Here is a 57,671-nt window from a genome sequence, read left to right as displayed (position 1 = left end):
GCAAGATCATCGACATCAACCTGGTCGGCACCTTCAACGTCATGCGACTGGCCGCCAACCGCATGTCGGAGGAGTCGACCATCGACGGTGACGGCCAGCGCGGCGTCATCATCAACACCGCCTCGGTGGCGGCCTTCGAGGGCCAGATCGGTCAGATCGCCTACGCCGCGTCGAAGGGCGGCGTCCACGCGATGACGATCTCGGCTGCTCGCGACCTCGCCCGGATCGGCGTGCGCGTCTGCACCATCGCCCCGGGCACCATCAGCACCCCGATGCTCGCGGGCGTCACCCCCGAGTTCCAGAAGACCCTCGCCGAGGCGATCCCGTTCCCGCAGCGTCTCGGCGAGCCCGACGAATACGCACAGCTCGCGGAGTTCATCGTCGAGCACAACTACCTCAACGGCGAGACCATCCGCATGGACGGCGCGATCCGGATGGCTCCGCGCTAGAGCCCCGAATCCCGGCCCTCGGCTGAGCGACCGACGTGCGACACCTCGGCGCCGTCGGTCCGCAGCAGCTCCGCGGACAACCTGATCAGCGGTGCGGCATCCGCTTCCAGACCCTCGCCGTCGGCGGGGGCGAGGTCGCGGACCGCGCCGCTGATCGCGTTTCCGGACCCGTTCGCCGCCGCGTCCATCTCCGAGACCGCGGTGCGCAACAACCGGGCCTGCACGTCCACCTGGGCATACTCGAAGACCGGCGGCAGATGGGGACTGATCTGGGTCAGCGCGTCACGTGTCTCCACCACGCGCCGATGGAGCCGTGGCGTCGGGGACAGCTGCCCCGTGCGGGGCAGCACCACCTCCGGTACCGCGCCGGTCACCAGACGCCACAACGGCAGGAGTTCGGTGTCGAGTCGACGACGACGCCGGTTCGCCACGAGGGTCTGGACCTTGGAGTAGACCATCGGATAGCTGATGCCCAGCAGGAACGACACGACACCGATGATCGCCAGGACCCGGTTGGTGGTCACGAGCCACGGGGACCTCGCGACATTCGTCGCACTGACCGCCACGAACACGATCTGCGCGATCGCCCCGAGCGCCAGGAATCCGAGCCCGGCCATGAGCAGCCCCAACGACACGCGCAGGTACCCGTCCGCCGTCGAGTAGAACTTCCGGACACTGTTGACGCAAGCCAGGAAGCCGTAGGCGAGGTAACCGCTCGCGATCAGCATGAACAGTGCGAAGCCCCAGTTCTGGACCGTCCATTCGCTGATCGTCGCGGTGCGGATCTCGGCCGGGATCACCAGCATGGTGATCTGGAGACCGATGAGCGACGCGACGAGCGGCAGCGCCTCCCATCCGGCGCGTCGTTCGCGGGACACCCGGTCGGGGAAGAAGAACACCACGACCAGCGCGGCCACCCCGATCGCGAGGAGTGCGTAGAACGCCACCCTCGACAGTCCTTCGAATCCCCTGGTGTCGAGCTCGGACGCCACTGCCTCGTTGACCACGACGAAGGCGACGGTCAGCGACGCGACCGCGACCATCATCGCCAGTGGCTGGAGTCCCCAGCCGGCCCGGCGGATCTGGTCCAGTCGCCAGCAGAACGCGATCGCGAAGATCACGCCCGCCAGCGCGTTGACGATGCCGATCCCCGCCTCGACACCCTGAGCGAGGACGAGGACCGTGGCGGCGTCGCCGGCCGGCCCGGTCACAGCCATCCGCGGTGCCCACCCAGCAGACGCTGGAGGCCCCGGAGCTCGTCGTGCGCGGCAGTACTTCCGACGCCGGTACTGGCATCCTCGGCCCAGGTGAGGATCATCGACGCCAGCATCTCGGCCTCCCACTCACGGTCGTCGGAGTAGCAGGTCCGACGCAGCGCCGCGTCGGACGAGTCCTGTGTGAGTGCGGCCAGCCCTTCGACGGACACCTCGGCCAGCATCTGGTGTCCGGCGATGAGATGCCCGAACTCGTGGATGACGATCTGGTCGCGATGCAACGGCGAGGTGTTCGCCTGATAGAAGAAGTAGTCCGCGTCGGCGGCCGCCAACCAAATCCCATTGGGCACACCACTGGGCAACGGATGGGCGAGCAACCGGATCGGACGACCCCGTCGCTCGCCGTACCGGTCACACAGCTGAGTGACGTCCAGCGGGAGATCGAGATCGAGTCCACGCAACGCGGTGCGGCACAGCACACGCAGAGCACGCTCGGATCGACGCATGCGCACAATCGAACCATGACCCCGCAAGGGCAGGCGATCGGTATCCACCGACCCGAGGAACGGAAGGCCACGAGGCGGTCACCGGTTCGGACTTGTCTGGGCCGACACCCCACGGCCCATTCTGTGTGTCCGACGCCCGGCGACCCGTGCGACGCGGTTGTCGACCGTCAGGCCGAGAACCAGGTCATTCCTCGTTCGGCTCCCCGACCACACGCAGACGCGAATCAGCCGACGGCTTCTTCTCGTCGCTGAGCCCCGCTGCGATGACGTCCGGTGGATCCTTCGGCAGCCCCTGCTGCTCTCGCAGCACCTTGATCAGTTCGTTCACCACGGTGACCGAATCGCTCGAGAGTCCCGCAAGGCGGAATGCGGCCAGCTGCACGTTGGTGTCCGCCTGCAACCGCATCAGATCGATCTCGTCGCGGGTGCGCTGCGCAGCCCGATCCTCGAGGAAGTAGTGCACGTCGACCCCGAATGCGGCCGCGATTCCCTCGACGGTGCGGAACGACGGGGACTTCGCCTTCCCCGATCGCAATTGGCTCAGATACGACTCACCCAGACGGAACCCCCGCTCCGTCGACCGCGCCGCAATCGCCTTGGCACTGTATGCCCTCCCGTTCGGACCGGGTACGGTCCGAAAAAGCTCCTCGAGTCGCCGGGCGAACAGCCCCGGATCGAGTGCATCCGATTCCTTCGTTCTCGAACGATCGGAGTCGGTGCGTCCGGTGTCGCCCATAGGCTTCTCCGCCCCTCCTGAAGTCATGACCATCTTCTCCGAAATGCGAAACTTGAATTTGCAAACATTAAAGCCCGCTGTACTCGGCCGTTGCAATGACCGGTACGGTCAGAACGTACCGGACCGTCGCACGCCATGCGTATCACCTGTGGTGATGATGTAACGAACGTTAGTGTGGCGTTCTTCACATTTCGGGGGGTAACGCGTTGTCGAACTGCTTACGACACATGACCTGGGAGCCTCACTGCAACGCCCGCAGGGCCGTGAGGTCACGTCCCGACCCCTTGGATCTCACCGACAACTGTACGCCCGGAGCCGATCGATGACCCATCGCATTCCGGCGCCGCGGGGCGACCGGCGGCGTCGATCCGTGGCAGCTTTCTGTGCCGTCCTGGCGATGATCGCGTTCCTCGCTCTCGCTCCCGGAATCGCCTCGACGGCCCCGATCGGTTCCGGCGACTCCGGACCGGGTCACATCGGATCGGGCGATCCCGGATCGGGCGGATCAGGCGCATACAGCGCCGACGGCTCCGACGGTGACTCCAGCGACGGCGATGGCGACGACAGCGACACCGGGGCCCCGCCACCGACCGGGACCGGCAACCCGGGGAGCTCCTGGCACCACGGGCACGGAAACGGGCACGAGCACGGACACGGACACCACGGTCACGGCACCCCGTCGGGCACCGGCACCGGAACGCCGTCCGGGAGCTCGACGCCGGAATCCTCCCCGTCGGAGAGCTCGGAGAGCTCGGAGACTCCGGCGACGTCGGAGACGTCGGAGACGTCGGAGACCTCGGCAACAGGGTCGTCGACGACCGGGGTCGTGATCCCACTCCCGCCGGTGAACGTAGGGCCGAACGTGCCGTCGGCTCCGCTGCCCCCGACCGTCGCCACCCCACCTGGCGACGGAGAGGGAACCCCTCCCGCACCTGCCGCGGTCCCCACTGTTGCCGCCCCCAGCGGTCCCCCCGCCGCAGCGGCACCGCCCGGAGCACCCGCAGCCGGGACGCCGGCAGGCGCGGAAGCCGACGCTCCCCGAGCCGGCGAGACCTCGAACACCGAGACACAGGAACCCGATTCGCCCGACTCGGACGAGTCGGCAGCCCTGGTGTCGAGCCCGCAGGGACCGTCGGATGGCCCGGCGCAGGCTCTGCCCGGTTCGTCCCCCGATACGATCCTGACCGGGGTCAAGAAGTTCCTGATCGGTGTGGCCCCCGGTGGCCTGATGCTGCTGGGCGCGGTCGCCCTGTTCGGCAGCGGATCCTTCCTGGAGTCGCTGCGCACCCTGCGTTCCTGACGGTTCCCGTGAGCCGCCCCCACCGACTCGGCAGGTCAGTAGTCGGTCCGGGCCAGCAGATCGCGTTCGTGGGGGATGTCCTCGACGGCACTCCCGGAGATCCACTCCCGCAACACCTTTGTCGCCCGCACGTCGTCCTCGTTGTACTCCAGCAACCGCTCGCGCTGACCGAGATCGGGGCGTCCACCGCCCAGCGCGACCGCGGCGCTGTACCACTCCATCGACGCCTCGCCGCTCGCGTCGTCGTCGCGCCACGCGAACCCGGCGACGGGCGCGACCCGTTTCAGTCCCTTGCCGCGGGGGCAGATGAAGTTCTCGCCGACGGCCTCGTAGATGTCGACCCACTCGTCGGAGGCGATGAACGCCTCCACCTCGCGGCGCGTCGGGATACCGGGTTCGCCGGCGAACCGGTCGGCCGAGCCCAGCAGCCACCGGTTCTCGGCCTGCTGTGAGTAGCAGTACGCCGCGAAGGTCTTCCCGTTCTGCCGGGCGGCGAGCCGTTCGGCGGTCAGCCAGGCCCAGAACTCGGCGAACGACCTCGCCTCGTCGCGCGTGGGCAGCGGGTCCCAGGTGACGAACGGCCGGTACACCACGGGCTCGTCGGGTGCGGTGGTATCGGTGCGCAGTGTGCCCCACAGGTAGGCACCGTGTTCGCCGAAGCTCTCCATGTCGACGTCGACCTCGACGTCGGCGCGGTACACCCGCGGGGTGTCGAGGCGCCGGACGAGTTCGGTTCCGGTGAGCCAGGCGATCGCGCCGATCACCGCATCGTCGAATCGTGCACTGCCCGGCCAGTTCTCGGGCGGATCCCCGCGGTGTGCGGCGAGCTGGTCGATCGTGGTGATGCCCGCCTCGATGAGTGCCGTGCCCTGGTTTCCGGTGGCGACGAGCGACACGTCGCGGACGGCCTCCAGTTCCGGACCGCACTTGACCCACCACGGACACGACCGGCATTCGGCGACGCGTCGTGGTTCGGTCGGCACCTGCTGCGCCGCGATCGCCCGACGGCGGTCCAGGACCTCGTTGTAGTCGTCGAGCATCGCACCGGTGTCGTGCACGACGATGCAGTCGGCGTCGACTCCGATCACGCCGCCGCGCAGACCCCCGCTCTCCGATGACGGAGTGCGACCGATCTCGACCAGCATCGCGGTGAGCTGGGCGAGGCGTAGTGCGTCGCGCCGGTTGGGCCGGGCGGTGCGATACGGATCGGGGCTGGGCGCCCAGCCCCAGAGCGGGCTGGTGACCAGGGTCGGCGGGCGGCTCGGATCCGGGGCGGTCTTCGCGGGCTGGGTGACCCGGTGGTTGACGACGATGACCGGGACGTATCCGTCCCCCACCCTCACCAGGAGTTCAGCGTGGCCCCGCCGCCCGTGCTCGACGTCGGTGGGCAGCGCAGCATTCCAGATCCACGCGGCACCCGCGTCGCAGGCCTTCATGGTGGCGGCAACCCGGTCCACGGCCCGGGACTGCGGGTCGACGGCGACGAACGCGCCCGGCTGATCGCTGTGGATGCCGCGGAGCAGATCACGGACCGCGGCCCGATGGTCGGCCGCGGCCTCCTTGCGTCGCTGGACGCCGGGCGGGTCCGGTTCGGTACCGGGACGCCCCTCGTGACCGAAGTCGAGGGCGACCCGGTGCTCGCAACCCGCCAGATCGCGCGGCGACAACACCACAGAGGCCACGCCATCCCTTTCTCGGCTCGAGCAGTCGGACGCGTGGCCCCGGCGGGCCACGTGTCATGCTTGTACTTGTTACCACGCCCGCAGCGGTCCACTCGGCAGCAGCGAAAGGTCATTCGATGGGTTTGTTGTCCTCCGACGGTAGGTCTCGCGCTCAGCGCCGCGCAGAGGCCAAGGCTCTCAAGACGAAAGCCAAGCTCGAGGCGAAGTTCGACGCCAAGCACCGGCGGAAGGAACAGAAGGCTCGTCGCAAGACCGAGCACAAGTACCTCGAGAAGGATCTGAAGGCCGAGCGCAAGACCGCCAAGCAGTTGGCCAAGGCCCAGGAGAAGGTCGTCAAGGCCGAGACCAAGAGGGCCAGTGCCGAGGCGAAGGCAGCCGCCGACGCCAAGGTGTTCAGCCCGGCCAGCGTCAAGCGCTACCTCACGGTCGCTCGCCTCGTGGCGCCCATCGCCGTCCCGATCGCCTACCGCGCGGCGGTCGCGGGTCGCGCACAGCTCTCGGCGCTGCAGGCCAGTCGTGCGGGTGTGTCGCCAGAAGTGTTGCGCCAGTTCAGCGGCCACGGTGCCGCCCTGTCCGCCCGGATCGCGACCACGCGCACCACCCTGGACAAGGTCGTCGCGCAGGACACCAGCGCCGACGCCAAGGACTTCGTCACGGCGATGACCCAGCGTCTGGACAACCTGGACATCGCGGTCGGCGCGGCCGAGACCATGTCGGCCGGGCAGCGCCGGACGGCCCACCAGGCGATCGACGACGAGCTCGTCGCCATCGACGCCGACATCCTCGCGCGCCTCGGCGTTCGCTCCTGAACCTCTAAGATGGGTTCCACGCGTCGCGTCGGGGATCTCCCCTGCGCGCACACCCCGGAGACACACGCAAGGCCGGGACACACGCAAGGGAGCGCCGTATGACCGAGCAGGAGCCGAACGTCACGCCGTCCGACGACGGTGCGAACAACGACGAACCGACCCTGTTCCCCATCACTCCCCAGGAGTCGGCGGCGGCCGATCCCGGACCGGCTCAACCGGATGCGACGCCGGCCCCCGAGCAGGCGACCCCGCCGAAACCTGCGCCGAAGAAGGCCCCGGCCAAGAAAGCACGCACCAAGAAGGCCGCGGCGGCATCCGATGGCGACAGGCTGCCGGCCAAGAAGGTCGCGAAGAAGGCGCCGGCGAAGAAGGCCCCCGCGAAGAGGGCACCGGAGAAGAAGGCGCCCCCGAAGTCGGTACCTCCCGTCACCGAGGTGCCCGCCCCCGAGACCCCGGCCGCCCCGGAGACCCCGACGCCGGCGGCTCCCGCCCCCGCGCCGACACCGACGCATCCGCCGGTTGACGTCGTCGCCGAATCCGATGCTGCGCGAGCCACTTTCGCCCAGCTGCGATCAGGTGCACCCACCGAACCGCCGACGACCAACCTCACCCCCGCTTACGCGGGGCTGGCGGCAGTCGTGGCGATGCTGGTGTTCGTGGTGCTGCGGCGCGTCCTGCGCTGAGGGGCTACCGCGGCGGCGGTGAGACCTCGACGCCGCCCGACTCGTGCTCGGGTCCGGCGTTCGGGTGTTCGGCGGGGAGCCGTCCGCGGAAGCGTGCGGCCTCGCTCGGACCCGATTCTTCGCCCCGCGAGTGCGGTGGCCGGTGGTATGGTCCCGGCTTCGGGCGCGCCTTGCCGCCGGGGAACGCCAGGCGCGCGATGGTGCGGTGGACCTGGCCCCACTGTTGCCCGAAAGGCCCTGTGTTGTAAGGCAATCCGTAGCGTGCGCAGATGTCCTTCACCTTGGGTGCGACCTCTGCGTACCGGGTGCTCGGCATGTCGGGGTACAGGTGGTGCTCCACCTGGTAGCCGAGGTTGCCGCTGATGATGTGGAACAGCGGGCTGCCCTCGATGTTCGCCGCACCGACGAGCTGGCGGACATACCAGCCGCCGCGGGTCTCGTTCTCGGTTTCTTCCTTGCTGAATGTGTATGTCTGGTCCGGGAAATGGCCGCAGAAGATGATGGCGTGCGCCCAGACGTTCCGGATGATGTTGGCGGTGAAGTTCGCGGTCAGTGTTCGCAGGAAAGTGCTCTCCGCACCGGGCAGGACCTGATCGGCGAACTTCGCCGCGGCCTTCCCGCGCCGGCCGCCGCGGCGTCGGATCACGTTGCCGATCCGTGAGGTCGACGGCTGACGGATCGCTCCGCCGGTCGCGGCCTGGCTCAACAGGAATGCGCCCGCGCTGATCGCCGGCCAGCCGACGTAGTCCTTCACGACCTGGCGACGCATCTTGCCCGCGATGCCCTTGAGGTCCTTGGCCAGCTCCGACATCGGCTTCTCACCGCGCCGGATCGCCTCGAGGTCGAGATCGTGCAGCGCGACACCCCACTCGAAGAAGGCGGTGAGCAGGACGTTGTAGAACGGCTGGAGCAGATAGACCGGATGCCACTTCTGGTTCGGGTCGATCCGCATGATCTCGTAGCCGAGATCCTTGTCCTTTCCGCGGATGTTGGTGAACGTGTGGTGGATGTAGTTGTGGGAGTGCTTCCACGCCTCGGCCGTGGAGGCGGTGTCCCAGTCCCACACCGACGAATGGATGTAGGGATCGTTCATCCAGTCCCACTGGCCGTGCATCACATTGTGGCCGATCTCCATGTTCTCCAGGATCTTGGCCATACCGAGGCACGCCGTCCCGGCGACCCATGCGCCCCGCGAACGCGAGTTGAGCAACACGATGCGTCCCAGCGCAGCGAGCTGGCGCTGGGTGGCGATGACGGTCTTGATGTACCGCCGGTCGCGGTCGCCGAGGTCGCTGTAGACCTCGTCGTGGATGGCGTCGAACTCCTCGGCGAGCTTGTCGATCGTCTCCTGATCGAGGTGCGCCAACGGGTTGGTCACGCGCTGTCCGGAATCGGTGGTTGTCATAATTGTTCCTCCCGGTCAATCCTGACCTTCGGTCGACGGTGTAGATCCTGACCTTCGGTCTGTGGAGTAGGTCTGACGCCCGATCAGAGCTCGACGTCGACGTCTCCCTCAGCGGTGTTCACGCAGATGCGGATGCTCGATCCCTCCGGCGAACTGACCTCGCCGGTCCGCAGGTCCCGGATGCTCCCCTGCTTGAGAACCCCGGTGCAGGTGTGGCAGATACCGATCCGGCAGCCGAATTTCAGCTGCATACCGTTCTCCTCGCCGGCGACGAGGATCGGTTGGCCCGGCTCGCAGGTCACCTCGGTGTCACTGCGCGTGAACCGGACGGTGCCTCCCTCACCCTCACCGGCATTCCCGCCGATGATCGGCTGGAAACGTTCGAGATGGATCCGGTCGCCGACACCCTCGGACTCGAAATGCTCGACGAGGCTGTCGAGGAGTTCACGCGGTCCGGAACACATGGCCTGCCGTTCACGCCAGTCCGGACAGAGTTCGTCGAGGTCGGCCGCCTTGATCCGGCCGTCCCGGCTCGTGATGCGCAGCGTCAGGTCGAATCCGTCGTGCCGCTCGTCCATCGACTCGAGATCGGATCTGAACATCACCTGTTCGTCGCTGTGCGCCGAGTGGATGGCGACCACGTCGTCGACCCGATCGCGGTGGTCGAGGTCGCGGAGCATGCTCATGATCGGGGTGATCCCGCTGCCCGCACTGATGAACAGCATCTTCTCCGGCAACGGATCGGGGAGCGTGAAGACGCCCTCGATCTCACCGAGCCGCACGATCTCCCCCGGGCGCACGCGGTGGACGAGATAGGGCGAGACCGTCCCCTCCTCCACCAGCTTCGGCGTCACGCTGATCAGACCGTCACGCGGATGCGGATCGGAGGTCAGCGAGTAAGCGCGCCAATGGAACACGCCGTCGATGACCACGCCGAGACGGACATATTGCCCCGGCTGGTGACCAGGCCACTCGTAGCCCGGTTTGATCCACACCGTGGCCGCATCCGCACCCTCGGGACGTACCTCGACGACCCGTCCGCGCAGCTCCTGCGTGGTCCAGAGCGGATTGATCAGCTCCAGGTAGTCGTCGGGGTGCAGAGGATTGAACAAGTGTCGGATCGCGCCGAGAAAGCCTCGACGCAGCGGGGAGACCTTGGGTGTTGCGCCGCGCTCAGCCACGGAACAGCCTTTGTCGCAATTCGATTCGTGTCACGAGACCTCGCAATGGGTCGTCGGTTGCCTCTTGGTGCCCACGAGCTGCTTCATGGGTGCCCTCCGAGCGATCTGAGTCTGACCCTACGACCTCTGGCGCCGCAGGGTGGGTCACTCGATCAGATCGGTTCACAACGGCCGTATTACCACCGGAAAGCCGCTCCAAACCCAGGTCGGGGCATCAATCCGGCCACGTTCTCCAGCAAGTGGGATCTATCGGGCAACGGACGAGTGGATGCGCCTGCAGATCGCGGCCGCCACGTCGTCGGGCCGGGATTCCGGGAGCCAATGGTCGGCACCGGGCAGGACGACGAAGTCGTAGGGAGCGTCGACCCACCCCGAGGTCAGTTGCGCACCGACCCTGCCGAGGGCGATGTCGCGGTCTCCCCAGAGATATGACGTGGGCACCTTCACCTGGGCCGGCACCGACCGCTTGTCGGGGACGGGCATCGCGCGGTACCAGCCGAGCGCTCCGGGCAACGCACCGTACTCGGCGATGTCGGGAACCACGCGGGAGGCGAACGGCTCCGGGAGCCCCATCCGCACACCGAAATCCGGTCGCGTCGTCATCAACCGCCCGAGTAGCTTCTCGGGCAGCACCGGGATCTGGAACGCCAGCATGTACCAGGACCGAAGGAACTGTCCGCGGGGCATCGCCTGCAGGAACGCACCCGGATGTGGAACCGACAGTGCGGTCAGCGTCCGCACCCCATCAGGGTGATGGGCCGCGAGCGTCCACGCCACCGCCGCACCCCAGTCGTGCCCGACGACGTGCGCATCGTCGAGGCCCGCGGCGTCGAGCAGCGCGAGCACGTCCGCCACCAGCTCGCCCTGGACGTAGTCCCGGCGCCGGGTGGGTCGCGCCCCGGGCGAGTAACCGCGCTGATCCGGGGCGATCGTACGGAAACCCTTGTCGTGCAACAGCGGAGCGACGAGATCCCATGAGCTCGCCCGCTGCGGGAAACCGTGCAGCAACACGATCGGTTCCCCGTCGGGCGGGCCGGCGTCGACGACGTCGAAGGTGTGCCGACCGCGCCGGAACGTCGTCAGCCTGTCGGTGGTCCGACCGCTCATTCCGTGACCTCGTGCCACTCTCAGTCCTCCCAGCGCACCCGCAGGATGCGGTCGGAACCGTCGCCGTCGCTCGTGGTCAGCACCAGTGACCCGTCGGGTGCCACGGCAGCACCACGCAGACGGCCGTGCTTCTGCGCGAGGGCCTCGGTCTTCGACACCACGCGGCGTCCGTCGTCGGAGAGCTTCAGGAAGACCAGCCGCTTCCCCTTCAACGCGGTGAGCACGAGTCCTCCGCTGTACGGTCCCCAGCCGGTGTCGGGCAGGAAGGCGATGCCCGGCGTCGCGATCGTCGAGTTCCCCGACGACCACACCGGCCCGATAGCGCCGGGGACCCGGCCGGTGTCGGTCATCGGCACGGACTCGTCGTAGATCAATGGGGTGCGGTCGGGTTTGTAGCCGTAGTTGCCGCCGGCGACGATCAGGTTCAGCTCGTCGTCGCGACTCGTCCCCTGCTCGGCCGCGTAGACGCGGCCGCTGCCGGGGGCCACTGCGACGCCCTGGACGTTCCGGTGGCCGAGGCTGTACACCGGGCTGCGCGGGTCCGGATTGCCCGGTGCCGGTGTGCCATCGCGGTTGATGTGCAAGACCTTGCCGCCCAGCGACTTCCGGTCCTGGGCGAACGAGGGGGTGCCGGTGTCGCCGGTGCCGACCCAGATGCTGTCGGCGGTGGCGGCGAGTCCGCAGCCGGCGCGACTGCCGGAGGAGTTCACCGGGATGTTGCCGAGAAGCGTCCGTTCCCGAGTCATCCGCGTCCAGTCCGCGCTGACCCGCCACGACACCACTTTGGTGGTCTGGCCGGTCTGCGGCGCCGGAATGGGTGCGCCGGCCAGCGGTTCGGGCACGGTGAATGCGCCGGGCACGGTGTACTCCGCCTGACATGAGTACACCCGCCGGTTCTCGGAGAAGCGCGGATCGATGGCGAGTCCCATCAGCCCTGCCTCGTGGACCGCGAAGATCTTCGACAGGTCGGCCCGGACGTCGACGCGCTTCCCGCCTGGGCGCACGGCGACGAATCTCCCCGCACGCTCCCCGGTCAGAATCGTCCCGTCGGGCGCCACGACGACGCCCCAGGGAATCGTCAGCCCGGCGGTGACCGTCGAGACCTGCAGCGGCGCCTGGGCGTGCGCCGCCGGGGCCGCGACGAGCATCCCGGCGATCGCGGCCGCCGACGCGGTAATCGTCGTGAGCCCGCGGGCCGCCGAGCGGATGAGTGTCCTGCGTTCACGACGTGTCGGGGTCACAGGGCTCACCGTAACCACGACCCGGCGTCGGGCCGTGGCGAAACGGCGAGATCGAGACCTAGCGGCCGGGTAGGTACTTCAGGGCGCGGACCGCGGTCGGTGTGATCGCCCGGTAGATGTTCTTGGGGACGAACGGGGCGCGGTCGATCCCGATGAAGCGCTGCTCGGCGATCGTCTGTGCCTCGGTGTACTTGAGCAGACCCTCTTCGCCGTGGCGTCGGCCCACACCGGAGATGCCCATGCCGCCCATCGGCGCGGCGGTCGACGCCCACGCAGCGGCGTACCCCTCGTTGATGTTCACGGTGCCGGCCCGCAGGCGTTCGGCGACGGCCTGCGCCTCGGCGCTGCTGCCCGCGAAAACGCTTGCGTTGAGCCCGTATTCGGTGTCGTTGGCGAGCTTGATGGCCTCGTCCGTCGAGTCGACCGGGTAGATCGAGACGACCGGCCCGAAGGTCTCGTTGCCGTAGCAGACCATGTCGTCGGTGACGTCCGTCAGCACTGTCGGCTCGAAGAAGAACGGGCCGAGGTCGGGACGGCGCTTGCCGCCGGCGAGGACCTTGGCGCCCTTGGCGACCGCGTCCTGGACATGCGCCTCCGCGGTGTCGATCTGTGCGGCCGAGGCCAGCGAACCCATGTCAGCGGTGAAATCGTAAGCGCCCGAGAGCGTCATCATCGAGACAAATGCCGCGAACCGCTCGGCGAACTCGTCGGCGATCCGCTTGTCGACGTAGATCCGCTCGATCGAGATGCAGAGCTGACCCGAGTTCGAGAACGAGGCGCGGGCGGCGCCCTGCACGGCGTTGGCGATGTCGGCGTTCGCGGTGATGACCAGGGGGTTCTTGCCGCCCAGCTCGGCCGAGAAACCGATGAGACGGCGCCCCGCCTGCTCGGCGAGGGTGGCACCGGTGGCCGACGACCCAGTGAACATCACGTAGTCGGTCGAGGCCATGATCGCCTGCCCCACGACGCCTCCCGGTCCCGGGACCACTGCGTACAGCTCACGCGGGAGACCTGCCTCGTACAGCAGTTCCGCCAGCGCCAGAGCGCAGTACGGGGTCTGACTGTCGGGCTTGACGACCACGCCGTTGCCGGCGACGAGTGCCGCGACGGCGTCCGAGACGGCGAGCGTCAGCGGGTAGTTCCACGGGCTGATCACGCCGATGACGCCCTTGGGCAGGTGACGCACCCGGACGCTGGTCGCGCCGGGCAGCATGCCCTTGACCTTTCGGTCGGCGAGCAGCTTGGGTCCGGCGGTCGCATAGTGACGCGCGGTGATCGCGACGTCGATCACTTCCTCCTGCGCGTAGATCCGGGCCTTGCCGGTCTCGGCCTGCGCGATGTCCATCAGCGACTCGGCGTTGCGGAAGACGAGGTCGGAGAACTTGTCGATGATCTGGGCGCGTTCGGCCGGGGTCCGGGCCGCCCACCCCTGCTGCGCCTGCCGCGCACGGGCGACCGCGGTCTCCAGGTCTTCGGCCGTCGCGACCGGGATGGTGGCCATCTCGGTGCCGCTGAAGGCCTCGAGCACCGACCGGGTGGGACGGCTCGCGGCGTCGTCGATCGCGACGAGGGCCCCGAGACGGGCGAAATATTCGGCGGTGGGCTTCGGCATTTCGGGTCTCCTCAGTGCAGGCTCGGGTCGTTGCGATGGACGGTCGAGGACCGGCGCGATCAGCTCTCGGGACCGACGAGCACGATGCCGTCGTCGTCGGAGTAGACGATGTCGCCCGGGTTGAAGGTCTCGCCACCGATCGACAGCGGCACATCACGGTCGCCGGCGCCGGTCTTGGTGGACTTGCGGGGGTTGGTGCCCAGCGCCTTGACGCCGATCGCCATCCCGCCGATGGTCTTGGCGTCGCGGATGGCGCCGTTCACGATGATCCCCACCCAGCCGTTGGATCGGCCGAGTTCGGCGATGATGTCGCCGACCAGCGCGGTGTGCACCGACGCGTCGCCGTCGATGACCAGCACGCCGCCCGGGTTGGACTCGCTCAGGATGGACTTGAGCAGGGCATTGTCCTGGAAGCACTTGACGGTGGTGACGCGTCCGACGAACTCGCGGTTCCCGCCGTACTGCGTGAACTGGGTGTCGCAACTACGGACGTCGGCCCCGATCTCGTCGACGAGATCAGCCGTCGGGGTGAAGGTCAGCTCGCTCATGCCGACCAGTTTAGGTGTTACCGCAAGTTCCGGGTTACTCCCGGGTAGGTTCGGGTAGCCGTTCTCCCCCGAGACCGTCGATGATCTCCGCGACCTCGTCCGGGCGCTCCGAGACCAGGAAGTGCTTGGCCCGCGGCAGGACGACGACCTCATCGGCGCCGAGGATGTCCGAATAGCGCCGCTGCTTCCACTCCCAGAACACCCGCCAGCCGCGCAGCGTCGACGAGGCGACCACGACGACGACGGGCACGCGGGGCATCGGGGCGGTTCGACGCAGGCCGCGCAGAGTCTTGTTCATCGAACCGAAGGCGGCGTTCTCGACGAGCATGGCCAGCAGGAACGGCGGCTGCCCGAAGATCCGGGCTCCCCAACGTCGTTGTTGTTCACCGCGACCCTCGGGAGGCGCCGGCACGACCCGCTTCCACACCTGCAGGCTCGGCCAGCGCTGGATACCGACGCGACTCGTCACCGCACGCGCCGCCCCCATCAGCCGGTGTGCGTTCCCGACCCGGAACGACAACGGCACCAGGCGCCACGGCACGAGCACATAGGAGCCGTCGAGCACGACCACGCCCGCAGTCCGGCCGGGATTCTGCCGGGCGAAGGCCTCCACATACAGCGATGCCAGCGAATGACCCACCACGACAACGGGTTCGGTCACACCGCGGGCATCGAGTACCGCGACCATCCGGTCGACCTCGCCGAGGAGGGTCGGAAGATGTTGCCGCCCGACCGGGCTCGACAACCCGTAACCCGGGCGGTCGTAGCGGATCACCCGCCACGACGCCGAGAGCCGGGCCACCAGCGGGTCGAGGTCGAACCAGTTGCTGCCCAGCGCCGCCATCAGAAGCAGCGGCGGCCCCGACCCCTCGTCGAGCACGTGCAGCCGATGATCCCCGACAGTGACGAACGTGCCCGGCGCTGCGGGTTCGTCACCGTCGGTGGGAGCCATGCGTCAGGCGTCCTGCGGTTTGGCCAGCGGGAAGGCCAGCGATTCGCGGATCGACTGACCGGTGATCAGCATGACCACGCGGTCGACGCCCACGCCCAGACCACCCGTGGGTGGCATCGCGTACTCGAGTGCCTGCAAGAAGTCCTCGTCGAGCTCCATCGCCTCCGGGTCGCCGCCGGCGGCCAGGATCGACTGCTCGGTGAGACGCTTGCGCTGCTCGACCGGATCGGTCAGCTCGGTGTAGGCGGTGCCGAGCTCCACACCCCACGCCACCAGGTCCCAGCGCTCGGCGACGCCGGGCTTGCTGCGGTGCGCGCGCGTCAGCGGCGACGTCGACGTCGGGAAGTCGGTGTAGAAGGTCGGGAACGTCGTGCGGTCCTCGCCGAGGTGTTCGTAGAGTTCCAGCACGATCCGTCCGGCATCCCAGTCCGGGCGGTAGTTGATCTCGAGACGGTCGCACACTGCGCGGAGTTGTTCGACCGAGGTCTCCGCGGTGATCTCTTCTCCCGAACCTTCGGACACCACCTCGTGGACGGTCTTCACCGGCCACTCCCCCGAGATGTCCACGCGCTCTTCGTTTCCGTCGGCGTCGGTACGGATGATGACCGGCTCACCGTAGGCCGCCGTCGCCGCGTGCTGGATCATCTCGCGGGTGAGGTCCAGCATCTTCAGGTAATCGCTGTGCGCCTCATAGGCTTCCAGGCTCGTGAACTCCGGGTTGTGACTGAAGTCGACGCCCTCGTTGCGGAAGTTGCGTCCGATCTCGAACACCTTCTCCACGCCGCCGACGCAGAGGCGCTTCAGGTAGAGCTCCGGTGCGATCCGTAGGTAGAGGTCGAGGTTGTAGGCGTTGATGTGCGTCTGGAACGGTGTCGCGTTGGCTCCGCCGTGAATCTGCTGCAGGATCGGCGTCTCGACCTCGAGGAAGCCGCGCGCGGCGAGGAAGTCGCGCAACGACTTCACCACCAGGCTGCGGATCGCGAGGTTCTTCCGGCTCTCCTCGTTGATCGCGAGGTCTACGTAGCGCTGGCGCACGCGGGCCTCGGGATCGGTGAGGCCCGCCCACTTGTCCGGAAGGGGGCGCAGGCACTTGCCGTTGATCCGCCAGGCGTCGATCAGGATCGACAGTTCACCCTTGCGGCTGGTGCCGACGACACCACGCGCCTGGATGAGGTCGCCGAGATCGACGTCGGTGCCGAAGTCGGGAGTGCCCGGGATGACCCGCGACTCCTCGACGAGGATCTGCACCTCACCGGACCAGTCGTGCATGTCGGCGAACACCACCTTGCCGAAGTCGCGCAGACGCGTGACGCGGCCGGCGATGGTGACGACGGTGCCCTCGGGTTCCGTCCGCGCCTGCGCGATGGTGTGGGTGGGCTGGTCGGCGGGCGGATACGGATCGAAACCACGCTCGACGAGCCGGTCCATCTTGTCGAGGCGGACCCTCACCTGCTCGGGCCGGTGCACGATCGAGCCCTCGGGAGTTGCTGCCTCGGCTTCCAGTTCGGCGATCAGCGCAGGCGCGTCGACGCCGGCCGGGATCGACGGCCGGCCCTCGGAGAAGTGCTTGTCCCGACCGAACTTGGGCAGGGTGATGAAACCCTCGGTGACGATCGCGGCCATCCCCACGCGGGGCAGGATTCGGCTGTCCTCGAAGCACAGGTAACGCGACTGCCAGTCCGGCAGGTACTTGGCGTTGGACTTGTACAGCGACTCCATCTGGAAGAACCGGGAGCCGAACATCAAGACGGAGTAGCCGGCACGCATGACCGGGCCGGCACCGATCTGCGGGCCCTGCTCGAAGAACGCGCGGAAAGCCGCGAAGTTGAGCGAGACCTCGGTGATGCCGAACTGCTCGGAGTTGCGGCACAGTTCGGCGACCATCGTCTCGACCACACCATTCGGTCCGCTGCGGTCACGACGCATGAGGTCCAGTGAGACAGCGCGTTTGCCCCACGGCACGAACGAGAGCATGCCGACGACCTTCTCGTCGGGAGCGCCCTCGTCGATGACCGCCTCGACCAGCAGGCAGTCGTTGTCGGACCGATCGCCGACGCGCGACAGGGCCATCGCAAAGCCGCGTTCCTCGTCGGTGTCCCGCCACTCGTCGGCGCGGGCGACGACCTTGGCCATCTCGGCGTCGTCGATGTCGAACCACCGGCGGATGCGCACCGTGACACCCGCGCGCCGGGTGCGGGTGACGGCCTGGCGGACGGCCTTCATCGCCGGCCCGCTCAGGCTGAACTCACGCGTGTGGAGGATGGCCTCGTCGCCGATGTTCAAGGACACGAACCCGGCCGCGTCGTAGGCCGCGGCGCCGCGCGCGCTCGACCCGATCGACGCCGGGTGCCAGCCGTACTTCTCACAGAGGGTGAGGAATTCGGCGATGGCGTCGGGCCACGACTCCGGATCGCCGATCGGGTCGCCGCCGGCCATGCCGACGCCGACTTCCACCCGGTAGGTGATGGCGGCGCGGCCGTCGGGCGAGAACACGACCGCCTTGTCGCGGCGCGTGGAGAAGTAGGCCAACGAATCGTCGTCGTTGAATCGGGTGATGAGTGCGCGGATCAGCGACTCGTCCTCCGCGGTGATCAGCCAGCGCAGTCGCTGCGACCGGAACAGCACAACGGCCGCCGCGATCAGCGCCAACGCACCGAACAGACCGAGCAGACCGTTGACGAAGACATGCGCGTGGCGCCCGTCGAAGGAGGCGTCCTGATCGATCGCGCCGAAGGCGACCACCCGGTTGAACGCGTACGGCAACCGATCTGCCCGGGTCAGCGTGTGTGGGAAGGCCCAGACCAGTGCCCAGCCGAGCAGCGTCGCGATACCGAGACCGACGACGAGGGTGGCGATCGACGCCGGGATCGCACCGCGTCGGACCCGGGTGTGGAACTGCCGGTAGGTGGCCAGCAGGAAGATCAGCGCGGCGAGGTCGATGACCAGGCCGATGTAGATGTTGGTGCGGTCCCAGGCCGTGACGTCGAGATCGTCCTCGAGCGACGGGATCAGGTACAGCACATTGCCGACCATGAACAGCACGAGGTAGATCACGCCGATCCACCAGGCGATCCGCTTGCGCGCCGACAGCGCGACGGCGATCAGCGCCAGGACGAACGCCCACGCGAAGCTCGTGTCGGGCAGGGTGATGATGTAGTCGTCGACGTAGCGTCTCGGGTCGTGGATCAGCCGCCGGAATGCCGGGATGAGGCTGGACAGCAACGCGATCGTCGCCAGGACGCCGACGACCGTTCCCGCGATGTGCGGCGCGTTACGGCCGAATCCGGTAGGGCGCCTGATCTTGTCGAGAAGAACGAGGGAGCGTCGGTCAGCCGCGGTGGGGGTCCGCCGGGGCGCCTCGGGATGTTCGTCGGGGCTGGACGGGTCGACCGGCGCAAGCGGGGTGTCGGTGGCCATGCGTCGACGGTAGTCGTCCGCGGTGGCGCGCTCGGACACTCCACGCTGATTCGATCATTCGGCGGCACATATCTGCAGCGGGACGACGGTGCGGTCGTGCCGGTGTGGCCGGCTCCGCGGACACGGGGCATGATCTCAGACTGTGTACGACGTGACGATCCGCGACGACTCCATCCGGCTGGGCCAGTTCTTGAAACTGGCCAACCTCATCGAATCCGGCGCCGAGGCCAAAGAGGTCATCGCCGACGGTCTGGTGACCGTCAACGGTGAGGTCGAGACCAGGCGCGGTCGTCAGCTCATCCTCGGCGACGTGGTCGAGGTGGGCGGGATGAGTGTGCGGGTCGCCCGCGACGAGGTGTGAGAACCCCCCCCGATTCCGACCCCCCGGTGTTGATCCTCCCGGTGTTGATCCTCCCGGATCAGGAACTCACGCCGAAACGCCTGAGCTCGGCCGGCGTGATGAGGCGTTCCGCTTCGGCGGGAAAGTTCGACGTATGGACTCGGCGGCCGCCGAGTCGCCCCCCGGTGAGCGAATTGAGCAATGAGCCCCGGCGGGGCGATTGAAAGGTGTCAGCCAACTTCATGACCAATCACTTCCTGGTGCATTCACTTCGTTACAACGGACTCTGACTTTGATCTACTGTAGCGACAGTACCCATCTCTGTCTCCCGGGTTTTCCGTGGTTTGCACCACTCACCCCGAGCCCCGTCGACATGTGAGATCGCACGTCCCCGGTGTCCCGGAACCGTGACCGTCGTACCTGTCGACTAGATCGATCATGACACGGCGAGCGTTACGTCCCGGGTAGCGACGCGGCATCTACCAGCACCAATGCTACTCAGCGTGCGGTGCGCCGTATGCCCTCCGGTCGGACCACACCGGTCGGCAGACCATTCGCGACGCCGGTCTCTCGTCAGCCTTGGGGAACGCTCGCGTGATGGCTCAGGCCAGGCCGGCGAGGTATCGGTTGGCCCAGGTGACCGCGCTGACGCCGGGCTTGACCTGGAAGTCGCCGTAGGTGCCGTGGGAGCCCGACTGCAGGAATTTGTTGAACGAGATGATCTGCTCGCGGGCCCGCTTGTTGCCGAGTTCCTGGACGATCGCGCCGGGACCGCCGAGCGTCAGCAATTCACGCACGATCACGGCCGCCTCCGCTTGGTACTGGAGGATCTGGCTCGGAGTCGGGTCGCTGGTCTCGGCCAGGTAGCCGGCGATGCGGGTGATGTAGAAGTCCCGCGGTGTGTTGCAGTACATGTCCGACGGCTCGCAGAGGGTGAACGCCCGCGGCAGGAGCCAGCCCATGCCGTCGAGGCGAGGTCCGCCGCTGCCCTCACCGCGCAGGGCCGGGCCGACGACGTTGTCCTTGCGGGAGCGTCGGGGATCGGAGATCAGGACGACGCCGGCAACCTGACCCGGGCGGATCAAGGCGCGCCCGGTGCCGATCTCCGACGCGAGGTCACCCGCGGCGTCGGCGCCCTGGCTGTACCCGACGAGAGCGATCCGGGTGCCCGGGCACCGCGCCAGCATCTGCAGGGCGAGGCCGCGGGTGTTGGCGACGGCCTGGGCCTTCGACTTCCCGTAGATCGCTTTCTCCCACGGGAACGCGGTCGCGTCGTAACCGACGTACTGGACCTTGGTCTCCGGCCCCAGCCCGGAGGTGACCGCACCCAGGACACCCGGGCTCACGCCGTTGGACCAGGTTCCCGGAACGGCGAGGACGTAGATCTTCGGGCAACCGGCCGGTGCCGCGTCCGCACGCGGCGTGCTCAACCCGAACCCTCCCAATACGGCACACAGCAGAGTGCACATGATGGCGAGGATTCGACGCATGGGCTGCCCCTTCGACGGATGGATCGCGATAGGCCGAGTGTATGGCCACACCCCCCGGGTGTGTAGCCGAGAAAACGAAACTCCCGCCCACCTTCTCGGTGGGCGGGAGTTCTCGTTCGTGGTGGCCGGCAGGTCAGCGCTGCGCGACCTGGGTCGGCACGATCGGGGCCGGCAGATCCGACGCACCGGTGAGGTACTCGTCGGCGGCCGCGGCAGCCGAACGACCCTCGGCGATCGCCCAGACGATCAGCGACTGGCCACGGCCGGCGTCACCGGCGACGAACACGCCCGGCTGGCCGACAGCAGCGAAGCTGTTGTCGCGCTTGACGTTGCCGCGGGCGTCGTACTCGACACCCATCTTGTCGAGGAGATCCTCGCGCTCCGGGCCGACGAAGCCCATCGCCAGCAGGACCAGATCGGCCTCGAGCTCGAAGTCCGAGCCCTCGACCTTCTCGAAGCGTCCGTCACGCATGACCACCTCGTGGGCGCGGAGCCCGGTGACCTTGCCGTTCTCGCCGATGAACTCCTCGGTGTTGACCGAGAAGACGCGCTCGCCGCCCTCTTCGTGGGCCGACGACACGCGGTACATCAGCGGGTAGGTCGGCCACGGGGTCGACTCGGCACGCTCGATCGGCGGCTTCGGCATGATCTCGAACTGGTGGACGATCTCGGCACCCTGGCGCAGCGAGGTACCCAGGCAGTCGGCGCCGGTGTCGCCACCGCCGATGATGATGACCTTCTTGCCCTTGGCCGTGATCTGACCCTCGACCGTGTCGCCGAGCTGAACCCGGTTGGCCTGCGGCAGGAACTCCATCGCCTGGTGGATGCCGTCGAGCTCGCGGCCCGGGATCGGCAGGTCGCGACCGATGGTCGAACCGTTGGCGAGGATGACCGCGTCGAAGTCGGCCCGCAGCTGCTCGACGGTGACGTCGACACCCACGTTGACGCCGGTGCGGAAGACGGTGCCCTCGGCCTCCATCTGCGCCAGTCGGCGGTCGATGTGGCGCTTCTCCATCTTGAACTCGGGGATGCCGTAGCGCAGCAGGCCGCCGATGCGGTCGGCCCGCTCGAACAGCGTCACGTCGTGTCCGGCGCGCGTGAGCTGCTGTGCGGCAGCGAGTCCGGCGGGACCCGAACCGACGACGGCCACCGACTTGCCGGTCTTCTTCGACGGCAGGACCGGGGTGACCCAGCCGTTGTCGAAGGCGTTGTCGATGATCTCGACCTCGACCTGCTTGATGGTCACCGGCGGCTGGTTGATGCCGAGCACGCACGACGCCTCACAGGGTGCCGGGCACAGGCGACCGGTGAACTCCGGGAAGTTGTTGGTCGCGTGCAGACGCTCGATACCGTCGCGCCACTGGTCCTTGTAGACCAGGTCGTTCCATTCGGGGATCAGGTTGCCGAGCGGGCAGCCGTTGTGGCAGAACGGGATACCGCAGTCCATGCAACGGCTCGCCTGCGTCTTCAGGTGATCCTTGTCGAAGTCGGTGTAGACCTCATTCCAGTCGAGCAGTCGCAGCTCGACCGGACGACGGTCGGGCAGTTCCCGCTCGGGGTGCTTGAGGAATCCTCTGGGGTCAGCCACGTGCGGCCTCCATGATCGCTTCGTTCACGTCTCGCCCGGTCTTCTCCGCTTCGGAGATGGCCAACAGCACGCGCTTGTAGTCCCGCGGCATGACCTTGGCGAACTTGGTCTGGGCAGTGTCCCAATCGGCGAGCAGCGCTGCGGCGACCGGGGATTCGGTCTCGGCACGGTGTTCGTCGATGATGGCGGCGAGGAACTCGATGTCCTCGTCCTCGAGGGGCTCGAGGTCGACGAGCTCGGTGTTGAGGTTGTCGGCCAGCTTGGCGTCCGGGTCGTAGACGAACGCCATACCGCCCGACATGCCCGCCGCGAAGTTGCGCCCGGTCTCGCCGAGCACCACGACGCGTCCACCGGTCATGTACTCACAACCGTGGTCGCCCACACCCTCGACGACCGCCGTCGCACCCGAGTTACGGACGCAGAAGCGTTCGCCGACGATGCCGCGCAGGAAGATCTTGCCCGCGGTGGCACCGAAGCCGATCACGTTGCCGGCGATGATGTTGTCCTCGGCGACGAAGTCGGCCGGCGCGTTGCGCGCCGGACGGACCACCAGGCGACCGCCCGAGAGGCCCTTGCCGACGAAGTCGTTGGCGTCGCCCTCGAGGCGCAGGGTGATGCCCTTGGGGACGAAAGCACCGAAGCTGTTGCCCGCCGATCCGGTGAAGTCGACGATGATCGTGCCGTCCGGCAGACCTTGTGCGCCATAGGTCTTGGTGACCTCGTGACCCAGCATGGTGCCGACGGTGCGGTTCACGTTGGTGATCTTCGACGTGAACGACACCCGGGTGCCGTGGTCGATCGCGTCGCGGCTCTGCGCGATGAGCTGCTGGTCGAGCGCCTTCTCGAGCGCATGGTCCTGCACGCCCGAGCAGTACAGGTCCTGGTTCATGAACGGCGATTCCGGCATGGTCAGGATCGACGTCAGGTCGAGCTTGCCTGCCTTCTCCGACTTCCAGTGCGCCAGCGCCTTGGTGGTGTCGAGAGCCTCGACGTGACCCACGGCCTCCTGGAGCGTACGGAAACCGAGGCGTGCCAGCAGTTCCCGGACCTCTTCGGCGATGAACAGGAAGAAGTTCTCGACGAACTCCGGCTTGCCGGCGAAACGCTCACGCAGAAGCGGGTTCTGGGTGGCGATGCCCACCGGACAGGTGTCGAGGTGGCAGACGCGCATCATGACGCAGCCCGAGACGACGAGCGGCGCGGTCGCGAAACCGAACTCCTCACCACCGAGCAGGGCGGCGATCACGACGTCGCGGCCGGTCTTCATCTGACCGTCGACCTGGACCACGATGCGATCGCGAAGACCGTTGAGCAGCAGCGTCTGCTGGGTCTCGGCCAGACCGATCTCCCACGGCGCGCCGGCGTGCTTGAGCGACGTCAGCGGCGACGCACCGGTACCACCGTCGTGACCCGAGATGAGCACGACGTCCGCGTGTGCCTTCGACACACCGGCGGCGACGGTGCCCACGCCGACCTCGCTGACGAGCTTCACGTGGATGCGCGCCTTGGGGTTCGCGTTCTTCAGGTCGTGGATCAGCTGGGCGAGATCCTCGATCGAGTAGATGTCGTGGTGCGGCGGCGGCGAGATGAGGCCGACGCCCGGCGTCGAACCGCGGACCTCGGCGACCCACGGGTACACCTTGTGCGGCGGGAGCTGGCCGCCCTCACCGGGCTTGGCGCCCTGCGCCATCTTGATCTGGATGTCGGTGCAGTTCGACAGGTAGTGCGAGGTGACACCGAAACGTCCCGACGCGACTTGCTTGATCGCGCTGCGCCGCCAGTCGCCGTTCTCGTCGTGGTGGAAACGACGCGGATCCTCGCCGCCCTCACCGGAGTTCGAGCGACCACCGAGACGGTTCATGGCGATGGCCAGCGTCTCGTGGGCCTCGGCGGAGATCGAGCCGAAGCTCATCGCGCCGGTGGAGAACCGCTTGACGATCTCGCTGGCCGGCTCGACCTTCTCGATCGGGATCGGGTCGCGGTCACCGAAGTTGAAGTCGAAGAGGCCGCGCAGCGTACCGAGACGGGTCGACTGGTCGTCGACCAACTTCGTGTACTCCTTGAACACCCCGTACTGACCGGTGCGCGTGGAGTGCTGCAGTTTGAACACCGTGTCCGGGTTGAACAGGTGGTACTCACCCTCACGGCGCCACTGGTATTCACCGCCGACCTCGAGCTCGCGGTGTGCGCGCTCCGAGGGCCGGTCGCTGAAGGCCAGTGCATGCCGGGTGGCGACGTCGGCGGCGATCTCGTCGAGACCGATGCCGCCGAGCTGGCTGATCAGGCCGGTGAAGAACTCGTCGACGGTCGCCTGGGAGAGGCCGATGACCTGGAAGAGCTGCGCACCGGTGTACGAGGCGATGGTCGAGATGCCCATCTTGCTCATCACCTTGAGCACACCCTTGCTGGCGGCCTTGATGTAGTTCTTGCGTGCGGTGGCGAAGTCGATGTCGCCGAGCACGCCGCGCTCTACCATGTCCTCGATCGACTCGAAGGCCATGTACGGATTGACCGCTGCCGCACCGAAACCGACGAGCGTCGCCACGTGGTGGACCTCGCGGCAATCACCGGACTCGACGATGAGGCCGGCGCGGGTGCGCTTGCGCTCGCGCACCAGGTGGTGGTGCACCGCGGCGGTCAGCAGCAGCGACGGGATCGGCGCGAGGTTCTCGTCGGACTCGCGGTCGGACAGCACGATCAGGTTGGCGCCGTCCTCGATGGCGGCGCTGGCCTTCGCACGGATCTCGTCGAGTGCCTTGCGGAGTCCGGCACCGCCCTCGGCCACCGGGTAGAGGCCGTGGATGTGGACGCTGCGGAAGTCCGGCAGCGACTCGTTGTCGTTGATCTGGACCAGCTTCGCCAGCGTGTCGTTGTCGATGACCGGCTGCGGCAGCTCGATCTGGCGGCACGACACCGGGCTCGGGTTGAGCAGGTCGGCCTCGGAGCCGATGGTCGAACCGACGCTGGTGACGACCTCCTCGCGGATGGCGTCGAGCGGCGGGTTGGTGACCTGCGCGAACATCTGCTGGAAGTAGTCGAACAGCATGCGCGGACGCTTGGACAGCACGGCGATGGGCGTGTCGGTGCCCATCGAACCGAGTGCCTCGGCGCCGGTCCTGGCCATCGGCGCGACGAGGAGGTTCAGCTCTTCGCTGGTGTAACCGAAGACCTGCTGGCGCAGGGCGACCCGGTCGTGCGGCATGTGCACATGGGGCTGCGCCTCGATGTCGTCGACGGCGACCATGCCCTTCTCGAGCCACTCCGCGTAGGGGTGCTCGGCGGCCAGCTCGTCCTTGATCTCCTCGTCGTCGACGATGCGGCCGGCGGCGGTGTCCACGAGGAACATGCGGCCGGGCTGCAGACGCATCTTCTGCACGACGTCGGCGTGGTCGATGTCGAGGACGCCGACCTCGGAGGCCATCACGACGAGGCCGTCCTTGGTGACCCAGATGCGGCTGGGGCGCAGACCGTTTCGGTCGAGCACGGCGCCGACGACGGTGCCGTCGGTGAAGCACACCGACGCCGGACCGTCCCACGGCTCCATGAGCGCCGAGTGGTAGCGGTAGAACGCGCGGTGCTCGGGCTTCATCGACTCGTGACGCTCCCAGGCCTCCGGGATCATCATCAGGACCGCGTGCGGCAGGCTGCGGCCGCCGAGGTGAAGCAGTTCGAGCACCTCGTCGAAGCGAGCGGTGTCGGAAGCACCGGGGGTGCAGATCGGGAAGATCTTCGACGCGGCGTCGGCACCGAAGGCCTCGGTGTCGATGAGCGCCTCGCGGGCACGCATCCAGTTCTCGTTGCCCGTGACGGTGTTGATCTCACCGTTGTGGGCGACGCGGCGGAACGGATGCGCGAGCGGCCACGACGGGAAGGTGTTGGTGGAGAAGCGCGAGTGGACGAGGCCCAGCGAGCTCTCGACGCGCGAGTCCTGCAGGTCGACGTAGAACTCCCGCAGCTGCGGGGTCGTCAGCATGCCCTTGTAGACGAAGGTGCGGCCCGACAGGGACGGGAAGTAGACGGTCTCGCGGCCGGGGCCGTCGGCGCCGGCGCCCTTGTTGCCGAGCTCGTACTGGACGCGCTTGCGCACGACGTAGGCGCGGCGCTCGAGCTCCATGCCTTCGGCGCCGCCGATGAAGACCTGCCGGAACGTGGGCATCGCGTCCCGGGCGAGCGCACCGAGCGAATTCTCGTTGGTGGGCACCTCGCGCCAGCCGAGCAGGGTCAGACCCTCGGACTCGATGACCTTCTCGACGCCCTCACAGGCGAGTCGCGCGTCCTCGGAGCCCTGCGGGAGGAAGGCGATACCGGTCGCGTAGCTGCCCTCGGCGGGAAGCTCGAAGTCGACCGTCTCCCGCAGGAAGCGGTCGGGAACCTGGATCATGATCCCGGCACCGTCACCGGTGTTCGGTTCGGCACCCGCGGCACCGCGGTGCTCGAGGTTGACCAGGGCCATGATCGCCTTGTCGACGATGTCGCGACTGCGTCGTCCGTGCATGTCCACGACGAACGCCACGCCACACGAATCGTGCTCGTTGCGTGGGTCGTAGAGACCGACCGGTCCCGGAGCCTGCTTCATATTCGCCTCACTTTGCGTGCGAAGGGTGCACGCACTAACCGTCGTCAATGATTGGGGGCCTACCCCGCCTGTGTCACCGGCTCCGTTGCCGGCCTGATCGCCTGGTGGACCTCGCTGTCCCCAACAGCTTCGTCGTCTGCCACCCCCAAGGGGCTGACCTGGGGCAGAGCCGACACTCACATGGCGGTGGCCCGTCAGCGCCGTTGCTGACGGAATCCTCCGGGCCGCATCGTCGGGGCCCGAACACCCTGCTCATCTCGGCTTCGCGCAGCACTACAGAGGGCGCCCGCGGGCTGCCGTATGAGCATTGTGGGTCATTTTTCCACGTGGGGTGCCCACAATCGAAATCCGGCTACCACAATGGCCGCGACACTGCACGTCAGAGAGAAATCGGGCGTTTACGGACATCACCGATCGGACCGCTTGCGTAACGACACGGGTCCATCACGGCGGCCGGTCGATCGCGACCGGATCGCGGCCAGGTGTCGGGCGGACCATTGCCACGCACCGGACATCGAAGGCCGCTACCGTCAGGTGATGAGCGTCACCTCACCCACGGGCGGCGGCCCCTCCCTCCCCGCGGACGACGAGAACCCCTTCGGGCGGCTCGGTGAGGATCCCCACGGCTCCCTCCGGTCTCGTGCCGTGAACGCCTACCTCGCCCGCGTGACCTGGCCGATGATGCTCGCCGCGCGCCGTAGCCATCCCAGGGTCACCGCACAGATGATCCAGCGCTCCCGCCCCGGCCTCAACCGCACCATCGAACGGCTCAACCCGCCGCCGTCGGGCACGCGGGTCGGGCCGGTCCGGGAGACGTTTCGCGGAGGCCAGATCCGTGGTGAATGGGTCACGGGCCGGCGCGCCGCGGATCCGCAACCGGGCACCCGGGTCATCTACTACCTCCACGGCAGCGGATACGTCGTGTGCTCGCCGCGCACGCACCGCGGGCTCGTCGCGCGCCTGGGAAATCTGACCGAACTGTCGGCGTTCAGTCTCGACTACCGGCTCGGCCCCGAACATCCGTGGCCCTGTGCGGGAAACGATGCGATCCGGGGATACCGCTGGCTTCTCGCACAGGGCTATCGGGCCGAGGACATCGTGATCGCCGGCGACTCGGCCGGCGGACACCTCGCGCTCGACATCCTGGCCGTCAACCACGCGACACGCACCCCGCAGCCCGGTTCGATGGTGCTCTTCTCCCCGCTCTACGACCCGACTTTCGATCTGGCGGTCGACAATCAGCGCAGCGGCGTCCACGATCCGATCATCAACGCGATCACCGCGCGCAAGATCCTCCGTCTCTACACGCGGACCGCCGACCCCGACCATCCGCGCATGCGGATCCGCCTGACCCCGGAGATGACACTCCCCAAGACCCTCATCCAGTACGGGGCCCTCGAGGTGATGGGCGCCGACGCGCGGGCCACCCACGCCGACATCGTCGGCGCCGGTGGCGTTTCGGTGATCCAGGCATGGCCGGACCAGGGGCACGTCTTCCAGCTGATGCCGAGGTTGTCCTCCGAGGCCCGCCAGGCCGTGGAGACCGCGGCCCGGTTCATCACCGTCACGGCACCCACCCGCACCGACACCGCGAGCTGAGCCGCCGCGCCCCGGCAAAGACACAACGGCCGGTGACGACATTGGGAGATCGTCACCGGCCGTTGCCGTGTCCATCCGAACGAGGACCCATGAGGATCGCCTCCACCACCTGGGATGGCGGGCACGGTATGGAGGAATCCTCAACCCGTCGGCGTGATGGACACGCCCGGTGACGCCGGCGCGCTACGTGGGGGGCATCGAGCGCGACGGCGCCGTCCGGGGCGCCTGGATGGTCAGTCCGCGAACGCCATTCGTGCGCACGCCGTGTCGAGGTCGATCACGTCGGCGTACTTGGCGTCGAGGTCGAACAGATTCGCGTCGTGCACCGCGGGGTTGCGGTCCCCGCAGGCGTCGGCGACGACCTTCGGGATGAATCCGTGCTGCATGGCATCGGTGGCACTCGCACGCACACATCCCGAGGTCGAGACGCCGGCGACGAACACCGAGTCGACTCCGTTGGCGACCAGTGTTGCCGCGACCGACGTGCCGAAGAACGCCGATGCGTACTGCTTGACCACGACGACCTCGCCCGCTTGCGGACGCAGCGGTGCGACGAACTCACCCAGGCCGTCCGGGTGCCCGGCCTCGAGGACACCCAGCGCGGGCACCTTCCGGACGAAGACACCGCCGTCGGCGAGACCGGGCGTGTACTCCACCCGGGTGTGGACGACCAGGATGCCGGCGCGGCGAGCCGCCTCGAGGAGCATGGCGCATCGGTCGACGACTTCCGGATCGGGAAGGCAGAACGGCGATCCCGGCCGGAAGTACGCCTCGATCATGTCGATCATCAGCAACGCGGGCCGGGAACCCCAGCCCAGCGCGCCACCGAATCCCGCCTTCGCGTAGTCGGCGGCGATGCCGTCCGCATCTGTGACCGTGTTCCCGGGATCGTTCACGCGACGACCTCCACATTCTGTTCGCACGCCTCCAGCAAGGCCTGCTCGCTGAGCTCGGACCGCGGCAGTTCCGCCACGACCTCTCCATGATGCAGGACGAGAACACGGTGGCAGATCGCCGCGAGTTGCTCGTGATCACCGGAGAACACCAGGACCGACGCACCGTCGGCGGCAAGGTCGGCGACCCGGTCCAGCAGCTGACGTGACGCGCCGGCGTCGACGCCCTGGGTGGGTTCGTCGAGCAGGAGCACGGTCGGGTCGAGATGCAACCACTTGGACAGCACGATCTTCTGCTGGTTGCCGCCGCTGAACTGACGGATCGGCCAATGCGGTTGCGCCGGAACCGCACCGGACTCTTCGACGAGGCCGACCGCCGTCGACCGCTCCTTGCGCCAGTTGGTCGCGACGCCGAACCTGGTGAACGAGCCCAGGCTCGGCAGCGTGACGTTCTCGGCGGCGGATGCGTCGAGCCAGACACCGTCGCGATGACGGTTGCCCGGCACCAACGCCAGACCGGCGGCGATGGCGGCCCGGGGTCGGTCCGGTTCGACGGCGGTGCCGTCGACGATGACCGTGCCACCGGTACGCGGCAGCTTGCCGGCCAGGACCAGCGGCAGTTCTTCGTGACCCATGCCGGCCAGGCCGGTGAAACCGACGATCTCGCCCTTCTCGACGGTGACCGAGAGATCCTTCACCACACCGCCACTCACGTTCTCCAGCACGAGCTGTGCGGGCGTGGTGCCGGAGCGCTCCGGCGGATCCGGGTAGTAGTCGGTCAGTCGCCGGCCGAGGATGTCGGCGACCAGGTCCGAGCGGGTCAGTCCCGCGGTGGAGCGGGTGAGAACCCGCTTGCCATCACGCAACACGGTGACTGAGTCGCAGTCGTCGAGCACCTCGCTGAGCCGGTGGCTGACGAAGATGACGCTCGAGCCCAGATCGGCGACACTGCGCATCATGGAGGTGACCTGTGCGGCCTCGCTGTGCGACAGCGACGCCGTCGGCTCGTCGAGGATGAACAGGTGACCTTCGTGACCGTCACCGAGTGCACGGACCGCCCGGACCAGACCGACGAGCGCACGCTGCGCCGGGCTGAGGTCGGCGACCAACGTGTTCAGCGGCAGGTCGATGCCGAGACGTTCGGCGATCTCGCGGCAGGCCTTGGCCTCCTGCCGATCACGCACCCAGCCGAAGCCGCGGGTGCCGTAACCGGTTGCGACGCCGATGTTCTCGAGAACCGTCATCTCCGGGGCGAGACCCAGGTCCTGATGGATGACGGCGATGCCGTGCTCGGCCGGGTTGCGCACCGGCAGGTCGAGCTCCCGGCCGAACAGACTCACCCGACCGCTGTCCGGCCGGTAGTAACCGGCCAGGCACTTGATCATCGTCGACTTGCCGCTGCCGTTCTGCCCGCACAGCGCGTGGACCTCGCCGCGCTTGACCTCCCAGTCGAGCGGGTGCAGTGCGTAGTTGCCGTCGAACTGCTTCGAGAGACCCTCGATCTGCAGGGCGGGACCCGCGGTACCGCCCCCTCCCCGACCCGGGAGGGTGGCGGCCGCCGACTCGGGCGTCATCACGCGGCTCCGCGACGCTTGCCGACGAGCTTGGCGAGGGCGACGGCGATCATCAGTGCCAGACCGTTGAACAGCGGGCTGACCCACGATGCCGCACCGGCCAACTGGAGACCGGTGATGCCGACGACCAGGAGGTAGACCGCGACCAGGGTGCCGATCGCGTTGAAGCGGCCGACGGTGATCGCGGTGGCACCGAGGAACGTCGCGGCGAACGGGGCCAGGAGGTACTGGCTGCCGATGCCGGGATCGATCGCGCCGAGGTTGCCGACCAGGATGATGCCGATCAGCGCGCCGGCCACACCCGAGACCACGTAGGTGATGGTGCGGATGCGTGCCACCGAGATACCCGCCAGCAGGGCGGCATCGCGATTGCCGCCGATGAACAGCATGTAGCGGCCCATCGGGGTGCGCTGGTACACGAACCACAGCACCGCCACGAGCAGCCAGCCGTACCAGGTGGTCATCGGCAGGCCCAGCAGCTTGGCCCGCGACAGCTCGACGTAGAAGTCCGGGACACCGGTGACGATCTTGGAACCCGTGATGGCGTACCCGATGCCCGAAAGGGCCGTGAACATGCCGAGTGTCGTGATGAACGAGTCCACCCCGACCTTGACCACCAGGAGGGCGTTGATCAGGCCGACGATGAGCCCGACCGCCAGCGCAGCCGGGATCACCGCGGCCGGCGAGTACCCGTTGGTCGACATGACCGCGACCACACACGCGCTGGTGACCATGACGCCGGGAATCGCGAGGTCGAAGTCACCGGTCCGCAGCGCCAGGGTCGCGGCCAATGCGAGGAGCAGGATGATCGCCTGCGAGTTGACCATCGCCGAGACGATGCCCGTCGACCGGAACTCGGGCAGGAAGACGGCGCACAGCGCGAACGCCAGCACGAGAAGGCCGACCAGCGCATAACGTTCCACGAACGACGTGGCCGGGCGGGCTTTCGTGGAGCTGGCCACCGACTCGGTCGGTGACTTCTGGATCGCCGGTGGGCGAGAGGTGGGCGCCGCGACGGTGCCGAGGTCATTGCTCATGATGTCTCCGTGGGTGAGCCGCGGGCATGGTCAGCCCGCGTGCCGATCAGTTCTTGGACCAGGCCTCTTTGAAGGCGTTCTGGAAATCCTTGTAGTTAGGGTTCACGTCCGCGTTCGAGTCGCCGACGTTGGCCTCGTCGACCAGCCGGGTGGGGATGACGATGCCCGAGGGCTGGGCGCCGGTGACCGAGCGAATCGCGTTGTCGACCATCACCCAACCGAGCCACGCCTCCGGCGGAGCCGCCATGGTGACGTCCTGGCCCTTGCCCGAACGGATCGAGTCGAGGCTGGTGGCGATGCCGTCCCGGCCGAGGATCTTGGCGTCCGGATTGGTCATGGCCACGGTCGGCTCGACGAAGGTGACGCCCGAGTCCCAGTTGGTCATCACGTAGGTGGTGTCCGGGTTGCGCTTCATCGCAGTCTCGACCTTCTGCGGCAGATCGGTCGCGGCGTTGGCCAGGTCGATCTCCTGGATGTCCAGCGAGCAGTCGTCCGGGCAGTTCTCGCGGTAGACCTTCTCGGCTCCGTCGGCCATGTTCTTGTAGATCTCGATCGCGGTCGGCTGCGCGAAGAACGTCGACGCCGAGCAGTTCGAGTCGACCAGCGTCCATGCGGCGAGCGCGGAGCCGTCGGCGGTGTAGTTGGCGCTCACGTTCGCGAAGACGCCGTTGGCCAGCGGGGCAGAGGCGTCACCCGACAGTGCGTTGATGACCGGGATGCCTGCGCGGGCAGCGTCGTTCAGCGAACCGGACAGCATCGCCGGCTCGATGCCCAGGAGGACGATCGCGTCGGCCTTCTGCGCGATGGCCTGCGCCATGCCCTCGTTGAACTTGTTCGTCTGTCCCTGGCCGTCGTACACGGTGGCCTTTACACCGGCTGCGGCTGCGGCCTCGTTGAAGCCCTCGGCGGCGGCGGAGGTGAACTGGTTGGTGACAACCATGATCATCCAGATGTTCTTGCCCTTGGCGGCGGCGAGATCGATCGGGGCCTCCGGCACGATCAGCGGGGTGGCCTCGCGGGCCTTGTCGACGATGGCGCCGGCGGCCTGGGTGCAGGCGTTGCTGATCTTCTCACCGGAAGCGCTCGAGCCGTTGTCGGCCGTTGCGCTGGTACAGCCTGCGAGCAGGGCGCCGGCGGCGACCGTCGTGAGCATCCAGGATGCTGTCTTCTTCATCGGTTCTCCTCGAAAAGTGTTGTGCAGAGAGTGGTTCGGGACTGCCGGGCTCAGTGCTCGCGCAGCAGGGTGCCGAACCCGTGGATCTGGTCGGTGACGCCGTTGGAACGCAGCGCATGCCACCAGGTGGCCGCGTTGATGGCGATGACGGGCTTGCCGAGCCAGCGTTCGGCTTCGTCGGCGAGGCCGACCATGGAGAGGTTGGTGCCGACCTGAACGATGGCATCGACGTCGGGTCCGTTGACCTCCAGGATCGCCTGGCGCAGTTCGTCTTCGCTGACCCGGGCGATGTCCACCGCGGACGGGCAACGCAGTCCCTTGAGGTTGACCACGTCGTAACCGGCCTCGGAGAGGAACAGGCGCACGTTCTCGTCGGCGATCGGCTGGTAGGGCGTGACCACGCCGAGACGCTTGGCGCCGAAGAGGTCGAGTCCACGGCGGACGGCGTCGGCGCCGGTGGCGACCTTCAGGCCGGAGAAGCTCTCGAGCTGTTCGGTGAACTGCCGGTTGCCTTCCACACCGCCCCAGAAGGTCTCCGCCGACATCCCCATCACGAGGTAGTCGGGGTCGCAGGTCAGCACGCGCTCGCATGCGGCGTTGATCTCGCCGCGGATCTGTTCGAGAAGACCTTCGAAATCCTCGTTGCTGCTCAGCGTTTGGTCGCGGATGTGGATCCGGCCGACGTGAGGCGTCACGCCGGGCACCGTCATCCGGTAGTAGTCCGGCTCGACGACCGTGTTCGTCGAGGGGGCGAGGACGCCAAAGACGTTGCGGTAACCAAGAACGTCAACCATGAATCTCCTTCGGGGGAAACTGCACACAATCCGGGGTTCGCGGGGGCTTTTGTGTACATGGGGGTCGTGGCAGATCACTGCTTCGCGTCAAACCATATGGCAGGACCACGGGCCAAGAGTAGCCCAGATCGCGCCGATTAACAGGGTATTTACCAACCGATTGGTCCCGGATCCGGCGGCGGAGTGCTCTAAAACGCTGTTTAGCAGCATTAAAGGAAGTTTGGACAGTTGTATACATGTCCATTGCGCAGGAGGCCGCGGCCGGTCATACTGAGCAGGCAGCCCGACCACGAAGACCAGGCTGCGCCCGGAGCCGGCCGAACACCCGGTGGGGCAAGCAGACAGAGGAGTAGCCATGGCCAGTCAACGAACCGTCCTCACGCTGGACGACGCCGAGGCCGTGATCGCGGCGGCGCGCGCGAAGGCAGCCGAGATCTCGGTGCCGATGGCGCTCGTCGTCGTCGATCACGCCGGACAGCAGATCGCCTCGCAGAAGATGGACGACAGCCCGCTGATGGCGCTCGGCATGGCCGGCGGAAAGCCCTACACCGCAGTCGGTATGGGACAACCGACCGCCATGTGGGAAGAAGCCGGTACCGCCAACGCGTCGTTCGCCGGGTCGATCACCAGCGTCCCGGGATTCACTCCCTTCGGCGGCGGGGTCCCGCTGCACATCGACGGCGTGCTGGTCGGCGCGCTCGGCGTCAGCGGCGGATCGACAGAGCAGGACGTCACGGTGGCCGACGCAGGCGCCACCGCACTCGGTCGCTGACGCGACCCCCACACTTCAGTGTCAAACATCAACGGAAAGCAGGAATCTGACATGGGTACTTTCGACGGACAGATCGCCTTCATCACCGGTGGCGCACGCGGCCAGGGCCGCTCGCACGCCGTCCACCTGGCCAGCCTGGGTGCCGACATCGTCATCGTCGACTCCATCAAGGACAACGTGACGACCCCGTACGGGATGGCGACGCAGGCCGACCTGGACGAGACCGTCCGCCTCATCGAAGCACAGGGCCGTAAGGCATACGCACGTGCTATCGACGTCCGGGATCTCGACGGCCTCATCGCATTCGCCGACGAAGTCGTCGAACGCTACGGCAAGATCGACATCCTGCTGGCCAACGCCGGCATCATGACCGCCGTCCCGATCGCCGAGATGAGCGGCGAGGTGTGGGCCGAGACCGTCGACATCAACCTGACCGGTGTCTTCAACTCGTTCCGCGCTGTTCTTCCCCACATGGTCAAGGCCGGCTACGGACGCGTCGTCGCCACCTCGTCGGGCGGCGGCCACATCGGCTTCAACAACCTGGCCCACTACTGCGCCGCCAAGTGGGGCGTCATCGGTCTGGTCAAGTCGGCAGCCCTCGAGGTCGCCCAGAGCGGCGTCACCGTCAACGCCGTCACTCCGACCAACGTCAACACGGACATGATCCGCAACGACGCGTGTGAGGCACTCTTCCTGCCGGGCATCGAGAACCCGACCCAGGAGCAGATCGAAGAGGCATACGTCATCAACCCGATGGGTGTCCCGTGGATCGAGCCCATCGACGTCTCGCGCACCATTGCCTTCCTCGTCTCCCCCGAGTCGAAGTTCATCACCGGTGAGACCATCGGCCCCCTGGCCGGTTCGGGTGCCACCAACGGCGCTGCCTGACATCTCTTTTCACGCACAGAGCCCCTCGAGCGATCTGCTCGAGGGGCTCTGTCGTATCCGTGTGACATCCAACCGTGTCGCGACGCAGCAGACGTGCGACCGGATGCGTTGCGCGACAGGCAGATCTGATTTCCCAGGCTGGAGACACGACAACGCCCCGGCGGGTGGCCGGGGCGTTGTCGTTCGGATACCGCTGTCGCCGGGAGGGGAGGCGACAGTGGTCAGTTCGCGGGCTGACGCTTCGCGCGCTCGGCGAGCTCGGCGTCGGTGTACCAGGTCTTGCGCGGCGGGGACTTGATCTCGAGCTGGATGGAGTCCTCGAGGGCCTCGCTCATGTGCGGGACGCCGCGCGGGTGCAGCCAGACGTCGCCGGCCTCGGCGATGAACTCCTCGTCGCCGATGACGACGCGCATCTTGCCGCGCAGCAGGTAACCGATCGACTCGTGATCGTCGTGCTGGTGGGTGGGATCGATCATTCCCTTGCCCTTGAACGCCTCGACGAAGATCATCTCCTCGCCGACCATCAGCGCGCGGACGGTGAGCTCGCCGTCCTCCACGGTGTCCTCGATCAGGCTCACCGGATCGGCCGGGATGTCCGAGTTCTTGGTGAACAGGCGCCCGCTGGGCTTGATCATCCGGTCTTCTGGGTCAATCGCCATGTCTATCTCCTTGAGTCAGTGGTCTGGTGGTTCGGGGTTCAGGGGAAGCCGGGTCCGGAAGCTCAGGACCACATCCACAGGTCGGCACCCTTGGTTCCGAGGAAGGAACCGATGGACACGCGGCCCTCCCCTTCCGTGGTGCCGGCAGCGATCTTGTGGGGGTTGCGGGGGTTGAACAGCACCACTTCACCGACCTTCGGTGCGAAGGTGAAGCTCTCGATGGAGTCATCGGTCTCCACGCCGCCGTCGGGGAGGCCGCGTGCGGGATCCTCGCCCTCGGCGGGTACCCACGGCTTGTTGTAGACGGTGGTCTCGCCACCCACGGACGGGCACTGGGTGTAGAGGTTCCAGGTGATCTGGTGCTCGATGCCGCCGATGGCCCACTCCGGGGAGTTGTACGGCGCGTAGTCGGCGTGCAGGTGGACGCCGTTGGACGCGATGCGGACGACCACCGGGCAGTAGTCCCCGTAACCGGGCTCGGACGGGACGAGGATGTCGCCCGGATGGTGTGCACCGAGCAGGTCGCGGAAACGCTGGGGCACGTCGAACGACTGTGCGTACAGCTTCTCCTGCGCCGCAACCGCTTCGGGGACCGCGTCGAAGAACTCCTGCTTACGTCCGCCGTCCTGGCGGTATTCGTACATCACCAGGCCGAGGTAGTGGGTGGGGGTGGCGACGCTGTACGACTTCAGGTCGGGCGATTCGTACACCGCCTTGGTGAACGCTGCGCACTCCTCGGCATCGGCGAAGTTCTCGATGCGGATGGCGGGGATCTCGTTGCGGATTAGGGCCGCGAGCGACTCGGGGCTCAGCTCGGCGGCGGTGCTCTGCTTCCATGCAGACATTGGTCGTTCCTTTCTAGCGCTCTATTGCATACTTTCGTCCGCAGACAGGTCCGGGAACGGCGCAGATTCTTAGCATTGCATACAACTGCCGGTCCGTGGGTGCGTCTGCGTTACGTCTGTCCCGGATTGTCAGATGACGCCCGACGTCCGGAGGTCGTCGATGTCGAAAGGGGTCCGGGAGAGGACGTCGCCGAGGACCTCGGCGGTGTGCTCGCCGAGTTCCGGTCCCAGCCAGCGGATCGTGCCCGGCGTCGACGACAGCTTCGGGGCCACGTTCTGGACCGGGAAGTCGCCGAAGACCTTGTGCTGCAACGTGACGATGGCCTCACGTGCGGCGAAGTGCGGATCGGCGAGCATGTCCTTGGCCTGGTAGATCCGACCGGCCGGCACACCTTTCTCCTCGAGCAGGGCCAGGAGATCCTCGGACTGTTGGCGGCGGGTCCAGTCGGCGATTCGGTCGTCGAGTTCGAGCTGGTTCGCCCCGCGTTCGGCGTGGTTGTGGTACCGCGGATCGTCGGCGAGTTCGGGCTCCCCCATCGCCTCGGCGAGACGGCGGAACACCGTGTCCTGGTTCGCCGCGATCAGGATGCTGCTGTCGTCGGCGGTGGGATAGACGTTGCTGGGCGCGACGTTGGGCAAGATCGAACCGGTGCGCTCACGCTGGTAACCGGTCAGCTGGTACTCCGGCACGGTCGATTCCATGAGGGACAGCACTGCCTCGTAGATGGCCGAGTCGACGATCTGACCACGGCCGGTCCGGCGCACGCCGTGCAGAGCGGTCAGTGCACCGATGGTCGCGAAGACGGCAGCGAGCGAGTCACCGATCGAGATGCCGGTCCGGCTCGGGAGGCTGTCGGGATCGCCGGTGATGTAACGCAATCCGCCCATCGCCTCGCCGATCGAACCGTAGCCTGCGCGGGGCGCATACGGTCCCGTCTGACCGTATCCGGTGACCCGCACCATGATCAGCTTCGGGTTGAGTGCGCTCAGCTCCTCGTAGCTCAGACCCCACCGCTCCAGCGTGCCCGGACGGAAGTTCTCGATGAGGATGTCGGCGGTCGCGATCAGGTCCCGGGCGATCTGCTGGCCCTCCGGAGTCCGCAGGTTGCAGGTCACCGACTTCTTGTTGCGACCGACGACCGGCCACCAGAGTGACTGTCCCTGAGCGCTTTTGCGGCCCCACTGACGCATCGGATCGCCCTTGCCCGGGTCCTCCAGCTTGATGACCTCGGCACCGAAATCGGCGAGCAGCTGGCCGCAGAACGGCCCGGCCAGGAGCTGGCCCATCTCGACGACGCGCAGATCGGACAGCGGCCCCACCTGGTCGTGCTCGGGGGCGGTTTCGACGGTTTCGTTGCTCATCTCGTACTTCCTGTTCGTTGGGAGCCCGATGCGACCGGGCCGGATGGATGCGTGCGTCATCGCCACCGCGCGCAGGGAGCTACGCAGGCGTCGTTGTATGCAGGCGAGGTCGCGGGCCGTCATCGGGCCCGCGGATCAAGCGGTATGTGCTCTGTCGGAGTCGTGGGGTTCGGAAGTGGTTCGGGTGCTGGGGATCGCGGGACGATCAGGCGAGGATCGCGCCGATTCCGTCGCGCGTGTTGTCCGCGCCGATGGTCGGGTTGCTCATCGCGCCGAGCATCGCGGTCCGTGCGTTGTGGAGGTGACAGCGCATGACCGCCTCGACCCAGTCCGAGTTTCCGGCGCGGACCGCGGCGACGATCTCGAAGTGGTGAGAAAGGCTGCGAGACAAGCTGTCTTCGGTGAAGTGTTGGTAGTTCCGGGTCGCCAGCGAGATGTGCCGGACCGACGTCAGAGTCGCCTCGAGCTGGAGGCTCTCCGCCTTCTCGATCAGCGTCGCGTGGAACTTCCGGTTGAGGCGGGCGATTTCGCTGAAGTCACGGTCACCACCGGGACGACCGTGCTCGAACATGCGGACGGCGAGCTCCTCGAGTTCGTCGATCTCGGCGTCGTCGAGCCGGCCCACCGCCTTGCCCGTGGCCACCGGTTCGAGGAGGAGACGGAGATCGAAGATCTCGTTCAGCCTCGCCTCCGACCAGGTGGCCACGCGAGCACCCTTGTTCGGGGACATCTCGACCAGGCCCTCGACGGCCAGCCGCGACAGTGCTTCCCGCACCGGCGTACGACTGACCTCGAGGATCTCGGCCAGTTCGACCTCGGCGAGCCGATCTCCCGGTCCCCATCGACCTTCGAGGATCTTCGCGCGGAGGAGATCCGTGGCGCGCTGTGATGCCTGAGACACTCTTACCTCCTAGATTGCATACATCGTAGCCCGGCAACAGTCCCCCTACAACCGAAATCTCGTGAATTACTGGAACTTCTTACGTAATGGACACAAGACGACTCTTCACTTGCATACATTCTGCGGCTGGGGGAACATCCGGGCATGCCAAACAACACGGCGTCCGAGCAGTCGGACACAGTCATGCCCCTCACCCCGTCCTCCATAACCCCCTCATCGGCCACCCCCGAGTCGGTCACCATCGTGGAGGTGTCGCCCCGCGACGGCCTGCAGAACGAGGCGACGCTCCTGCCGACCGAGACCAAACTCGAACTCATCGATCATCTGGTGGCGGCGGGTCTCCGTCGAATCGAGGCGACGAGTTTCGTCCACCCCAAGCGGGTCCCGCAGATGGCCGACGCCGAGGCGGTCTCCGCCGCCCTGCCGCGCGGCGAGGTCTCCTGGATCGGATTGGTTCTCAACGAGCGCGGACTTGATCGCGCCGTCGCAGCCGGCCTCGACGAGGTCAACATCGTGGTCGTCGCTTCCGACACCTTCAGCCGACGGAACCAGGGAACCAGCACCGACGAGGGCGTCGACCTGTGGAATCGGCTCTCGAAGCGAGCATCGGATGCCGGGCTGAAGACCACCGTGACCATCGCCGCCGCCTTCGGCTGCCCGTTCGAAGGTGAGGTCCCCACCGAGCGGGTTGCCGACCTCATCCGACGATGCAGCGATGCGCAACCCGACGAGATCGCCCTCGCCGACACGATCGGTGTCGGGGTGCCGGCGCAGGTCGTTGCACTCGCCGACGCCGCCCGCCGGGAGGCTCCCGGGATGCCGCTGCGCTGGCACTTCCACAACACACGGAACACCGGCTACGCCAACGCCCTCACCGCGTTGCAGCTCGGGGCGTCGGCTCTCGACGCGAGTCTAGGCGGCATCGGCGGTTGCCCGTTCGCTCCGGCCGCGACGGGCAACATCGCCACCGAGGACCTCTGGTATCTCCTCGACCGCAGCGGATGCGCCACCGGCGTCGACCCCGCCGTGCTCCTCTCCGGCGCCCGCCGGCTCGGCGAGATGCTCGGGACGACGGTGCCGGGCCAGCTGTCCCGCGCGGGCCTGTTCCCCCCGGTCGAACTCCCGCCCGCCTGATCCGGCCCGATCCGAGAAAGGCCCGATCCGAGAAAGAGGAATGACAATGGCACGAGGCCTCTACATCGCCTTCACTCATCCGCGCGACGACTCCGTCGAGGACGAGTTCAACGAGTGGTACACCACGCATCACCTTCCGGAAATTCTTGCGACGGAGGGTGTCACGAGCGCGGTGCGATACAAGTCGGCCGATCCCGAGGCCAGCCACCGGTACATGGCGGCCTACACGCTCGACGGTGATCTCCCCGAGATCGTCGCCCGGATCCACGCCGACGCGGGCAACCGGACGCCGACCACCGCCTCACGTACCGACCCGGGCTCGGAGTTCCGCCTGTTCGAGTTCGTCGAGGAGCAGCACGCCGAGTAGGGCCCGGAAACCCGCGTAAACGGGTGAAACGCGTTGTATGCACCGTATTCTGGGGCGATGGAAACCCTCGTGACCGCGGTCGTCGTCGACGATCACCCGTTCTTCCGGGACGGGGTGTCGCGAGGTCTCACGCAGAGCGGCCGGGTGCGGGTGGTCGGCGAGGCGGCAGACGGCGTCACCGGCCTCGAACTCATCCGGCGCGAGAATCCCGACGTCGCCGTCGTCGACCACCAGATGCCCGGCATGACGGGTGTGGAACTGGCGCATGCGGTCAGCCGCGACAAACTGCCGACACGCGTGCTGTTGCTGTCGGCGGTCACCGACGGCCCCATCGTGTTCCGGGCGCTACAGGAAGGCGCCGCCGGCTATCTGTCGAAGGATGCCGACCGCGACGAGATCGTCGGTGCGGTGACCCGGGTCGCGAAGGGCGAGACGGTGGTGCCCCCGGCGCTCGCAGCCGGTCTCGCCGGCGAGATCCGGGCCCAGACACAGCGTGAGGCGCCGGCACTCAGCGAACGAGAACGCCAGGTACTCGCCGGTTTCGCACGCGGACAATCGATTCCGCAGTTGGCCGCCGAGTTGTACATCGGGGCCGCGACGGTGAAGACCCATACCCAGCGTCTCTACGAGAAGCTCGGGGTGTCCGACCGTGCCGCCGCGGTGGCCGAGGCGATGCGTCGTGGCCTTCTCGAGTAGCCGACGGGTGATGCGGAACTCCGACATCGAGATCGCCGGACTGACCGTCTATCTCGGGTTCGGCGAGTTCGCCGACGAGCCGCGCATCCACCGCATCCTCGTCGACCACGCGATCCGGGGAATCCGCATCCAGGTGCTCCTGCGACTGTTCCTGGCACTCTTCGTGCTCCTGACGGTCTGCCTGGATCCGCCCGACCATGCGGCCGTGTTCAGCGTCGTCACCGCCGTTCTCTATGCGGCATGGTGCGTCGCCGGGGCCGTCGTGGCCCGAAGCCGCGAGTCGTGGATGGTCCGCTACTCGTGGATCGCGCTGCCGATCGACCTCCTCCTGCTGACGATCCTGGCCGTCATCGCCGGCATGTCCAACGAGGTCAGCTGGACCACCGACGCGTTGATCGCCGGCTTCGCGCTGGTCCCGATGATCGCGGCCATCTCGCTGCAGCCGCGCCTCTGCGCGATGGTGGTGACGGCGACCGTGGTGGTCTATGCGGTCGCCAACATCCTCGCCCGGGACTCGAACGGCGAACCGTGGTCGATCATCGTGTTGCGCATCCTCGTCGTCGCGGCTCTCGCGGTCGGGGCGGTCCTGTTGTCCCAGCTGCAACGATCACGGGTGACGACCATCGGATCGCTTGCCGCCGAACGCGCCCGGCTCCTCGACGCGACGATGGAGATCGAGGAGCGAGAACGGCGCGACCTCGCCGACAACCTCCACGACGGCGCACTCCAGTATGTGCTCGCCGCGCGGCAGGAGCTTGCGACACTGCGGGGTTCGGCCGATGCCGTGACCCTGGACCGGGTCGACGGCGCCCTGCGCGACTCGGCTCGCTTGCTCCGCTCGACGCTGAGCGAACTGCACCCCGCGGTCCTCGAACAGGCCGGACTCGCCGTCGCCCTGACCGATCTGGCGTCGTCGTACGGCAGCCGCGCCGGCGCGCCGTCGATCTCCGTGGACACCGCCGCCTGGCCCAGCGAGCTGCGCACCACCGCCGACTCGCTGCTGTTCGCCGCGGCGCGCGAGCTCCTCACCAATGTGGTCAAGCATGCGGACGCCGACACCGCGGAGGTCACCGCCGAGTTCGACGACGGGGTCGCACGGCTGGTGGTCGTCGACGACGGTGTCGGACTCCCCGACGAGGTCTCGATCGAGGAACTGATGCGCCGCCGCCAGGCGGCCGGCCACATCGGCCTGGCGTCGCGGCGGGTACGTATCGAGGGAGTCGGCGGCGCACTCTCCCTGGAGACCCGACCCAGCGGCGGAACCGCCGTCGTCGTCGAGGTGCCCGCGCGCGAGGTCTGAGGGTCCGTGTCCACCGATCGGTGGATGCGGCAATCCACCGGTGGATCACCCGGTCGGCGGAATCCGGGCGGGGTGTTTTCCGAGGAAAGTCATTGGTGTCACCGGGACAGCCCGGAACAACCACACAGAAACCCTCACCAGAGACTCGGAGAACACCATGAAGATCGCGTCCCGCATCGCAGCCGGAACCCTCGGACTCGCCGCAGCCGCCGGCATCGCGCTCGGTGCCTCCGGAGCGGCCCACGCCGGCACCATGCCGATCACCCGCCCGGGAGAGCCGACGGTCGCGATGACGATCACCAACCACACCGACAAGCCCGAGTACCTGATCGGCGGCAACGCCGACGGCGGGCAGTGGGTCAACGCACCGAAGCAGGTCCTCTACCCCGGTGCCACCGAAACCATCACGGCCGTCGCACCGTTCAACAACCACCTCGACGTGAACGCGATGTACCGCATCGGCCTCTTCGGCCCCACCGCCAACTACCAGCTCACCAACCACAAGCTCAACGTGAACACCGGCATGAGCGGCATCTGGGGCCCCCGGTCGCAGCAGTACTGGATGAACAGCAACATCGACACCGGCTTCCCGCAAGCCAACGTCGGATTCGACCAGTGGTGAGTGGAGGACGCCTGCTGATCACTGGAAACACCACAGGCCCCGCGACCGAAACGGTCGCGGGGCCTGTGGCGGTTTCGACGAGCTCGGCGAGCGAAGGGACACCGGTGGATGAGCTCGGCTCAACACATCACGGGAAGAGATTCTCCAGCGAGCCGAAGCCACCTCCGACATCCGTGGCCGTGAAGTTCGTGGTGCAACCGTTGAACGAGACGTTGTCGACGTTCACGGTCCCGGCCTTGTTCGTGGGCTGGCTCGAGATGCCGTAGTGGTCGACGACGGTCTTGTTGCCGGCAGCGGCGACGAGCTCATCCAGGGTTGCGGTCTGGGCCCTCGGGATACCGGGGAGGTCACGCGTCGCCCACCACTGGTCGGACTCGGTGGCGTCGGCCTTGGTCTTGCCGTCCGGGGCGGACCACACCAGGGTCGCGAATCCGTCGCCGGATCCGGTCTCTGCGCCGGTCACGCGGATCTGCCAGTTCGCCTGGCCTTCGGACTTGTGAAATGTCAACGGCTTCTTCGCCACGTCAGCGAGCGGCAGCCGACCGGCCGCGTGGTAGGAAGCCTGTCGCGGCGTGGCGTCGGTGGTCACGAACTGCAGTGATCCGTCATCGTCGTTGACGTCGACGTCGGAATGCTTTCCGGCCTGGCCTTGCTCATCGGAGAAATCATTTCCCCAGCCGGCGGGGTTACCCGGCGTCGAGACCTTTGCGCAATTGTTTTCGTCCACCGGCGCAGCATTTGCCCCGGCAGGTGCGATGAGTCCCGCAACGCCGAGAGCTGCACCGACGGTGGTTGCACGAATGAGATTACGTTTCATGGGTTTTCCCGACCTCCATCTATTTCGATTCATGGACATCGGCGAACGTAACAAACGATAAAGAGGCCGGCCACCCCCTTTGAGGAACACATCACACGATTGAAATTGGTGAATGACCGATCGAATAATGTCGATTTACGACAACCCGGACAGAGCGCCCGATCCTCACTTTGTTCTGGCGTGGGTATGAAATTGCACTCTTTTGTGGGTATGAATTCGCGAAATCAACTGTATCCGGCGGCCCGTAATGCCGCCATCAATTCCGAGCGCGACCCGGCATCCAATCGGCGTCGAATACGGGACACGTGGTGCTCCACGGTCTTCGCCGAGATGAACAGGCGGGCACCGATCTCGCGGTATGTGAATCCCTGCAGGAGTTCTCGTGCGACCTCGGCCTCGCGCTCGGTCAGCAGGCCGTCGACCGGTCGGGGGCGCCGCCGATCCGCGTCGACCGACCGGGCCGTCTCCAGCAGGCCCGCCGACGTGCCCGGGTCGCCGGTGCGTAACGCCGCGATCCCCGCCAAACGGCTTGCTTCCCAATCCAATCCACGCAACCGAAGGGCGGCCACCGCGTCGGCCACCTGCACGTCATCGGTGGTCCCCGCCGGCTCGAAGGTGAGCGCTGTCCACGCGCGGGCGGCCGTCACGAGGCCCGACGTGCTCGTGTTGCGCCCGGCGACTCCCTCGAGCAATCGTCGACGCTCGGTCGCGAGCCCGGTATCGCGGGCGAGCACCGCTGCCTGGACTCCGGCGAAATGCCACGGTGCCGCCCAGGTCACCGGATTCTCCAGCGTTTCGAGTAACCGGTCGGCCGCGGTGATGTGCCGATCGATCGACGCCGTGTCGTCCAAGCGTGCAGCGACCTGCCAGAACTCGGCGAGGGGTCGCAGGAGATAGAGATCGATCTCGGTCGCGGCCAACAGTGCCGGCGCTTCCGGCCACAGTGAAGCGAGCGCCGGGGTGTCGCCGTTGCGGTGAGCGAGGCCGAGGCGGACGGCGTGCGTCCGCAGACGGTCGACCGCCCCGGCCGGCTCGTCGGCCGGCAGCAGACGAGTGACCGCGTCGAGGTCTCCACTGGCCAACGCGATCTCGGCATCGAGCAGGGCCCCGGCCGCGCAGTCGCCCGCAGCTTTCCGAAGCGCGCGGGCCGCGTTGAGGTCACCGCTGTTCAGCGCCAGTGCGGTCGCGGCGTGCAGGGTTCGCGCGACCGCCGGGTCCCACCGGCCCGGCATGGTGGCCGTGAGCCCCCGAACCACGAGATCGACCGTGTCACCAGCCGCGCCGTCACCGTCTGTCTGGTTGTCGGAGACCGACGCGAGCAGACCCCGGACCGCCCGTGACCGTATCGCTCGAGCACCCACCGGCGGGCGCCCCGCATCAGCGGCGGCGACCGCCGCGGCACCTGCCCGGTCGCCGACCGCCACCAGTGCCGTCACCGCGGAAAGGGATTCGGCCGCAATGTTCTCCGGGCCGAGCCAACGGTAGAGATCAGCTGCGTGAGACCCGAGACCCCGGTGGGCCGCGACGAGAGCCGCGATCCCCACCCAGTGCTCGATCCCGTCATCCGTGGGACGAGCCGACTCCAGCCGGAGGTCCGCGACCTCGCCCGCGCCGTCGACATCACCGGAGGTCAAGGCGCGCTGGGCCATCAGGAGACGGACGTCGTCACGGCCCGGTTCGAGACGGTCGGCGGCCCGGAGCAGGACCACCGCGCGCGCGGCGGTGGCATCGGCTGCACCGGCGAGCAAGGTGTCGACCAGACGGGGATCCTCGATCCCCGATTCCGCAGCGTGCAACGCGTCGTCGGCGGTCAGTTCACTCGCACGCAGACGCACCGCTATCGACGTCCGGCGGAGCTGATCGAGTCGCCGGTTCCCGACGACCGCGCGCAGCGGATCGCCTGCGGCCGAGACGAAGACGTCCGCTCCGAGCAGCAGACCGCTCCCCCGCGCCCGGTCGAGTGCCTCGACCGCTGCCTCGAACGGGACGTCGAGCGTCTCGGCGAGGCTCTCCGGGTCCAGCGGCGCCCGCAGCGACGCGAGGGCCAGGACGGACAGTGTCGTCGGGTCGAGGCCTCGGAGCAGACGATGGTGACGGTCGCGTGCCACACGCTCGACGACCACCAGTTCGTCGACGGTCTCGCCGGGCATCGCAGCCGCCACTTCCTCCCGGATGGAGAGCAACGCAGAGATGACGACGTTGCGTGCACCGCCACAGCGTCGTCGGATCAGCGACGCGGTGGCCGGCGTGAGCGTGAGACCGGCCCGAGCCGCATGAACGAGGACGTCCGCCGTGTTCATCGTGCCGAGTTCGAGGACCGCGCCGTAGCGGCGAGCGACGTCGAGCACCGTGCGGAGAGCCGGGTCGGTTTCCCGTGGTTCGGTCGTGGCGATCAGTCCGATGGTTCCGGCGTCGATCATCGTCGCCGTCCGCGCGACGAGGTCACCCGGCCAGTTGTGGAGGTCGTCGGCCAGCACCACCGTCGGACCGGCCGTGTCACCTCCGGCCGGCATGCCGACGCTGACCGGGACGTCGAGTTCGCGCAACCGCTCGTGCACGACGTCCAGCAGTCCGCTGCGTCCGCTTCCCGGGATGCCGACGACGACCGCACAGATCGGGAGCCCCGTGCGCGCACGGTCGAGGACGTCGTCGACCCACGTCGACAACGAGTCCCGGCGATCACCGATCGTCGGGGTGGGCGACGCGGTCACCCGCCCCGCGTCAGCAGACGACACGGGTGACGCCACACAGGACCTGACCGGTGCCGTCGAGAATCTTGCCGGGCACCTGCAGGACACCGCCCGGGGTGCCCCCGCCACCGGTGCTCGGCTGCTCGGGGACATCGGGGCTTGGTTGCTGATCGGGGACGGGCGCGGGAACGGTATCCACCGGCGCCGGCGCGGGAGGCGGGGCCGCCGGTGCGGGGGCCTGCCCGCCGGTCGAGGGTGCCTGTCCTCCGCGAGGCGCGCTGGTGGTCCCCGGCGCCGGGGTACCCGCCGGGACGGGAGCCGTCGACTGCCGCCGGGCGGGAGTTCCGGTGCCGGTGCCCGCGGCACGCGTACCGGCGTCGGCGGCACGGGTGCCGGTCGCAGCGTCGGCCACGATCGGCGCGGGTTGGCCGGGCTTTCCCGGAGTTGCGTCGACCGTCGTCGTCACCGCACCGGCGGGAGGCGGCGTCGCCTCGCCGGTGGACCCGACCAGACCCGTCCCCACCGACAGTCCGGTGGCCGAGACCAGCACCAACGCCGCGGCACCTGCCGTGATCAGGATTCCCCGCCGGCGCCGGGACAAACGGGGGGCCGGAGTGGTCACCGTGGTGCTGGGCGCCGGCACGATCTCACGCATCGGGCGTTCCCCCGGCAACGGTGCGAGCGCCTGTCCCGGGATCTCGGTGGTCGGCTCGGGCGCGGCGGACGCATGTGCGCCGAGGGCGGCGATTCCGAGCAGCGCACCACCGGCCGCGGACGCCGATCCGGGTTGGGGATCGAGGAGCACCGGCACGCGCAGGGTTGCCGACAGCATCTCGGTGACGAGCGGGATGGACGCGCCCCCACCGGCGAGAACGATCGCGGTGACGGGGACCGGGTGACCTCCCGCCTGGTCGACGCCCGCACTCGCGAGTGCCTCCCGGATCAGCGCCACCGATTCGGCGATAGGCCCCCGCACCAGGTCCTCGACGTCATCGCGGACGAGTCGGGCGACGGTGGTCGTCTCCCCGACGCGGACGTCGACGACCGCGTCGGTGTCGACCGAGAGGGCTTCCTTGGCGCGCCGGCACTCGGAGCGGAGTCGGGTCAGGTCGTCGAGCACCGACGAGGCACGGCCGGGAGCCGGCTCGGCGTCGACGCCGGTGACCCGCAACGTATGTGCCAGCAGGAGCCGGTCGAACTCGTTGCCGCTGACCGAGTCGAGCCGGAGCGGTCGGCTCACCACGCGGGGTTCGTCACCGATGGCGAGCACGGTGACGGTCAGCGCGGAAGCGCCGAGGTCATAGCCGATCACCAGACCCTCACCGAGGGCACCTTCACTGTGTTCGACGGCGGCCAGTGTCGCCCGCGACTCCGACACCCAGCTGATCTCGCCCGTCGGCACGTCGTCCCGTGCGCGGAGGGCAGCGTGGGCTTCGTCGACCGCTAGCGACGTCCACGTGTCGGGATGCACGACGGTCAGGTGTTCGACGGGGTCGGTGAGGTCGAGTCGAGTGAGCAGCGCGGCGACCGCCTCGGCGTGGATCTGCGCGGCGGGTCGGCTCTGGCCACGGTCGTCCAGTACCGGCACCGGATCGCCGACACGGTCGAGGAAGTCGCCGGAACCCACCAGGCCGACGGTCTCGACCGAGAGCGAGTTCTCCCACAAGTGTTCCGAGGCCACGACCGCGACGCTGTTCGCGCTCCCGACCTTCACACCGATCGTGATGCCCATGTCGGTCAGCTCCTGTTCCCACCCGCGGGGGTGGTCGATGGCGGATCACCGGCCACTCGCGCAGCGTGGGTGTTCGTCTGATGGTTCGTGCCGCGACCGATGCGGGCGCTGCACTTCACTGAGTGTGTCGCGGGCCATTACCCGACCGTTAGCGTTTCGGCCGGGATTAGGGGAAAACTCCCCCGCCCCCTACCTGTGCCGCCCCCGGGATCGGTCCCCTGTTCACCGGGTCCGCGACAGGACTAGGGATTTGCCCCGATGCCCCGGAGCGCGCCGCTGCCTAGCGTCGAACTCGACACGGGATCGAACTGCGATCTCTCCGACGCAAGGAACGACGCCATGCCGACCAATGCGGTACTCGACTTCATCCTCGGTCTGCTCCGCGACGAGGAAGCATTCAACAGCTACTGCGGTAATCCCCAAGCGGCGATCGACCGCGCCGGGCTCACCGGGATCACACCCGCCCACATCTCGGCGGCAGCCCCACTCGTCGCCAACTCCGGACTGGCCGCCGGCGGCGCTGCCGGTGGTGGCCTCGGCGCCCTCGTCGGCGGCGGTTCGGTCGGCGGGGCCGTCGGAGGAGCAGTCGGAGGGGCCGTCGGAGGCGGCGCGAGCGCCGGTGGCGGAATCGGATTCGGGCTCGGGGGACTGGGCCTCGGTGACATCAATCTCGGCGGGGGCGGCATCGGCCTCGGTGGCGTGAACTTCGGCGGCGTGAACCTCGGCGGGATCGGCCTGAGCGACTTCGACTTCGGCGGACTCCTCGGCGGTATCGGGCTCGGGGGCGTCGACCTGTCCGGCCTCTCCCTCGCCGACCTGGACCTCGGCGGTATCGCCTTCGGTGACCTGGACCTGGCCGGTCAGCTGGCCGTCGCCCTCGGCGCGGCCCTGTCCGCCGGGCTGGGCGCCGGAGGTGCCGTGGCCGCACAGTTCGGCGCCACCCTGGGCGCCGCCCTGGACACCGTGGTCGCCGGCGGCCTCGAACTGAGTGCGGGTGCCGGACCGGTGATCGCCGGTGCGCTGGCCGGCGCGATCGACGCCGAAGGTGCACTGATCGGTCAGCTCGGCGCATCACTCGACGCCCTCCTCGCCGCGGGCGCCGGACTCGGAGGCGGGCTCGCCGCCCAGTTGTCGTCGGCGCTCGGTGCGGGCGGCGAACTCGCCGGCGAGTTCGGCGCGACCCTCGGCGGACTGCTCGGCGCCACCCTCGGTGCCGGCGGTGCGCTCGGCGCCGATCTCGCCACCGCGCTCGCCGCCGGACTCGGTGCGGGCGGCGCCATCTCCGCGGTCCTCTCCGGCGCGCTCGGCCTCGGTGCCGAGCTGTCGGCCGACCTCACCGCCGCCCTCACCTCGACGCTCGGCGTCGCCGGTGACCTGTCCGCGACACTGTCCGGACTACTCGACGCGCAGGCCGTCGCCGACCTGTCCGGTGAGCTCGGTGCGACCCTGACCGGTGCCCTCGGCTCGACCCTGGCGGCGGGCGGTTCGGCCGCCGCGTCGGTCGGCACCGCTCTGGGCGTTGCTCTGACCTCCACCGCTGCCGCGGCCGGCGGATTGGCACTGACCGGCGCGGCGGGTGCGAACGCGGTTCTCGGCGGTGCGCTGACCGCCGCTCTCGGAGTGGGCGGAGGTGCCCAGGCGGGTCTCGCGGCGACCCTGGAATCGGTGCTGGCCGCCGGTGGTCTCGTCGACCTCGACGCGGTCCTCACCGCAGGTGGCGACCTGGGTGCGACCTTCGCGGGCGCGCTCGCCGCAGGTCTCGAAGCCGGCGGCGACGCCGCGGGTGCCCTGGGCGCCGCACTCGGCGGCACCCTGGCCGCCGCGCTGGACGGCGGCCTCGCGGCCGATCTGACCGCCGGACTCGGTGGTGCACTCGAGACCGGACTGGGTCTCGGGACAGGACTGGGCGCCGGTCTCGGCAGCGTCTTCGAGGGCTCCGTCGGGGGCGCCCTCGAAGGCGGGCTGAACGTGGTCGGCGGTCTGGGTGGCGAGTTGGGTGGCGCACTCGGCGGGCTGCTGTCGGCCGGTGTCGGTCTGGACACCGCGCTGAGCACCGTGCTCAGCGGCGTCCTGGGAGCAGCTGCCGGTGCCGATCTCGGGGCCGCGCTGGGCGGGGCCCTCGAACTCGGCGGCGTGCTCGGCACCGACCTGACCGGCCTCCTCGACGCAGGCCTCACCACCGACCTGGCCGCCCAGTTGGGGGCCGCGCTCGGCGGCGGCGGCGACCTCGCTGCGCAACTCGGTGCCGCGCTCGGCGGTGTACTCGGTGCGACCGCGGGTGTCGACGGCATTCTCGACGCCGCGGCGGGTGCCGGCCTCGGTGTCGGCGAGCTACTGGCCGGTGACCTCGGTGGGGCGCTCGGCGTCGACGGCGCCCTCATCACCCAACTCGGTGGAGCACTGGACGCCGCACTCGGGGCGGGCGCCGATCTGGGCCTGGTCACCGAGACCGCCGGCGACCTCACCGACACGCTGGGGACGGTCCTCGGAGCCGGCGGCGATGTGGGAGCCGACCTCGGCGCCTCACTCGGTGCCGTTCTCGGTACCGCGCTGACCGGCGACCTCGGCGGCGACCTCGCCGGACGGCTGGCCGGCGGAGCGGACCTGGGGGGTGCCCTCACCGGCACGCTGAGCAATGCGCTCGATGTCGATCTGGCGGCCACGAACGGTCTGGTCACGACCCTGGAGTCGACATTGCAGGGCGGTCTCAACGGGGCGTTGACGGGTGAGCTCGGTGCGGTGCTCAACCCGAGTCTCGTGATCTCGCCGGAGGACGGCATCAACATCGGCGGCCCGATCCTGACCGGCGACCTCACCGGCGGTGCCGTCGGTGACCTGACCGGAGGCCTGGAGACGGGGCTCGGCGGCGGACTCGCCGGACTCGGGACGACGCTGGAGTCGGGGCTCGGTTCGACCCTCGGCGGCGATCTGGGCCTCGGCGGCGATCTGGGCCTCGGCGGTGGTCTGGGCCTCGACAGCTCGCTCCCCGCGGATGTCACCGGCGACCTGACGACCGCCGTCTCCGGTGCGGCCGACGGCGCGGCGACCGTCGGCGGTGACGCGACCGCGGCGGTCGGGTCGAGCCTGGGCGGCACCCTCGGCGCGACGACCGATGCGATCGGCAACCTGGGCGCCGACCTGCCGGGCGACCTCTCCGGCAGCCTGACCGGTGGACTCACCGGCGGCGGCGAGGCCGGTGGCGGCGAGGCCGGTGGCGGCGTCGACCTCGGCGGTGTCGGCAGCGGCGATGTGGACCTCGGCGGCACCACCTCCACCGACGCCGGACTCGGTGGCGCCGTCGACTCGACGGTCGATGGTGCGGTCGACACGACGAGCGGCCTCACCGGAGATCTCACCGGAGGGCTGACGGGTGGTTTGACCGGAGGTCTCACCGGTGGGCTGGGAGCCGACTCGGGTGCCGATACCGCCGCATCCGGAGACGTCGACGCCGGACCCGACGCCGGCTGACCCCGGACCCGACGGCTTCGCCCCGGCATCGCCCGACGCCAGTTGATCACTGGACGCGGACGGTGCCGGGGCCGACCTCGTCTCCGCGGTGCGCACCGGACACCCTCCCCAATGCCGACCGCGTGCGCCGACTCAGAACTACCGTGAGGACACCATGACAAGTTCCCCCGCCGAGATCCCGCCCGCCAGACGAACGGACGAGGTCGCGCATGTCCCTGCGGCCGGCACCCAGGCAACACCGTCGACCATCGGCGATCTGCTGGCCACCATGTCGGAGGTGGCCCGCGAGGTCGGGCGAACCGACCTCGTCACCCGCCTCGACGGCGCCCGGACCCGCATCTCCGACCCTCGCCTGCGAATTGTCGTGGTGGGACAGCTCAAACAGGGCAAGAGCCAATTCGTCAACGCCCTGCTGAACCTCGACGTGTGCTCGGTGGGAGACGACGAGACGACCGCGGTGCCGACCGTGATCTCGCACGCGCCCCAGCCGACCGCCCACCTCGTCGTCGACGGTCCGGCCGCCGACAATCGCATCCCGGTCCCGATGGACGCGATCGGTGCCGTCACCCCCGACTCGCCTCTCGCCGGTGGCCGCGAGGTGCTGCGGTTGGAGATCGGTGCGCCGGGTCCGCTGCTGGCGGACGGGCTCGTCCTCGTCGACACCCCCGGTGTCGGTGGTCACGGACACCCCTACGCCGCAGCCACACTGGGCATGGTCGCGGCCGCCGACGCAGTGCTGGTGCTGTCGGACGCCAGCCAGGAGTTCACGGCGCCGGAGATGTCCTTCCTCCAGCAGGTGATCGGGCTCTGCCCGACCGTCGCCTGTCTGCTCACGAAGACCGACCTGTATCCGCACTGGCGGGCCGTCGCCGACGCCGATCGCTCGCATCTCCAGGCCGCCGGGATGGACATTCCCCTGCTTCCGGTGTCGTCGGTGCTGCGTTCGCACGCGCTGCGCCTGGGCGACGAACAACTGAACGCCGAAGCCGGATTCCTCCACCTCTACCGGTACCTTCGCGATCACGTGGTGGCGTCCGCTCAGCAGGCGACCCGCGGGGCGGTCGCCACCGACCTCCGGGTGGTCAGTGAGCATCTCGCCCTCACCCTCGGCAGCGAGCTGGCAGCGCTCCGCGATCCGGACACCGCGACCAAAGCCGTCCGGGCGCTGCACGAGGCCAAGGCCGACGCCGAGGCGATGCGCCGCCAATCCGCGCAGTGGCAACAGACTCTGGCCGACGGGGTCGCCGACCTCGCCGCCGACATCGACCACGATCTCCGCGATCGGCTCCGCGCGGTCACCCGCGAGGCCGAACGCGCCATCGACGAGGGCGATCCGGGCGTCGACTGGGAGCAACTCGCCGAGTGGCTGACCGAGCAGACGGCGACGGTCATCGGCGACAACTTCGTCTGGGCTCACGAGCGGTCGGTCTGGCTGGCCGAGCGGGTCGCCGACCATTTCGCGGCCGCCGGCCAGACGTCCCTCCCCGACTTCGATGCCGCCGATCTGACCGGTGTGCTCGACTCGGTGGCCGAACTCGCCGAGCTCGACAGCGGCAAGGTCGGTGTCACACAGAAACTGCTGATCGGCATGCGGGGGTCCTACGGCGGCGTGCTGATGTTCGGGCTCATCTCGACGATGGTCGGCATGGCCCTGATCAACCCGGTGTCGGTAGGTGCCGGACTCCTGTTGGGCACCAAGGCATACCGCGACGACAAGCAGGCGAAGATACTCGAACGCCGAGCCAAGGCGAAGGTGGCGGTACGGGCGTTCACCGACGATGTCAGCTTCCAGGTGGGCAAGGAATCGCGGGACCGGTTGCGGGTGATCCAGCGCGTGCTGCGCGACCACTTCAGCTCGGTCGCCGAGCAGACCGCTCGCTCCATCTCCGAATCCCTGAGTGCCGCACAGTCGGCGGCCACCTCAACCGAGTCCGAACGGACCCGGCGGGCCGCCGAGCTCGAGTCCCGGCTGGCTGCGGTTGCCGCCCTGCGCAAGGCCGCCGATCATTTCGACCCCGCTCCCCTCGACCCGGCTCACACCGAACCGGCGCCAGCGAAGGTCGGTCGTCACGCGGCCGGACAGTCCCGCTGATGGCCGGGATCGATCGTGCACGTTTGCTACTCGACGCCACGCGTGGCGTCCTGGCCGACGATCCGCGTGCGCAGGGCGAACTCGATCTCTGTGAGCACCGGATGTATCAACCGGTGCGGGTCGCGCTGGCTGGGTCCTTGAAGGCCGGCAAGTCGACCCTGCTCAATGCGCTTGTCGGACAGGACATCGCCCCGACCGATGCTACCGAGTGCACCCGGGTCGTGACCTGGTACCGCAGCGGCCGGTCGCCGTCGGTGACCGCACACGTCGACGACGGTCGCGCGGTCCCGATCCCGGTGACCCGGGTCGACGGACGCCTGGGCTTCGACTTCGGGCACCTCACCGCTGATCGCGTGGACCATCTCGACGTCGAATGGCCTTCCCGCGCACTGCAATCCACCACGATCGTGGACACACCGGGCACCGCGTCGCTGTCGACGGAACTGTCCGACTCCACAATTCGCCTCCTCGCACCCCGGGCCGACGAGCACCGGGGTCAATCGGGGGTCGACGCGGTCGTCTACCTGCTTCGGTCTCTCACCGCCACGGACACGGCCATGCTGCGACGCATCGGCACCGCGATCGGCGGTTCGTCGGGCCCGCTGGGGGTGATCGGCGTCGTGTCGCGTGCCGACGAGCTGGGCGCCGGCCGGATGGACGCGATGATCTCCGCCCAACAGATCGCCGGGCGCTTCGCCGGTGAACTCGAGCGGACCGGACTCTGCCAGGCGGTGGTCCCCGTCGCGGGGCTGCTCGCCCTGGCGGCCCGCACGCTGCGCGAGGTCGAGTTCCGCGCGCTGGCACAGCTGGCCTCGACGCCGGGACCGGAGATCGAGTCGGCGTTGCTGACGGTGGATCGTTTCGCGCGGCCCGACATCTTGCCCCACATCCCCGCCGCCCTCCGACGCTCACTCGCCGAGCGGTTCGGCGTCTTCGGCATCCGACTGGCGGTCACGCTCGTCCGTTTCGGCGCGACGTCGTCGACCGCGCTGGCCGCGGAACTCCTCGAACGCAGCGGTCTGCCGGAGTTGAGTGCCATCATCGACACCCAGTTCGCCCAGCGTGCCGACGAACTCAAATCCCATTCGGCACTGGTCACCCTCGATCACCTGCTGGCGGCGTGCGCGTCGACGCGGGCGGCGGAGCTACGGGCCTCGGTCCGACGAGAGCTCGCCGACGTGCACGGTTTCCGCGAACTGCGTGTCCTCACCACCATCCGCGGCGGTGGTCTCGACCTGCCCCCGGATCAGATCGCCGACCTCTCCCGCCTGATCGGCGGCTCGGGAATCGATCCTGCGACACGTCTGGGTCTCCCCGCCGAGACCGATGCGCCGACTGTTCGTTCGACGGCGATCGAGGCCGCTCGCACCTGGCGGTCTCTCGCCGACCACCCACTGATCGCACCGGACGTCGCGTCGGCCTGCCAGGTGGCCGTCCGCAGCGCAGAGGGCATCGTCGCACGACTGGACGAGCCACAGGAAGTTGCCGGCACGACGGGTTTCAGCGCAGGGTTGCACTCACCGCGCGGGTGAAGGTGACTCCGGTGGCGATCAGCGCAATCGCCGCCGCGGCCACCGGCAACCACAGCACCGGCGCGGGCAGGCCGGCGTCGGCGAGCCCGGGCGTCGACGGATCGACGGTGAGGCGGAATCCCACCGCGCCCACGGTCGCGACCAGGGCACCGACCGTCAGCATCATGCGCCCTGCGCGACGGCCGGCCCACAGACGGACCGCTCCCGCCACGCCCAGCACCACGACCACGAGTGCGAGACCTGCACCGAAGAGCAGGGAGATGTCCACGGCGCGTCCGGCGTCGGTGCCGCTGTCGGGGTGTTCGCGGATCAGGTCGGCGGCCAGGACCGAGCGGAGGTCGTCGAGCGACGCCACGATCAGCAGGACCGTCACCAGGGTCAGCGCGACGGTGACGATCCACCCCAGGACGACCCAGCGGATGGGGCCGGCGCGTTCGGTGGTTCGCTGGGGCCGCATGGGGGTGACGGCGACGCGGGGTCGCGGTGGTGGGGCATCGCCGGGCATCGACATCCTTCGATCGTATGCGCTCGAAATGGTCTGCCCGGCAAACCGAGAATGCGTCGTGAGTATCGGTTTCCGATACTCACGACGCATTCTGTGGACTGGCCGGTCAGGGTCCGGCGGTTGCGCCCGTCAAGGGTGGCGACGCGGCGAGCAGTTGGTTCTCCTGCTCGGTGAAGGCCCGCGCCCGGGAGAGGAAACGCACGCCTTCGGGCGCTTCCAGACTGAACCCGGCACCGCGCCCCTTCACGACGTCGAGGATGAGTTGTGTGTGTTTCCACAGCTCGAACTGGTCACCGTTGATCCAGACCCGCACTGCCGGAATGGGTTCGGGGAGTTCGATCTCGCCGACCAGCACGTCGCGCTGGCCGACCCGGTACTCCCCCACCGGATAACACATCGGGGCCGAGCCGTCACAGCATCCACCGGACTGGTGGATCATGAGTCCGCCGTGCAACTCCGACAACTTGGTCAGGAGCTGCACGGCGGCGTCTGTGGCGACCACCCGATCAGGAGCAATCTGTTCGGTGGTCATTCTCAATCACCTTCTGTGGGTTGGTGAGTGGCTCAGAAGAAGCCCTTCGCGTTCTGAGCGTAACCGACCAGGAGGTTCTTGGTCTGCTGGTAGTGCTCGAGCATCATCAGGTGGTTCTCGCGACCGATGCCGGACTGCTTGTAGCCGCCGAAGGCGGCGTGTGCCGGGTAGTCGTGGTAGGTGTTGGTCCACACACGACCGGCCTGGATCTCGCGGCCCGCACGGTAGGCGGTCGCACCGTCGCGGCTCCACACGCCGGCACCGAGGCCGTACAGGGTGTCGTTGGCGATGTGCATGGCGTCGGAGAAGTCCTTGAAGGTGGTGACCGCGAGGACCGGGCCGAAGATCTCCTCCTGGAAGATGCGCATCTTGTTGTTGCCCTGGAACACGGTCGGCTTGATGTAGAAGCCGCCGGACAGGTCGCCGCCGAGATCCGCGACCTCGCCGCCGGTGAGCACCTGAGCGCCCTCGTCGCGGCCGATGGCCAGGTACGACGAGATCTTCTCGAACTGGTCGTTCGACGCCTGCGCACCCATCATGGTGTCGGTGTCGAGCGGGTTACCCTGCTTGATCTTCGAGACGCGATCGACGGCCTTGGCGATGAACTCGTCGTAGATGTCCTGCTGGATCAGCGCGCGGCTCGGGCAGGTGCACACCTCACCCTGGTTGAGGGCGAACATCGAGAAGCCCTCCAGCGCACGGTCGAGGAAGCCGTCGTCGGAGGCCATGACGTCGTTGAAGAAGATGTTGGGGCTCTTGCCACCGAGCTCGAGCGTGACCGGGATCAGGTTCTCCGACGCGTACTGCATGATCAGGCGGCCGGTGGTGGTCTCGCCGGTGAACGCGATCT

General features: G+C 68.2%; 46 protein-coding genes (2 of these 46 running past the window's edge). 16 read left to right on the top strand and 30 right to left on the bottom strand.

From position 1 onward, the window contains the following. Positions 1–449, top strand: the 3' portion of a protein-coding gene (locus tag RVF83_RS06730) for an SDR family NAD(P)-dependent oxidoreductase (RefSeq protein WP_005200838.1). The gene continues 313 nt to the left of window position 1, outside the view; the window shows 449 of its 762 coding nt (coding positions 314–762); its start codon lies beyond the left edge, outside the window; its stop codon occupies positions 447–449. On the opposite strand, the gene RVF83_RS06725 is transcribed toward RVF83_RS06730, so the two are convergent. The 3 genes from RVF83_RS06725 to RVF83_RS06715 all read right to left on the bottom strand — a co-directional run bounded on the left by RVF83_RS06725 (position 446) and on the right by RVF83_RS06715 (position 2,932). Further along, positions 446–1,666: an MAB_1171c family putative transporter gene (locus tag RVF83_RS06725; RefSeq protein WP_005200837.1), complete on the bottom strand. Its 1,221-nt coding sequence runs from the start codon at positions 1,664–1,666 to the stop codon at positions 446–448. The genes RVF83_RS06730 and RVF83_RS06725 overlap by 4 nt on opposite strands. After that, complete coding sequence (locus tag RVF83_RS06720; protein WP_005200836.1) at positions 1,657–2,169, bottom strand: hypothetical protein; 513 nt, start codon at positions 2,167–2,169, stop codon at positions 1,657–1,659. The genes RVF83_RS06725 and RVF83_RS06720 overlap by 10 nt, the downstream gene beginning before the upstream one ends. 184 nt (positions 2,170–2,353) lie before the next feature. Next, complete coding sequence (locus tag RVF83_RS06715) at positions 2,354–2,932, bottom strand: helix-turn-helix transcriptional regulator (protein WP_039881175.1); 579 nt, start codon at positions 2,930–2,932, stop codon at positions 2,354–2,356. Between the two features lie 343 nt (positions 2,933–3,275). On the opposite strand from RVF83_RS06715, the gene RVF83_RS06710 reads away from it, so the two are divergent. Further along, on the top strand, positions 3,276–4,205 hold the full coding sequence (locus RVF83_RS06710) for a hypothetical protein (protein ID WP_341262008.1): 930 nt from the start codon (positions 3,276–3,278) through the stop codon (positions 4,203–4,205). Positions 4,206–4,240: 35 nt separating this feature from the next. On the opposite strand, the gene RVF83_RS06705 is transcribed toward RVF83_RS06710, so the two are convergent. Next, on the bottom strand, positions 4,241–5,887 hold the full coding sequence (locus RVF83_RS06705; RefSeq protein WP_005200827.1) for a TM0106 family RecB-like putative nuclease: 1,647 nt from the start codon (positions 5,885–5,887) through the stop codon (positions 4,241–4,243). Positions 5,888–6,003: 116 nt separating this feature from the next. Between RVF83_RS06705 and RVF83_RS06700 the strand changes: the two genes are divergently transcribed. Continuing rightward, on the top strand, positions 6,004–6,696 hold the full coding sequence (locus RVF83_RS06700) for a DUF6474 family protein (RefSeq protein ID WP_005200825.1): 693 nt from the start codon (positions 6,004–6,006) through the stop codon (positions 6,694–6,696). Positions 6,697–6,794: 98 nt separating this feature from the next. Then, a complete protein-coding gene (locus tag RVF83_RS06695; RefSeq protein WP_005200822.1) occupies positions 6,795–7,379 on the top strand; it encodes a hypothetical protein in 585 nt (194 codons plus the stop codon). A gap of 4 nt (positions 7,380–7,383) precedes the next feature. Here the strand turns inward: RVF83_RS06695 and RVF83_RS06690 are convergent, their stop codons facing one another. The 8 genes from RVF83_RS06690 to lysX form a co-directional block, all read right to left on the bottom strand. Continuing rightward, positions 7,384–8,784: a fatty acid desaturase family protein gene (locus RVF83_RS06690; RefSeq protein ID WP_005200819.1), complete on the bottom strand. Its 1,401-nt coding sequence runs from the start codon at positions 8,782–8,784 to the stop codon at positions 7,384–7,386. 83 nt (positions 8,785–8,867) lie between these two features. Further along, positions 8,868–9,965, bottom strand: coding sequence for a ferredoxin reductase (locus RVF83_RS06685; protein ID WP_005200817.1), 1,098 nt, complete (start codon positions 9,963–9,965; stop codon positions 8,868–8,870). 246 nt (positions 9,966–10,211) lie between these two features. Beyond that, on the bottom strand, positions 10,212–11,072 hold the full coding sequence (locus tag RVF83_RS06680; RefSeq protein WP_005200815.1) for an alpha/beta fold hydrolase: 861 nt from the start codon (positions 11,070–11,072) through the stop codon (positions 10,212–10,214). A gap of 20 nt (positions 11,073–11,092) precedes the next feature. Next, a complete protein-coding gene (locus tag RVF83_RS06675) occupies positions 11,093–12,313 on the bottom strand; it encodes a PQQ-dependent sugar dehydrogenase (protein WP_005200812.1) in 1,221 nt (406 codons plus the stop codon). 58 nt (positions 12,314–12,371) lie between these two features. Then, positions 12,372–13,925 (bottom strand): succinic semialdehyde dehydrogenase, encoded by a 1,554-nt coding sequence (locus RVF83_RS06670; RefSeq protein WP_005200811.1) that lies wholly within the window; start codon positions 13,923–13,925, stop codon positions 12,372–12,374. 59 nt (positions 13,926–13,984) lie between these two features. After that, the gene (gene rraA, locus RVF83_RS06665) at positions 13,985–14,473 is read right to left on the bottom strand and encodes a ribonuclease E activity regulator RraA (protein WP_005200809.1); all 489 of its coding nucleotides are present in this window, start codon (positions 14,471–14,473) and stop codon (positions 13,985–13,987) included. 34 nt (positions 14,474–14,507) lie between these two features. Then, on the bottom strand, positions 14,508–15,425 hold the full coding sequence (locus tag RVF83_RS06660; protein ID WP_005200806.1) for an alpha/beta fold hydrolase: 918 nt from the start codon (positions 15,423–15,425) through the stop codon (positions 14,508–14,510). Positions 15,426–15,428: 3 nt separating this feature from the next. Further along, positions 15,429–18,842, bottom strand: a complete 3,414-nt coding sequence (lysX, locus tag RVF83_RS06655) for a bifunctional lysylphosphatidylglycerol synthetase/lysine--tRNA ligase LysX (protein ID WP_051989351.1) — start codon at positions 18,840–18,842, stop codon at positions 15,429–15,431. Between the two features lie 142 nt (positions 18,843–18,984). On the opposite strand from lysX, the gene RVF83_RS06650 reads away from it, so the two are divergent. Then, on the top strand, positions 18,985–19,203 hold the full coding sequence (locus RVF83_RS06650) for an RNA-binding S4 domain-containing protein (RefSeq protein WP_005200803.1): 219 nt from the start codon (positions 18,985–18,987) through the stop codon (positions 19,201–19,203). Positions 19,204–19,784: 581 nt separating this feature from the next. On the opposite strand, the gene RVF83_RS06645 is transcribed toward RVF83_RS06650, so the two are convergent. The 3 genes from RVF83_RS06645 to gltB form a co-directional block, all read right to left on the bottom strand. Then, positions 19,785–20,672, bottom strand: coding sequence for a cutinase family protein (locus RVF83_RS06645; protein WP_005200800.1), 888 nt, complete (start codon positions 20,670–20,672; stop codon positions 19,785–19,787). Positions 20,673–20,805: 133 nt separating this feature from the next. Then, positions 20,806–22,260 (bottom strand): glutamate synthase subunit beta, encoded by a 1,455-nt coding sequence (locus RVF83_RS06640; protein ID WP_005200798.1) that lies wholly within the window; start codon positions 22,258–22,260, stop codon positions 20,806–20,808. After that, positions 22,253–26,836 carry a glutamate synthase large subunit gene (gene gltB, locus RVF83_RS06635; protein ID WP_005200796.1) on the bottom strand — a complete coding sequence of 1,528 codons (4,584 nt, stop codon included), beginning with the start codon at positions 26,834–26,836 and terminating at the stop codon, positions 22,253–22,255. Before gltB ends, RVF83_RS06640 begins: the two co-directional genes overlap by 8 nt. Before the next feature lie 537 nt (positions 26,837–27,373). On the opposite strand from gltB, the gene RVF83_RS06630 reads away from it, so the two are divergent. Beyond that, complete coding sequence (locus tag RVF83_RS06630; protein WP_039881160.1) at positions 27,374–28,435, top strand: alpha/beta hydrolase fold domain-containing protein; 1,062 nt, start codon at positions 27,374–27,376, stop codon at positions 28,433–28,435. A gap of 233 nt (positions 28,436–28,668) precedes the next feature. Here the strand turns inward: RVF83_RS06630 and RVF83_RS06625 are convergent, their stop codons facing one another. The 5 genes from RVF83_RS06625 to RVF83_RS06605 are packed head-to-tail and all read right to left on the bottom strand — an operon-like array spanning position 28,669 to position 33,907. Next, entirely contained in the window at positions 28,669–29,331 is a 663-nt protein-coding gene (locus RVF83_RS06625; RefSeq protein ID WP_005200793.1) for an isochorismatase family protein, read from the bottom strand. Continuing rightward, entirely contained in the window at positions 29,328–30,902 is a 1,575-nt protein-coding gene (locus RVF83_RS06620; RefSeq protein WP_005200791.1) for a sugar ABC transporter ATP-binding protein, read from the bottom strand. Before RVF83_RS06620 ends, RVF83_RS06625 begins: the two co-directional genes overlap by 4 nt. Next, positions 30,902–31,939 (bottom strand): ABC transporter permease, encoded by a 1,038-nt coding sequence (locus RVF83_RS06615; RefSeq protein ID WP_005200790.1) that lies wholly within the window; start codon positions 31,937–31,939, stop codon positions 30,902–30,904. Before RVF83_RS06615 ends, RVF83_RS06620 begins: the two co-directional genes overlap by 1 nt. Before the next feature lie 46 nt (positions 31,940–31,985). After that, positions 31,986–33,113, bottom strand: coding sequence for a substrate-binding domain-containing protein (locus tag RVF83_RS06610; protein WP_005200788.1), 1,128 nt, complete (start codon positions 33,111–33,113; stop codon positions 31,986–31,988). 50 nt (positions 33,114–33,163) lie between these two features. Continuing rightward, positions 33,164–33,907, bottom strand: a complete 744-nt coding sequence (locus RVF83_RS06605; protein WP_005200786.1) for a maleate cis-trans isomerase family protein — start codon at positions 33,905–33,907, stop codon at positions 33,164–33,166. A gap of 355 nt (positions 33,908–34,262) precedes the next feature. Between RVF83_RS06605 and RVF83_RS06600 the strand changes: the two genes are divergently transcribed. Together RVF83_RS06600 and RVF83_RS06595 are read left to right on the top strand one after the other, a co-directional pair. Then, a complete protein-coding gene (locus RVF83_RS06600; protein ID WP_005200784.1) occupies positions 34,263–34,679 on the top strand; it encodes a GlcG/HbpS family heme-binding protein in 417 nt (138 codons plus the stop codon). A gap of 51 nt (positions 34,680–34,730) precedes the next feature. Beyond that, positions 34,731–35,567 carry a mycofactocin-coupled SDR family oxidoreductase gene (locus tag RVF83_RS06595; RefSeq protein WP_005200782.1) on the top strand — a complete coding sequence of 279 codons (837 nt, stop codon included), beginning with the start codon at positions 34,731–34,733 and terminating at the stop codon, positions 35,565–35,567. A gap of 221 nt (positions 35,568–35,788) precedes the next feature. Here the strand turns inward: RVF83_RS06595 and RVF83_RS06590 are convergent, their stop codons facing one another. The 4 genes from RVF83_RS06590 to RVF83_RS06575 all read right to left on the bottom strand — a co-directional run bounded on the left by RVF83_RS06590 (position 35,789) and on the right by RVF83_RS06575 (position 39,334). Next, positions 35,789–36,226, bottom strand: coding sequence for a cupin domain-containing protein (locus RVF83_RS06590; protein WP_005200781.1), 438 nt, complete (start codon positions 36,224–36,226; stop codon positions 35,789–35,791). A 62-nt stretch (positions 36,227–36,288) separates the two neighbouring features. Next, a complete protein-coding gene (locus tag RVF83_RS06585) occupies positions 36,289–37,071 on the bottom strand; it encodes a hypothetical protein (RefSeq protein ID WP_005200778.1) in 783 nt (260 codons plus the stop codon). Positions 37,072–37,200: 129 nt separating this feature from the next. Beyond that, positions 37,201–38,433: a CaiB/BaiF CoA transferase family protein gene (locus RVF83_RS06580; RefSeq protein WP_005200776.1), complete on the bottom strand. Its 1,233-nt coding sequence runs from the start codon at positions 38,431–38,433 to the stop codon at positions 37,201–37,203. Positions 38,434–38,638: 205 nt separating this feature from the next. Then, entirely contained in the window at positions 38,639–39,334 is a 696-nt protein-coding gene (locus RVF83_RS06575) for a GntR family transcriptional regulator (RefSeq protein ID WP_005200774.1), read from the bottom strand. Between the two features lie 183 nt (positions 39,335–39,517). Between RVF83_RS06575 and RVF83_RS06570 the strand changes: the two genes are divergently transcribed. The 5 genes from RVF83_RS06570 (at position 39,518) to RVF83_RS06550 (ending at position 43,453) form a co-directional block, all read left to right on the top strand. Beyond that, positions 39,518–40,468 carry a hydroxymethylglutaryl-CoA lyase gene (locus RVF83_RS06570; protein WP_005200772.1) on the top strand — a complete coding sequence of 317 codons (951 nt, stop codon included), beginning with the start codon at positions 39,518–39,520 and terminating at the stop codon, positions 40,466–40,468. Between the two features lie 46 nt (positions 40,469–40,514). After that, positions 40,515–40,835: a DUF4286 family protein gene (locus RVF83_RS06565; protein WP_005200770.1), complete on the top strand. Its 321-nt coding sequence runs from the start codon at positions 40,515–40,517 to the stop codon at positions 40,833–40,835. 57 nt (positions 40,836–40,892) lie between these two features. Next, entirely contained in the window at positions 40,893–41,531 is a 639-nt protein-coding gene (locus RVF83_RS06560; protein WP_005200768.1) for a response regulator, read from the top strand. 10 nt (positions 41,532–41,541) lie between these two features. After that, a complete protein-coding gene (locus RVF83_RS06555; RefSeq protein WP_005200766.1) occupies positions 41,542–42,831 on the top strand; it encodes a sensor histidine kinase in 1,290 nt (429 codons plus the stop codon). Positions 42,832–42,988: 157 nt separating this feature from the next. Then, complete coding sequence (locus tag RVF83_RS06550) at positions 42,989–43,453, top strand: hypothetical protein (RefSeq protein ID WP_039881159.1); 465 nt, start codon at positions 42,989–42,991, stop codon at positions 43,451–43,453. Between the two features lie 127 nt (positions 43,454–43,580). On the opposite strand, the gene RVF83_RS06545 is transcribed toward RVF83_RS06550, so the two are convergent. The 3 genes from RVF83_RS06545 to RVF83_RS06535 form a co-directional block, all read right to left on the bottom strand. Further along, positions 43,581–44,270, bottom strand: a complete 690-nt coding sequence (locus tag RVF83_RS06545) for a hypothetical protein (RefSeq protein WP_005200763.1) — start codon at positions 44,268–44,270, stop codon at positions 43,581–43,583. 224 nt (positions 44,271–44,494) lie between these two features. Then, complete coding sequence (locus RVF83_RS06540; protein ID WP_255220832.1) at positions 44,495–47,005, bottom strand: LuxR C-terminal-related transcriptional regulator; 2,511 nt, start codon at positions 47,003–47,005, stop codon at positions 44,495–44,497. Continuing rightward, positions 46,992–48,692 (bottom strand): Hsp70 family protein, encoded by a 1,701-nt coding sequence (locus RVF83_RS06535; RefSeq protein WP_005200760.1) that lies wholly within the window; start codon positions 48,690–48,692, stop codon positions 46,992–46,994. Before RVF83_RS06535 ends, RVF83_RS06540 begins: the two co-directional genes overlap by 14 nt. A 339-nt stretch (positions 48,693–49,031) precedes the next feature. Here RVF83_RS06535 and RVF83_RS06530 point away from each other — a divergent pair, with 339 nt between their 5' ends. The 3 genes from RVF83_RS06530 (at position 49,032) to RVF83_RS06520 (ending at position 55,784) form a co-directional block, all read left to right on the top strand. Next, on the top strand, positions 49,032–52,160 hold the full coding sequence (locus RVF83_RS06530) for an IniB N-terminal domain-containing protein (protein WP_005200759.1): 3,129 nt from the start codon (positions 49,032–49,034) through the stop codon (positions 52,158–52,160). A gap of 154 nt (positions 52,161–52,314) precedes the next feature. Next, positions 52,315–54,252, top strand: coding sequence for a dynamin family protein (locus tag RVF83_RS06525; RefSeq protein WP_005200757.1), 1,938 nt, complete (start codon positions 52,315–52,317; stop codon positions 54,250–54,252). Then, positions 54,252–55,784, top strand: a complete 1,533-nt coding sequence (locus tag RVF83_RS06520) for a dynamin family protein (protein WP_005200756.1) — start codon at positions 54,252–54,254, stop codon at positions 55,782–55,784. The genes RVF83_RS06525 and RVF83_RS06520 overlap by 1 nt, the downstream gene beginning before the upstream one ends. On the opposite strand, the gene RVF83_RS06515 is transcribed toward RVF83_RS06520, so the two are convergent. From RVF83_RS06515 to RVF83_RS06505, 3 genes are all read right to left on the bottom strand, one after another. Beyond that, a complete protein-coding gene (locus RVF83_RS06515; RefSeq protein WP_039881158.1) occupies positions 55,753–56,295 on the bottom strand; it encodes a hypothetical protein in 543 nt (180 codons plus the stop codon). The genes RVF83_RS06520 and RVF83_RS06515 overlap by 32 nt on opposite strands. 100 nt (positions 56,296–56,395) lie before the next feature. After that, a complete protein-coding gene (locus RVF83_RS06510) occupies positions 56,396–56,821 on the bottom strand; it encodes a DUF779 domain-containing protein (protein WP_005200753.1) in 426 nt (141 codons plus the stop codon). Positions 56,822–56,853: 32 nt separating this feature from the next. Then, positions 56,854–57,671, bottom strand: partial view of an aldehyde dehydrogenase family protein gene (locus RVF83_RS06505; RefSeq protein WP_005200751.1) — the 3' portion only. It continues 706 nt past the right edge of the window; 818 of the gene's 1,524 nt are visible here — the last part of the coding sequence; the start codon falls outside the window, past its right edge — the gene reads right to left on this strand; the stop codon is at positions 56,854–56,856.

Origin of the sequence: Gordonia rubripertincta (genome assembly GCF_038024875.1) — a bacterium.
In the GTDB taxonomy this organism is placed as follows: domain Bacteria; phylum Actinomycetota; class Actinomycetes; order Mycobacteriales; family Mycobacteriaceae; genus Gordonia; species Gordonia rubripertincta.
Note: the sequence above shows the minus strand (reverse complement) of the source record. Positions and strands in the feature narration are given on the sequence as shown.

Bases quoted from the DNA above. Each gene is read 5' to 3' on its own strand.
- RVF83_RS06725 (WP_005200837.1), bottom strand. From the start codon at position 1,666: ATGGCTGTGACCGGGCCGGCCGGCGACGCCGCCACGGTCCTCGTCCTC.
- RVF83_RS06720 (WP_005200836.1), bottom strand. From the start codon at position 2,169: ATGCGTCGATCCGAGCGTGCTCTGCGTGTGCTGTGCCGCACCGCGTTG.
- RVF83_RS06715 (WP_039881175.1), bottom strand. From the start codon at position 2,932: ATGACTTCAGGAGGGGCGGAGAAGCCTATGGGCGACACCGGACGCACC.
- RVF83_RS06700 (WP_005200825.1), top strand. From the start codon at position 6,004: ATGGGTTTGTTGTCCTCCGACGGTAGGTCTCGCGCTCAGCGCCGCGCA.
- RVF83_RS06695 (WP_005200822.1), top strand. From the start codon at position 6,795: ATGACCGAGCAGGAGCCGAACGTCACGCCGTCCGACGACGGTGCGAAC.
- RVF83_RS06690 (WP_005200819.1), bottom strand. From the start codon at position 8,784: ATGACAACCACCGATTCCGGACAGCGCGTGACCAACCCGTTGGCGCAC.
- RVF83_RS06680 (WP_005200815.1), bottom strand. From the start codon at position 11,072: ATGAGCGGTCGGACCACCGACAGGCTGACGACGTTCCGGCGCGGTCGG.
- RVF83_RS06670 (WP_005200811.1), bottom strand. From the start codon at position 13,925: ATGCCGAAGCCCACCGCCGAATATTTCGCCCGTCTCGGGGCCCTCGTC.
- rraA (WP_005200809.1), bottom strand. From the start codon at position 14,473: ATGAGCGAGCTGACCTTCACCCCGACGGCTGATCTCGTCGACGAGATC.
- RVF83_RS06660 (WP_005200806.1), bottom strand. From the start codon at position 15,425: ATGGCTCCCACCGACGGTGACGAACCCGCAGCGCCGGGCACGTTCGTC.
- lysX (WP_051989351.1), bottom strand. From the start codon at position 18,842: ATGGCCACCGACACCCCGCTTGCGCCGGTCGACCCGTCCAGCCCCGAC.
- RVF83_RS06645 (WP_005200800.1), bottom strand. From the start codon at position 20,672: ATGCGTCGAATCCTCGCCATCATGTGCACTCTGCTGTGTGCCGTATTG.
- gltB (WP_005200796.1), bottom strand. From the start codon at position 26,836: ATGAAGCAGGCTCCGGGACCGGTCGGTCTCTACGACCCACGCAACGAG.
- RVF83_RS06630 (WP_039881160.1), top strand. From the start codon at position 27,374: ATGAGCGTCACCTCACCCACGGGCGGCGGCCCCTCCCTCCCCGCGGAC.
- RVF83_RS06620 (WP_005200791.1), bottom strand. From the start codon at position 30,902: ATGACGCCCGAGTCGGCGGCCGCCACCCTCCCGGGTCGGGGAGGGGGC.
- RVF83_RS06615 (WP_005200790.1), bottom strand. From the start codon at position 31,939: ATGAGCAATGACCTCGGCACCGTCGCGGCGCCCACCTCTCGCCCACCG.
- RVF83_RS06610 (WP_005200788.1), bottom strand. From the start codon at position 33,113: ATGAAGAAGACAGCATCCTGGATGCTCACGACGGTCGCCGCCGGCGCC.
- RVF83_RS06605 (WP_005200786.1), bottom strand. From the start codon at position 33,907: ATGGTTGACGTTCTTGGTTACCGCAACGTCTTTGGCGTCCTCGCCCCC.
- RVF83_RS06600 (WP_005200784.1), top strand. From the start codon at position 34,263: ATGGCCAGTCAACGAACCGTCCTCACGCTGGACGACGCCGAGGCCGTG.
- RVF83_RS06595 (WP_005200782.1), top strand. From the start codon at position 34,731: ATGGGTACTTTCGACGGACAGATCGCCTTCATCACCGGTGGCGCACGC.
- RVF83_RS06590 (WP_005200781.1), bottom strand. From the start codon at position 36,226: ATGGCGATTGACCCAGAAGACCGGATGATCAAGCCCAGCGGGCGCCTG.
- RVF83_RS06585 (WP_005200778.1), bottom strand. From the start codon at position 37,071: ATGTCTGCATGGAAGCAGAGCACCGCCGCCGAGCTGAGCCCCGAGTCG.
- RVF83_RS06580 (WP_005200776.1), bottom strand. From the start codon at position 38,433: ATGAGCAACGAAACCGTCGAAACCGCCCCCGAGCACGACCAGGTGGGG.
- RVF83_RS06570 (WP_005200772.1), top strand. From the start codon at position 39,518: ATGCCCCTCACCCCGTCCTCCATAACCCCCTCATCGGCCACCCCCGAG.
- RVF83_RS06565 (WP_005200770.1), top strand. From the start codon at position 40,515: ATGGCACGAGGCCTCTACATCGCCTTCACTCATCCGCGCGACGACTCC.
- RVF83_RS06560 (WP_005200768.1), top strand. From the start codon at position 40,893: ATGGAAACCCTCGTGACCGCGGTCGTCGTCGACGATCACCCGTTCTTC.
- RVF83_RS06555 (WP_005200766.1), top strand. From the start codon at position 41,542: ATGCGGAACTCCGACATCGAGATCGCCGGACTGACCGTCTATCTCGGG.
- RVF83_RS06550 (WP_039881159.1), top strand. From the start codon at position 42,989: ATGAAGATCGCGTCCCGCATCGCAGCCGGAACCCTCGGACTCGCCGCA.
- RVF83_RS06545 (WP_005200763.1), bottom strand. From the start codon at position 44,270: ATGAAACGTAATCTCATTCGTGCAACCACCGTCGGTGCAGCTCTCGGC.
- RVF83_RS06535 (WP_005200760.1), bottom strand. From the start codon at position 48,692: ATGGGCATCACGATCGGTGTGAAGGTCGGGAGCGCGAACAGCGTCGCG.
- RVF83_RS06530 (WP_005200759.1), top strand. From the start codon at position 49,032: ATGCCGACCAATGCGGTACTCGACTTCATCCTCGGTCTGCTCCGCGAC.
- RVF83_RS06525 (WP_005200757.1), top strand. From the start codon at position 52,315: ATGACAAGTTCCCCCGCCGAGATCCCGCCCGCCAGACGAACGGACGAG.
- RVF83_RS06520 (WP_005200756.1), top strand. From the start codon at position 54,252: ATGGCCGGGATCGATCGTGCACGTTTGCTACTCGACGCCACGCGTGGC.
- RVF83_RS06515 (WP_039881158.1), bottom strand. From the start codon at position 56,295: ATGTCGATGCCCGGCGATGCCCCACCACCGCGACCCCGCGTCGCCGTC.
- RVF83_RS06510 (WP_005200753.1), bottom strand. From the start codon at position 56,821: ATGACCACCGAACAGATTGCTCCTGATCGGGTGGTCGCCACAGACGCC.